The 46,918-nt window shown below is 64.9% G+C and carries 43 protein-coding genes and 1 pseudogene; 33 read left to right on the top strand and 11 right to left on the bottom strand.

All coding sequences use genetic code 11. The annotated features are described in order from the left end of the window. From BQ7388_RS06155 to tyrS, 15 genes are all read left to right on the top strand, one after another. Window positions 1-281 (top strand): PduL/EutD family phosphate acyltransferase (locus BQ7388_RS06155; RefSeq protein ID WP_268794031.1); only part of this gene is annotated, 281 nt, incomplete at its 5' end. Between the two features lie 48 nt (window positions 282-329). Then, window positions 330-614 (top strand): BMC domain-containing protein, encoded by a 285-nt coding sequence (locus tag BQ7388_RS06150; protein WP_072500026.1) that lies wholly within the window; start codon window positions 330-332, stop codon window positions 612-614. Between the two features lie 43 nt (window positions 615-657). Further along, complete coding sequence (locus tag BQ7388_RS06145) at window positions 658-2,325, top strand: acetaldehyde dehydrogenase (acetylating) (RefSeq protein WP_234946880.1); 1,668 nt, start codon at window positions 658-660, stop codon at window positions 2,323-2,325. Between the two features lie 55 nt (window positions 2,326-2,380). Next, entirely contained in the window at window positions 2,381-3,196 is an 816-nt protein-coding gene (locus BQ7388_RS06140) for a phosphate propanoyltransferase (RefSeq protein WP_234946879.1), read from the top strand. A gap of 101 nt (window positions 3,197-3,297) precedes the next feature. Further along, window positions 3,298-4,176 carry a DUF4037 domain-containing protein gene (locus BQ7388_RS06135; RefSeq protein ID WP_072500024.1) on the top strand — a complete coding sequence of 293 codons (879 nt, stop codon included), beginning with the start codon at window positions 3,298-3,300 and terminating at the stop codon, window positions 4,174-4,176. Continuing rightward, a complete protein-coding gene (locus BQ7388_RS06130; RefSeq protein ID WP_072500023.1) occupies window positions 4,176-4,892 on the top strand; it encodes a DUF4125 family protein in 717 nt (238 codons plus the stop codon). Before BQ7388_RS06135 ends, BQ7388_RS06130 begins: the two co-directional genes overlap by 1 nt. Continuing rightward, complete coding sequence (locus tag BQ7388_RS06125; RefSeq protein WP_072500022.1) at window positions 4,889-5,749, top strand: MerR family transcriptional regulator; 861 nt, start codon at window positions 4,889-4,891, stop codon at window positions 5,747-5,749. Before BQ7388_RS06130 ends, BQ7388_RS06125 begins: the two co-directional genes overlap by 4 nt. Window positions 5,750-5,751: 2 nt before the next feature. Next, the gene (locus BQ7388_RS06120; protein WP_072500021.1) at window positions 5,752-6,843 is read left to right on the top strand and encodes a 1-propanol dehydrogenase PduQ; all 1,092 of its coding nucleotides are present in this window, start codon (window positions 5,752-5,754) and stop codon (window positions 6,841-6,843) included. Between the two features lie 166 nt (window positions 6,844-7,009). Continuing rightward, a complete protein-coding gene (locus BQ7388_RS06115; protein WP_072500474.1) occupies window positions 7,010-7,372 on the top strand; it encodes a BMC domain-containing protein in 363 nt (120 codons plus the stop codon). An 8-nt stretch (window positions 7,373-7,380) separates the two neighbouring features. Beyond that, a complete protein-coding gene (locus BQ7388_RS06110; RefSeq protein ID WP_072500020.1) occupies window positions 7,381-7,812 on the top strand; it encodes a BMC domain-containing protein in 432 nt (143 codons plus the stop codon). Window positions 7,813-7,824: 12 nt separating this feature from the next. Then, window positions 7,825-8,334, top strand: a complete 510-nt coding sequence (locus BQ7388_RS06105; protein WP_072500019.1) for a EutP/PduV family microcompartment system protein — start codon at window positions 7,825-7,827, stop codon at window positions 8,332-8,334. A gap of 9 nt (window positions 8,335-8,343) precedes the next feature. Beyond that, complete coding sequence (cutC, locus tag BQ7388_RS06100; RefSeq protein WP_072500018.1) at window positions 8,344-10,785, top strand: choline trimethylamine-lyase; 2,442 nt, start codon at window positions 8,344-8,346, stop codon at window positions 10,783-10,785. Window positions 10,786-10,898: 113 nt separating this feature from the next. Then, a complete protein-coding gene (locus tag BQ7388_RS06095) occupies window positions 10,899-11,951 on the top strand; it encodes a ribokinase (protein WP_083558292.1) in 1,053 nt (350 codons plus the stop codon). A 192-nt stretch (window positions 11,952-12,143) separates the two neighbouring features. Beyond that, window positions 12,144-13,967, top strand: a complete 1,824-nt coding sequence (locus tag BQ7388_RS06090) for a DUF4012 domain-containing protein (protein ID WP_129583169.1) — start codon at window positions 12,144-12,146, stop codon at window positions 13,965-13,967. Window positions 13,968-14,027: 60 nt separating this feature from the next. Continuing rightward, window positions 14,028-15,245 carry a tyrosine--tRNA ligase gene (gene tyrS, locus BQ7388_RS06085; protein ID WP_062531406.1) on the top strand — a complete coding sequence of 406 codons (1,218 nt, stop codon included), beginning with the start codon at window positions 14,028-14,030 and terminating at the stop codon, window positions 15,243-15,245. Between the two features lie 69 nt (window positions 15,246-15,314). On the opposite strand, the gene modD is transcribed toward tyrS, so the two are convergent. The 4 genes from modD to modA form a co-directional block, all read right to left on the bottom strand. Then, window positions 15,315-16,172, bottom strand: a complete 858-nt coding sequence (modD, locus tag BQ7388_RS06080) for a ModD protein (RefSeq protein WP_062531405.1) — start codon at window positions 16,170-16,172, stop codon at window positions 15,315-15,317. Window positions 16,173-16,183: 11 nt separating this feature from the next. Next, window positions 16,184-16,900, bottom strand: a complete 717-nt coding sequence (locus BQ7388_RS06075; RefSeq protein WP_072500016.1) for an ABC transporter ATP-binding protein — start codon at window positions 16,898-16,900, stop codon at window positions 16,184-16,186. Continuing rightward, on the bottom strand, window positions 16,900-17,643 hold the full coding sequence (locus BQ7388_RS06070) for an ABC transporter permease (protein WP_234946878.1): 744 nt from the start codon (window positions 17,641-17,643) through the stop codon (window positions 16,900-16,902). Before BQ7388_RS06070 ends, BQ7388_RS06075 begins: the two co-directional genes overlap by 1 nt. Before the next feature lie 89 nt (window positions 17,644-17,732). Continuing rightward, complete coding sequence (gene modA / locus BQ7388_RS06065) at window positions 17,733-18,566, bottom strand: molybdate ABC transporter substrate-binding protein (protein WP_072500014.1); 834 nt, start codon at window positions 18,564-18,566, stop codon at window positions 17,733-17,735. On the opposite strand from modA, the pseudogene BQ7388_RS06060 reads away from it, so the two are divergent. From BQ7388_RS06060 to BQ7388_RS06020, 9 genes and pseudogenes are all read left to right on the top strand, one after another. Continuing rightward, window positions 18,565-20,022, top strand: a pseudogene (locus BQ7388_RS06060) (peptidase U32 family protein); the annotation flags it as partial. The gene modA and the pseudogene BQ7388_RS06060 sit on opposite strands and share 2 nt — an antisense overlap. A gap of 445 nt (window positions 20,023-20,467) precedes the next feature. Further along, window positions 20,468-20,725, top strand: coding sequence for a NifU family protein (locus BQ7388_RS06055; RefSeq protein ID WP_062531400.1), 258 nt, complete (start codon window positions 20,468-20,470; stop codon window positions 20,723-20,725). 82 nt (window positions 20,726-20,807) lie between these two features. Further along, window positions 20,808-21,632: a prolipoprotein diacylglyceryl transferase gene (lgt, locus tag BQ7388_RS06050; RefSeq protein WP_062531399.1), complete on the top strand. Its 825-nt coding sequence runs from the start codon at window positions 20,808-20,810 to the stop codon at window positions 21,630-21,632. 167 nt (window positions 21,633-21,799) lie between these two features. Beyond that, window positions 21,800-27,163, top strand: a complete 5,364-nt coding sequence (locus tag BQ7388_RS06045) for an outer membrane protein assembly factor BamB family protein (RefSeq protein WP_083558290.1) — start codon at window positions 21,800-21,802, stop codon at window positions 27,161-27,163. After that, window positions 27,114-27,614 carry an energy-coupling factor transporter transmembrane component T family protein gene (locus BQ7388_RS06040; RefSeq protein ID WP_072500012.1) on the top strand — a complete coding sequence of 167 codons (501 nt, stop codon included), beginning with the start codon at window positions 27,114-27,116 and terminating at the stop codon, window positions 27,612-27,614. Before BQ7388_RS06045 ends, BQ7388_RS06040 begins: the two co-directional genes overlap by 50 nt. Further along, window positions 27,614-28,657: an energy-coupling factor ABC transporter ATP-binding protein gene (locus tag BQ7388_RS06035; RefSeq protein ID WP_072500011.1), complete on the top strand. Its 1,044-nt coding sequence runs from the start codon at window positions 27,614-27,616 to the stop codon at window positions 28,655-28,657. The genes BQ7388_RS06040 and BQ7388_RS06035 overlap by 1 nt, the downstream gene beginning before the upstream one ends. Window positions 28,658-28,659: 2 nt before the next feature. Continuing rightward, complete coding sequence (locus BQ7388_RS06030; RefSeq protein WP_072500010.1) at window positions 28,660-29,370, top strand: DUF4430 domain-containing protein; 711 nt, start codon at window positions 28,660-28,662, stop codon at window positions 29,368-29,370. A gap of 3 nt (window positions 29,371-29,373) precedes the next feature. Then, window positions 29,374-30,309 carry an energy-coupling factor transporter transmembrane component T family protein gene (locus tag BQ7388_RS06025; protein ID WP_072500009.1) on the top strand — a complete coding sequence of 312 codons (936 nt, stop codon included), beginning with the start codon at window positions 29,374-29,376 and terminating at the stop codon, window positions 30,307-30,309. After that, complete coding sequence (locus BQ7388_RS06020) at window positions 30,309-31,739, top strand: ABC transporter ATP-binding protein (protein WP_072500008.1); 1,431 nt, start codon at window positions 30,309-30,311, stop codon at window positions 31,737-31,739. Before BQ7388_RS06025 ends, BQ7388_RS06020 begins: the two co-directional genes overlap by 1 nt. A 286-nt stretch (window positions 31,740-32,025) precedes the next feature. On the opposite strand, the gene BQ7388_RS06015 is transcribed toward BQ7388_RS06020, so the two are convergent. Next, window positions 32,026-32,439, bottom strand: coding sequence for a hypothetical protein (locus tag BQ7388_RS06015; RefSeq protein WP_072500007.1), 414 nt, complete (start codon window positions 32,437-32,439; stop codon window positions 32,026-32,028). 133 nt (window positions 32,440-32,572) lie between these two features. Between BQ7388_RS06015 and BQ7388_RS06010 the strand changes: the two genes are divergently transcribed. Continuing rightward, window positions 32,573-33,289, top strand: a complete 717-nt coding sequence (locus tag BQ7388_RS06010) for an ECF transporter S component (protein ID WP_129583168.1) — start codon at window positions 32,573-32,575, stop codon at window positions 33,287-33,289. A 103-nt stretch (window positions 33,290-33,392) separates the two neighbouring features. After that, window positions 33,393-34,199: an SGNH/GDSL hydrolase family protein gene (locus tag BQ7388_RS06005; RefSeq protein ID WP_234946877.1), complete on the top strand. Its 807-nt coding sequence runs from the start codon at window positions 33,393-33,395 to the stop codon at window positions 34,197-34,199. A 96-nt stretch (window positions 34,200-34,295) separates the two neighbouring features. Here BQ7388_RS06005 and fucO read toward each other — a convergent pair whose 3' ends face one another. The 5 genes from fucO to BQ7388_RS05980 form a co-directional block, all read right to left on the bottom strand. Beyond that, window positions 34,296-35,456, bottom strand: a complete 1,161-nt coding sequence (gene fucO, locus BQ7388_RS06000) for a lactaldehyde reductase (protein WP_072499466.1) — start codon at window positions 35,454-35,456, stop codon at window positions 34,296-34,298. A 141-nt stretch (window positions 35,457-35,597) separates the two neighbouring features. Continuing rightward, window positions 35,598-36,047: a MaoC family dehydratase gene (locus tag BQ7388_RS05995; RefSeq protein ID WP_072500006.1), complete on the bottom strand. Its 450-nt coding sequence runs from the start codon at window positions 36,045-36,047 to the stop codon at window positions 35,598-35,600. Window positions 36,048-36,129: 82 nt separating this feature from the next. Beyond that, window positions 36,130-37,257, bottom strand: a complete 1,128-nt coding sequence (locus BQ7388_RS05990) for a CaiB/BaiF CoA transferase family protein (protein ID WP_234946932.1) — start codon at window positions 37,255-37,257, stop codon at window positions 36,130-36,132. Next, window positions 37,257-38,420, bottom strand: a complete 1,164-nt coding sequence (locus BQ7388_RS05985) for a CaiB/BaiF CoA transferase family protein (protein WP_072500004.1) — start codon at window positions 38,418-38,420, stop codon at window positions 37,257-37,259. Before BQ7388_RS05985 ends, BQ7388_RS05990 begins: the two co-directional genes overlap by 1 nt. A gap of 9 nt (window positions 38,421-38,429) precedes the next feature. Beyond that, on the bottom strand, window positions 38,430-39,512 hold the full coding sequence (locus BQ7388_RS05980; RefSeq protein ID WP_200781440.1) for an extracellular solute-binding protein: 1,083 nt from the start codon (window positions 39,510-39,512) through the stop codon (window positions 38,430-38,432). A 473-nt stretch (window positions 39,513-39,985) separates the two neighbouring features. On the opposite strand from BQ7388_RS05980, the gene BQ7388_RS05975 reads away from it, so the two are divergent. The 5 genes from BQ7388_RS05975 to BQ7388_RS05955 all read left to right on the top strand — a co-directional run bounded on the left by BQ7388_RS05975 (window position 39,986) and on the right by BQ7388_RS05955 (window position 44,391). Beyond that, the gene (locus tag BQ7388_RS05975) at window positions 39,986-41,017 is read left to right on the top strand and encodes an L-rhamnose/proton symporter RhaT (protein WP_072500002.1); all 1,032 of its coding nucleotides are present in this window, start codon (window positions 39,986-39,988) and stop codon (window positions 41,015-41,017) included. Window positions 41,018-41,069: 52 nt separating this feature from the next. Then, on the top strand, window positions 41,070-42,170 hold the full coding sequence (locus tag BQ7388_RS05970) for a Gfo/Idh/MocA family protein (protein ID WP_072500001.1): 1,101 nt from the start codon (window positions 41,070-41,072) through the stop codon (window positions 42,168-42,170). A 5-nt stretch (window positions 42,171-42,175) separates the two neighbouring features. Then, on the top strand, window positions 42,176-43,060 hold the full coding sequence (locus tag BQ7388_RS05965; RefSeq protein WP_200781439.1) for an amidohydrolase family protein: 885 nt from the start codon (window positions 42,176-42,178) through the stop codon (window positions 43,058-43,060). Between the two features lie 62 nt (window positions 43,061-43,122). Further along, window positions 43,123-43,449 carry an L-rhamnose mutarotase gene (locus BQ7388_RS05960; RefSeq protein ID WP_072500000.1) on the top strand — a complete coding sequence of 109 codons (327 nt, stop codon included), beginning with the start codon at window positions 43,123-43,125 and terminating at the stop codon, window positions 43,447-43,449. Window positions 43,450-43,518: 69 nt separating this feature from the next. Continuing rightward, window positions 43,519-44,391, top strand: a complete 873-nt coding sequence (locus BQ7388_RS05955; RefSeq protein ID WP_072499999.1) for a dihydrodipicolinate synthase family protein — start codon at window positions 43,519-43,521, stop codon at window positions 44,389-44,391. Window positions 44,392-44,486: 95 nt separating this feature from the next. Here the strand turns inward: BQ7388_RS05955 and BQ7388_RS05950 are convergent, their stop codons facing one another. Beyond that, a complete protein-coding gene (locus tag BQ7388_RS05950; protein WP_072499998.1) occupies window positions 44,487-45,185 on the bottom strand; it encodes a FadR/GntR family transcriptional regulator in 699 nt (232 codons plus the stop codon). A gap of 463 nt (window positions 45,186-45,648) precedes the next feature. Between BQ7388_RS05950 and BQ7388_RS05945 the strand changes: the two genes are divergently transcribed. Both BQ7388_RS05945 and BQ7388_RS05940 read left to right on the top strand, forming a co-directional pair. Further along, window positions 45,649-46,446, top strand: coding sequence for a YebC/PmpR family DNA-binding transcriptional regulator (locus tag BQ7388_RS05945; RefSeq protein ID WP_009278979.1), 798 nt, complete (start codon window positions 45,649-45,651; stop codon window positions 46,444-46,446). A gap of 113 nt (window positions 46,447-46,559) precedes the next feature. Continuing rightward, a partial coding sequence (locus tag BQ7388_RS05940) for a J domain-containing protein (protein ID WP_129583233.1) occupies window positions 46,560-46,918 on the top strand: 359 nt, incomplete at its 3' end.

Genomic DNA, 46,918 nt, shown 5'->3' with positions numbered 1-46,918 from the left:
CGCCGGGCGTCACCGTCATCGGCCCCAAGGGCACCGTCGTCCTCGAGGAGGGCACCATCGTCGCGGCCCGTCACATCCACATGAGCCCGGCACAGGCGGCGGAGCGCGGCTTCCACGACGGACAGGTCGTCTCGCTGAAGGTCGGCGGGGAGCGCGGCGGCACGCTCGACAACGTCATCGTCCGCGTGACCGAGAGCGGCAACCTCGACTGTCACATCGACACCGAGGAGGCCAACGCGCTTCACGTCAAGTGCGGCTCCACGCTTCGGGTAGTCAGGTAACGCGAGCGCCAGCTCGGGAATGGGCGGCACGCCCAGGGAGGAAGAAAGATGGCAGGCATGACTGAGGCACTGGGCATGATCGAGACCAAGGGGATGGTCGGGGCCGTGGAGGCCGCCGACGCCATGGTCAAGGCGGCGAACGTCCGCCTCGTCGGCAAGGAGCGCGTGGGGGGCGGCCTCGTGACCGTCTTCGTCCGCGGCGACGTGGGGGCGGTCAAGGCCGCGACCGACGCCGGCGCGGCGGCGGCCCAGCGCGTGGGGGAGCTCCTCTCCGTCCACGTGATCCCCCGCCCGGACGGCATGGTCGAGTCCATCCTGCCCTCCGCGGAGTAGCAGGGACCCCACCGTCCATCCCATCAGCTAGTCGGAAAGAGACATGATGCAGGAATTCGACTACGACCTCCAGAGCATCCAGGCCGCGCGTGACCTCGCCCGCAAGGGCCAGGTCGCCGCGAACCAGATCGCCAACTACAGTGTCGAGCAGATCGACCGCATCCTCCGCGCCATGGTCGAGGTCGCGGAGAAGAACGCGGAGCAGCTCGCGATGATGGCCGTCGAGGAGACGACCTTCGGCAACGTGCATGACAAGATCTACAAGAACCACATGGCGTCCGGCCTGCTCTACGAGCAGATCAAGGACAAGAAGACCATCGGCGTCATCGACGTGGACGAGAAGAGCCAAGTCATCACCATCGCCGAGCCCGTGGGTCTGGTCATGGGCATCGTCCCCTCGACCAATCCCACCTCCACGGTCCTCTACAAGTCCCTGATCGCGCTCAAGTCGCGCAACGCCATCGTCTTCTCGCCCCACCCCAAGGCTGCCAAGTGCACCAACCTCGCCATCAGGCTCATGTGCGACGCGGCCGTCGCCGCGGGCGCGCCGGAGAACATCATCCAGGGCGTCTCGCTTGCCACCATCGCCGCGACCAACGAGCTCATGCACGCCCCCGAGGTCAAGATGATCATCGCCACGGGCGGTCCCGGCATGGTGAAGGCCGCCTACAGCTCTGGCAAGCCGGCCCTCGGCGTCGGGGCGGGCAACTCTCCCTCATACATCGAGCGTACGGCCAACGTCCGCCAGGCAGTGCGCCAGATCATGGCGTCCAAGACCTTCGACAACGGCACCATCTGCGCCTCGGAGCAGAGCGTCATCTGCGAGACGGTGAACCACGACGAGGTGGTCTCTGAGTTCAAGAGGCAGGGCGGCTACTTCATGAGCGAGGAGGAGTGCAAGAAGGTCTGCGCCATCCTCTTCCGCAACGGCCACTCCATGAGCCCCAAGTTCGTGGGGCACTGCGCGCTCGACATCGCCCAGGCCGCCGGAATCCACGTGCCCGCCGACACCAAGGTCCTCATCGGGGAGCAGTACGGCGTGGGCGACGAGTGGCCCCTCTCGTTCGAGAAGCTCACCACCGTCCTCGCCTTCTACACCGTCGCCGACTGGCATGAGGCCTGCGACCTCTCCATCGCGCTGCTCCAGAACGGCATCGGCCACACGATGAACATCCACACCGAGGACAAGGAGATCGTCCGGAAGTTCTCGGTGAAGCCCGCCTCGCGCATCCTCATCAACACCGGCGGAACCCAGGGCGGGACGGGCCTCTCCACCGGTCTCGAGGTCGCTCTGACCCTGGGCTGCGGCACCTGGGGCGGAAGCTCGGTCTCCGAGAACGTGGGACCCCAGCACCTCATCAACATCAAGCGCATCGCCAACGGCACCGTCGAGCCCGACCAGGTGGCGGCCGCCGACGAGACCTTCGCCAAGTGGCACCCCGAGCTGGCCGCGCAGTACGGTTGCGCTCCCTGCGGCCAGGCCGGCGCAGTCTGCGAGCACTCCGGGAGCGTGGCCGTTCCCGAGACCCACGAGACGGGCATCGAGATGCCCGTGGGCCATGGCACGAGCGGCATCAGCTACTCCGTGGGCTGCAACGGATGCGGCAGCGCCCCCGCCCAGGCGCAGCCCCAGGCTCCGAGCGACGCGATCGACGCCGAGGAGCTCAAGAAGATGGTCAACGAGCTCGTCGCGGCATTCCGCGGGGAGTAGCCAGGCAAAGCTGTCGGTGGCGCTGGCAGCCACCGCCAAGGCAAGGAGCTGAACTATGAACGAGGCACTGGGAATGGTCGAGACCGTGGGCTNCCTCGAGAGCCCGTGCCCCGCCTCGCACGACGGCAAGGCGCCGGCTGCCGTCCACCACGAGCCAGGCTCGCACGAGGGCGAGAGGCCCGTCGAGCCCCCGCTCTCGGCGGACGAGCTCGAGCGGGTCATTTCCGCGGCCCTCGAGCGGGGCATCTGGAGCAAGGAGGACGTCGAGGGCATCTTCGGGCTCAAGGCCCCTGCCGTCGACCCGGACATGGTCCCCGTCGGGGTCTCGGGCCGTCACATCCACCTGTCGCAGGAGCACCTCGAGCGGCTCTTCGGCGCGGGCTACCAGCTCACCCCCCTCAAGGACCTGAGCCAGCCCGGACAGTTCGCCGCCAAGGAGTGCGTGACCGTCGCCGGCCCCAAGGGCGTCATCCAGAAGGTCCGCGTGCTGGGGCCCGTGCGTCCCCAGACGCAGGTCGAGGTCCTGGCGGGTGACACGTTCAAGCTGGGCGTGCCCCAGGTGGTTCGCCTCTCCGGGCAGCTCAAGGGGACGCCGGGCGTCACCGTCATCGGCCCCAAGGGCACCGTCGTCCTCGAGGAGGGCACCATCGTCGCGGCCCGTCACATCCACATGAGCCCGGCACAGGCGGCGGAGCGCGGCTTCCACGACGGACAGGTCGTCTCGCTGAAGGTCGGCGGGGAGCGCGGCGGCACGCTCGACAACGTCATCGTCCGCGTGACCGAGAGCGGCAACCTCGACTGTCACATCGACACCGAGGAGGCCAACGCGCTTCACGTCAAGTGCGGCTCCACGCTTCGGGTAGTCAGGTAACGCGAGCGCCAGCTCGGGAATGGGCGGCACGCCCAGGGAGGAAGAAAGATGGCAGGCATGACTGAGGCACTGGGCATGATCGAGACCAAGNGCCCGCCTTCGTGGCGGGCCTGCCGTACTCCGTCGAGCGACGGCTGGCCTTCGGCCTCGTCGGGCCGGGGTCCGAGTGCCTGGGCTTCGACGACGGGCTGTCTTGCGACCACGACTTCGGCCCCGGCTTCTGCGTGTGGGTTCCCCGCGACCTCTATGCGGAGTGGGGAGAGGAGCTCGCGCGCCGCTACGAGGCCCTGCCCAAGGAGTTCATGGGCGTGCGCAGGGTCGCGACCCCGCTTGCGGGCCAGAGGGTGGGCGTGTTCGAGACGGAGGCCTTCTATCGTGGCTTCATAGGCCTCGAGAGGGCGCCCCAGAGCGTCTCCGAGTGGCTGCGCATCCCCGAGCAGCTCCTTGCCACCGTCACCTGCGGCGAGGTCTTCTGCGATCCCAGCGGGCAGTTCACGGGGGTGCGCCGGGCGCTTGAGGCGTTCTATCCCGACGAGGTCCTGCGGAAGAAGCTCGCCGCCGACATGGCGGTCATGGCGCAGGCGGGGCAGTACAACCTCGGGCGCTGCCTCCGGCGCGGGGAGCTCGTGGCGGCCGACGCCGCCCGCACGGAGTTCCTTATGGCTGCCATGGCGGCGCTGCACCTGCTCTCGCGCCGCTACATGCCGTTCTACAAGTGGTCGTTCCGCTCGCTCTCGCAGAGGGCACAGGCTCCCGCCCCGGTCTGCGGCCTGGTGGAGGGCATCGCGTCCGCCCCCGTCGAACGGGTCTCCCTGGATGACGTGGAGCGGCTCTGCTCCGTGGTGCTGGGGGTCGCGCTGGCGCTCGGCTGGACGACGACGGAGTCCGACTTCCTGCTCGATGCCGCCACGTCCATGTGGCAGGCGATCCCGAACGACTACCTCAGGACGAGGCCGCTCAACGAGGGAGCGTATCGCTGATGGCAGGTGACCGCCATGGCGCCGAGGGCCTCTGCGGCTCCTACGGGAGGCGCCTTGGGCGCAGGAGGGGGATGAGGGGGCTGTTCTCCGCTCCGGCGGTCGTCGGACTGCTCGAGGGCGAGGGGCTCGACGACGCCGCCAGGGAGACGCTCGAGCGCGTCGTGTGCCTCGAGTGGGAGCTGTTCGACGGCGTGAGGAATGCCGGCGGCCGCGCGAGCTGCCAGGATGACCTGCGCTCCTTCTTCTCGTACCGCTGCACGCAGTATCTCGCCTTCCCGCACGAGATCGTCCCCCGGGTGCTGGGGGAGCTCGAGCGGGCGGAGCTGGAGGGGAGGAACGTCGTGCGCGAGAAGTACGCTCGCATGATGGCGGTGACCGACCCCGAGGCGTTTGGCAGGGAGTGGTCCTCCCTCCTTGCCCCGCCCTCTCCCGTCAAGTCGGAGGCCCTGAGGCAGCTGCGCCGCCTGCTCGTCCCCGCACTCGAGGAGGCCGCCGCCGCGCTTCCCGTCTCGCACGGGCACGCCCGTCCGGACGAGTCCTCCGCAGGCCACGTCTCGGCTCTCGACTACCTCGAGGCGGAGGTCTGCTCGTACTCCCTTGGCACGATCTTCGCACTGAGGGACGCGCTCCGTCGCCAACTTGGGCACACTAACCCGATCGCACGGAGCTACGTGCTCTCAGGAAGGCTCCACGACGCAACGGAGGTGATTGAGTGAGCTCACGCAAGCAGGGCGGCGGGGACGACCGCCTGTACCAGATCGGCGAGGTCAGCAGGATGGGAGGACTCTCCCAGCGCATGCTGCGCCACTACGACGAGCTCGGACTCATGGAGCCCGACGTCGTGGGCAAGAACGGCTACCGGTACTACAGCCGGCAGACCATGCTCAAGATCCCGGTGATCAACTACCTGAAGATGATGGGCTTCTTGCTCGACGAGATAGCCTCCATGCAGCGTCACTCGAACCTCCTCGAGGCGCGCAAGCTCCTCGGCAGGCATCTGGAGATCTGCGAGGACGAGGCGCGCAGGCTGTCCGAGAGGCGCGAGGCCATCGTCGACTGGGCGGAGCTCGTCGAGGAGGCGAGCACCGTCCTGAGGGTGCGTCCCAGCGCCGTTAGCGTGAAGTTCCTCTCCTCCTGCGAGCTCCTCTGCCTTCCCTCGCGCTTCTCCGGCAGCTTCGCCGACGCCATCGTGAGCCTCGACTTCGCCTCCTTCGTGAGCGACGTGAAGAACGTCATCACGGGTCCCGTCATCCTGGGGTTCGACTCGGTGGACGACGCCGTGCGCGCCGCGTCCGAGGGCAGGGAGTGCGACGTGAGGCTCCTCCAGAAGCCCATGCACCCCATCTCGGGCGAGACGAGCGTGTCGCTGCCTGCGGGCATGTACCTCTCCGCCTACCACATCGGGGCCTTCGAGGACATGGGCAGCACCTACCGGCGCGTGCTCCAGTTCGCCCAAGAGAGCGGCTACCGTCCCTGCGGCATGGCCTACGAGCGCTTCGTGACCGACTTCTGGACCACCTCCAACCCCGACCTCTTCGTGACCGAGGTCCTTCTGCCAACCGAAACGGAGTAACGATGAACGAGTTCTACCTCAAGACCAAGCTGTTCTTCGGCGCGCGCGCCGTCGAGCACCTGCAGTCCCTCTCCCGCTCCAACGTCCTCGTAATCACCGACGGCTTCCTCCAGGAGTCCGGCATGGTGGAAAAGATGACGCAGCACCTCCCTGTGGGCTCGCAGGTCCACGTGTACTCGAACGTCAAGCCCGACCCCAGCCAGGAGCTGGTCGACGCCGGCGTGAGGATGATCTTCGACGTCAGGCCCGACCTCGTGATCGCCTTTGGTGGCGGCTCGTGCATCGACGCCTCCAAGGCCATCCTCTACTTCGCGGCGGAGCAGGGCCTCGAGCGCCCGTACTTCCTCGCCATCCCCACCACGGCGGGCACCGGATCCGAGGTCACCAACTTCGCGGTCATCACCCGCGGGTCCACCAAGGTGGCGCTCATCGATGACGCCCTCATGCCCGACGGGGCGCTCCTCGACGCGGGCTTCACCCGCTCGGTCCCGCCCAAGATCACTGCCGACACGGGACTTGACGTGCTTACCCACGCTCTCGAGGCGTACGTGAGCAACGCCGCCACCACCTTCACCGACGCCATGGCGACCAAGGCGCTTCGCATCGTGTTCGAGGACCTCCCCGTGGTGTTCCGTGACGGGGACGCCATGAGGGCGCGCGGCCGCATGACAGAGGCGTCCTGCGTGGCGGGCATCGCCTTCACCAACGCGGGTCTGGGCATCAACCACAGCCTCGCCCATGCGCTGGGCGGCCGCTTCCACGTCGCCCATGGCAGGCTCAACGCCATCCTCCTTCCCTACGTCATGCGCTTCCACATGGCGGAGACGAAGTACCGCGAGCCCTACGAGCGCCTCGCGGGCGAGCTGGGCATGGCGGACGCGGACGAGCTGCTGCGGCGCGTCCTCGACCTGCGTCGCGCCCTGGGCGTCGAGGGGAGCATCTCGGAGCTGGACGGCATCGACGCCGCGAGCTTCGAGGCCCACGTGGGCGAGATGGCCGAGGCGGCGGCAAACGACCGCTGCACCCCCACGAACCCGCGCCCCGTCTCCAAGCAGGACCTCGTGAACCTCTACCGCGACGCCTGGCGGGGGTAGGGACGTCCGGCCCTGGCCTCGCGCCAGCACGGCGAGGCCAGGTACACCCGCCCGCTGGGAAGGCGTCGCATCCCGCCCGCCGGACCACCGCTTGACACTGACAGCGAGTGAGCCCTTAGGACGGTAGCGAGGCAAGGCAGTTCGCATGTGATTGGAGGTCGCGAGCGTGGACGACGGCCAGGAACAGATACGCGTCGTACAAGAGACCGTCTCGGGCAAGGAGATCACCCTCGCCCACGTGATCGGCGGGCCCGAGCCCATCATCTACACGAAGCTGGGGCTCAACCCCTCGGTGGACTACGGCTCGAGCGCGCTCGGGATCATGAACATCACCCCGCCGGAGTCCGCGGTCATCGCGTCCGACATCGCGATAAAGAGTGCCGACGTCTACCTGGGGTTCGCCGACCGTTTCACGGGGACCATGATCATCACCGGCGAGATAGCGGACGTCACCTGCGCCATCACCCGGGTCGTGGAGTTCTTCCACGGCACCCTGGGCTACGTCACCTGCCGGGTCACGAAGCGCTAGGGGGTGCCGTGGGCGAGAGGGTCACGCGCAAGGAGTTCTTCGACCAGCTCTTTGGCGGGAGGCTGCGTCGCGACGAGCGAGGCGAACTGCGCATCACCCGTGTGAGGGTGCCCGGTCGCGAGATAGACCTCGCGCATGTGATGGGGAGTTCCCGCGAGCCGGTGTGCACGACCCTGGGTCTCGACATCGGGGTGCACGAGGGGGAGGACCACGCCGGGGAGGCGCTGGGCTTCATGCGCTTTACCCCCTGGGAATCCGTGGTGGTGGCCGCGGACATCGCGGTGAAGCACGGCTCGGTGGGCCTCGGCTTCATGGACCGCTTCAACGGGTCGCTCGTCCTCACGGGCCAGATTTCCGAGGTCGAGAGCGCCGAGCGGGAGGTACTCGACTACTTCGCACACGTGCTCGACTTCCACGTGTGCAAGATGACGCGCCGGTAGGGAGGGGGAGAGGTGAAGAGGCTGTTCCTGATGGGCCGCAGCGAGGCGGGGAAGACCTCCCTCACCCAGGCGCTTCGCGGCGAGAAGCTGCTTTACCACAAGACGCAGTACACCTATGCCGACGGCGAGACCATCGACACGCCAGGCGAGTACGCCGAGTCCAAGCAGGCCGGCGTCGGCCTGGCGTGCTTCTCGTTCGAGTCTGACGTCGTCGCCATCCTCATCGCTGCAAACGAGCCGTTCACCGTGCACGCCCCCAACGCGAACGCCTTCCTCAACCGTCCCCTCATCGGCGTCATCACGAAGATCCACGCCCCCAACGCCAACATCCCCATGGTCCGACAGTGGCTGGTCGACTGTGGATGCGAGAGGGTCTTCCTCGTGGACAACAGCACGGGAGAGGGGGTCGGCGCCCTCAGGGCGTACCTGGCGGAGGACAACCCCAGGATATCGCTCGAAGAGGCGAAGGAGCGCCAGCGCATGGGCCTGAGCGACTGGGCCCCGCTGCCCCAGGGGGCATAGCGCCGGCCCGTGACGAGCAAGCTCCATTCCGCGAGGAGGGACCACGAACATGGATACGCACTTCGACTTCGGGGGCTTCGTCCCCTCCGAGCGCATCTCCAGGCTCAAGGCGGCGTATCTGGACGCGCGCCCCAGCATCACCATAGACCGCGCCCTGGCCTTCACGCTCGTCGCCATGGAGCAGCCCGACCTCCCTCCCCAGCTGGCATCGCGAGGAGCTTCCGCAAGGCCTGCGAGACGGCGCCGCTCCTCATCCAGGACGACGAGCTCATCGTGGGCCACCCCTGCGGCAGGCCTCGCGCGGGGGCGCTCTCTCCCGACATCGCCTGGGAGTGGCTCGACGACGAGCTGGACGAGATTGGCACGAGGCCACAGGACCCCTACTACGTGAGCGAGGAGGACAAGAGGACCTGCCGCGAGGTCATCTTCCCGTTCTGGAAGGGCAAGTCGCTCGCCGAGGCCTGCGAGGAGCGGCTGCGCGCGGCGGGCTTTTGGGACTATGCCGCCGATGCCTGCATCACGGACGTCACCTACCACGTGACGAGTGGCGGTGGTGACACCGCCCCCGGCTTCGACATCATCCTCTTCGAGAAGGGCATCGACGGCATCGAGGCCGAGGCCCGACGCCACCTCGCGGGACTCCCTGCCGAGAGCGACGACGTCGAGGGGCGCCGGGTCTACTACGAGGCGGCCATCGAGACCTGCGAGGGGGTGAAGGCGTACGCCGGGCGCCTGGCGGACCATGCGGAGGAGCTCGCGGGGAAGGCCGAGGACGCCAGCCGCAGGGAGGAGCTCCTCAGAATCGCAGAGGTGAACCGCAGGGTGCCCGCCAACCCTCCCAGCAACTTCTGGGAGGCGCTGCAGTCCCTCTGGACGGTGCAGTCGCTCTTCTCGCTCGAGGCGAACCAGTGCAGCACCTCCCTGGGTCGCGTCGACCAGTACCTCTATCCCTACTACGCGCGCGACGTCGAGTCCGGGGCGCTCTCGCGCGAGCGGGCCTTCGAGCTCTTCGCCTGCTTCATGATCAAGTGCTCTGAGGTCATCTGGTACACACCTGGTGCGAGCGCCAAGTACTTCGCCGGCTACATGCCGTTCATCAACATGTGCGTCGGTGGCGTGGGCCGACACGGCGGAGACGCCACCAACGAGCTCACCTACCTCATCATGGAGGCCGTTCGCAAGGTACGCATGTACCAGCCGACGCTTGCCTGTCGCGTGCACAACCTCTCGCCCCAGCGCTACCTCGAGAAGATCGTGGACGTGATACGGGCGGGGGGCGGGATGCCCGCCGTGCACTTTGACGACGCTCACGAGAAGATGATGCTGCGAAAGGGCTACAACTTCGAGGACGCCCGCGACTACAGCTGCATGGGCTGCGTCGAGCCCCAGAGGAGCGGTCGCGTGCACCAGTGGACCTCGGGCGGCTTCACGCAGTGGCCCATCTGCATAGACCTCGCGCTGCACAACGGCGTGCTCAACAGCTATGGACCTCGACAGTGGCTCGCGACCGGCGAGGTCGAGGACTTCAAGAGCTTCGAGGACTTCGAGCATGCGGTGAAGGCCCAGCTCGACCACCTTATCGACGTCAACTGCAACGCCTCCAACATCGTCGAGGAGACCTACCGCGAGGTAAATCCGACGCCGTACATGTCGCTGTTCGTCGATGGCTGCATGGATAAGGGAAGGGACGTCATGGACGGGGGAGCCGTGCTCTATGCCGGTCCCGGCACCATCTTCGCCGGCCTCGGCACCTATGCCGACAGCATGGCTGCGGTCAAGAAGCTCGTCTTCGACGACCACAAGTACACGCTTCCTCAGCTCAAGGCCGCCATGGATGCCAACTGGGTGGGCTATGAGAACGTGAGGCGCGACTGCGTCGAAGCCCCCAAGTACGGCAATGACGACGACTACGCCGACCACTTCGCGGCGGACATCGTCGACTACACCGAGCAGCGCATGAACGCGCACAAGTCGCTGTACGCCTACCGCATCCACGGCACGCTCTCCCAGTCGTTCAACACGCCGCTGGGCGAGATGGACGGTGCCACACCTGATGGCCACGCGGCGTACGCTCCGCTCTCCGACGGCATGAGCCCGTCGCAGGGCATGGACAAGAAGGGCCCCACCGCCGTCATAAAGTCGGTCTCCAAGATCAACGTCGAGGAGATGAGCCTGGGCATGTCACACAACTTCAAGTTCTCGCCCGGCTTCATCGACAAGCCCGAGGGCCGCAAGGCCGTCGTGGCGCTGCTCATGGCGGCGTCCCTGCTCGGCAACGCCCAGATGCAATTCAACTGCGTCGACAACGCCGAGCTGAGGGACGCCAAGGCCCACCCCGAGCGCCATCGCGACCTCATCGTGCGCGTGGCGGGCTATTCTGCCTTCTTCAACGAGCTCTGCGAGGAGGTTCAGGACGAGATCATCAGCCGAACCGAGATCGACCGGGCATAGCGCACCCGTCGTCGCTCGTCGGTCTCTGGATCGCTGGCTGCGCCCCCTTCCCTTGGCCTTCCGGAGGCCGACCCCTCGCCCACGGGTGACGGAGGCCTGACCCGGGGGATGGTATGCTGGAACCCCTGGATGATGGCGAGGAGCTTGGGGCCAACGCCGCGATGCTCGATCGCATGCTCTCTGGGGACATCGAGACCCAACAGGCGTCAGGGAGGAAGTGCGGCATGAGGAAGGTCGTCGTATTCGGTAGCCTCAACACCGACATGTCCATCGAGTGCGACCGGCTTCCCGAGCTCGGGGAGACCGTGCGCGGGTCCGGCTTCGTGACAGTGCCCGGCGGCAAGGGGGGCAACCAGGCCGTCGCCTCCGCGCGCATGGGGGCGGACACCTTCATGGTGGGCAAGGTCGGCAACGACCCCAACGGGCGCGAGCTCGTCTCGTCCCTGGCCATGCACGGGGTGGTATGCATGAACGTGAGCGCCACCACGCGTGCGCCGACGGCGACCGCGGTCGTGCTGCGCACCAAGGGCAACAACCACGTCATCCTGGACGCCGGCGCCAACGAGAAGATGATCTACGAGGAGGTGCGGGCCGCCATCCACGGCCTGCGCGGCCTCGGAAACATCTTCCTGACCCAGCTCGAGTGCGACTTCGACGTGACCATGAAGGCGATATCCTGCGCGAAGCGCAACGGGCTCTACACCGTGCTCAACGCATCGCCTGCCCGCGAGCTGCCCGACGAGATCTACCCCCAGCTCGACCTCCTCTGCGTCAACCGCACCGAGTGCGCCGCCATCAGCGGGATCTGCCCCGAAGACGACGAGTCGGCCAAGGAGGCGCTGCGCTTCTTCGCCGGCAAGGGCGCCCGTGACGTCATCGTCACGCTGGGCTCCGAGGGCTCCGTGGCGCTCAGCCACGGCAAGTTCGTGCGCATCGACCCCTTCCCGGTGGACGCGGTCGACTCCACGGGCTCCGGGGACGCCTACCTCGGGGAGGTCGTCGCCCACCTCGCCTTCGGCGGCACGCTCAAGGGCGGCATGGTCTATGGCTCCGCCGCCGGCGCGCTCTGCGCCACGAAGGTGGGCGGGCAGGACACCATGCCCAGCTGGGCGGAGGTGGAGGCCCTCGCCAAGGACCGCGTGGCGGAGCTTGGCCCAGGCGCCTAGCCCCTCGGCACGATCGGACGACCAGGGAGCCCGGGGGCCAACGCCCCGGGCTCCCCTTATGCTCAGATGCTGGAATGTCGCCGGCAGGCCTGCCGCACGCCCTGGCGTGTGAGAGACTCTAGAAAGCTGTGCGTGCGTCCGCGGAAGCTCCGCCGGCGGCGCCAGGAATCTCGAGCGAGCGATTGGACTCTCATGGCCAGGCATTTCTCCGACCTCCAGCAGACGATGGGACGGGGCTTCGCCCGTGTGGGCGAAGATGGCCCTAAAGGGGGCCCGGAAGGAGGGGAGCCAGGCTCCAGCCATGTCGTGGCCGTCGTGGTCGTCTGCGCCGTCGTCTGCCTCCTGGCGCTCATGGCCGTGGGAGGATGGCGCCTCTACGTCTCGGCCCAGAGGGTGAAGGCCGAGGCCCAGCAGGTCGTGGGCAGCGTGGACGGGCTCAAGGCCGCGCTCAAGGACGGCGACGCGGAGAGGCTCTCGTCCATCGCCGCCGACGTCAACGGGGCGGCGCACGGCATGCAGAACGAGACGTCCGGCCTCCTCTGGGCCGCCGGCTCGCTCGTTCCCGTCGTGGGCAGTGACGTCTCGAGCGTCCGGAGCCTCGCCAACGTGCTCGTCGACCTCTCTGACAACGCGCTCACCCCGCTTGCCGCGAATCCCGATGCCCTTCAGCTCAAGGGGCTCGTGAGCGATGGTGCCGTGAACGTCGAGAGGGTCAAGGAGCTGGCCGCCCTCGAGCAGCAGCTCTCTCCCGTCGTCCGCCGCAGCGTCCAGACCATCGCTGGGCTGCCCAAGGCCCACCTGTCCCAGCTCGCCTCCGCCCTCGACAAGGTCCAGGCCAAGGTGGGCAAGGCGGACGAGGCCCTCGCCAAGGCGGACGCCATCGTGCCCCAGCTTCCCGCCATGCTCGGCGCCGACGGCCAGACGAGGAACTACCTCGTCGTCGCCCAGAACAACGTCGAGCTGAGGGCCACAGGTGGCTTCGCCGGCTCATGGACGACGCTCAGCGTCACCGACGGCGTCATCCAGATGGGGGACTCCCTCACCCTCCAGCACGCCGCGAACTTCCCCTTCGACTGGAGCGACGAGGAGCGCGCGGTCTTTCCCATGGTCAGCGTGGACGACCCCAGCGGCGTCAACTTCACGCCCGACTTCGCCCGCGCCGGCGCACGCTTCGCCGAGGCGTACCAAGACAACACGGGAAGCCGCGTCGATGGCGTGGTGGGAATCGACCCGGTCTTCCTCCAGAGGCTGCTCTCGCTCACGGGTGGCGTCGTCGCCTCGGACGGGACCGAGGTGAACGGCGACAACGCCGCCGCAGAGCTCATGAACGGCGTCTACTGGCGCTACCCGGACAACCCCGACTACCAGGACGCGTTCTTCGCCGAGGTCGCCGGCCTGTCCTTCCAGAAGGTCCTGGGGGGGTTGGGCGACGTCGACGTGAAGAGGCTCTCCGACGTCATCGAGAAGTCCGCCGACGACCATCGCCTTCAGGTCTGGATGGCCGATGCGGACGAGGAACGGGCGATGGACGGCCTGGGCATGTCCGGGGGGATCGGACAGGACGAGGCCACCCCCGTCCTCGGGGTCTACCTCAACGACAACACCTGGTCGAAGATCGACTGGTACCTCTCCTGCGAGACGACCGTGGGCGAGGGCGTGCGAAACCCCGACGGCAGCACGACCTACGAGGTGGTGACCTCCCTGACGAACAACGGCAGCGAGGACGAGTTCGCAGGCATGCCCGAGTACATCTCGGGAAAGAACCCTGACAAGCGGAGCGTGGGTGACATGATCACCATCCCGCTGGTCCTGGGGCCAGCTGGCGGCCACGTCGACGGCCTCATCGTCTCTGACGGCAGCAGCCTCGACGAGCACACCCTCTACGGCCTCGACGCCTGGACGGGCACCCTGCACGTCGGTGCCCAGCAGACGGTCCAGCTGAGCTACAAGGTCACCGTCTCCCCGAAGGCGACCGCGCCGCTTGCCGTGCGCACCACCCCCCTGGCCCAGGAGTAGAATCCAAGGCCGCGTGCCATCGCGCGCACGTCCATCCGACCACCCATGGAGGTAAGTTCGTTGCTTTCTGTCGAAGAGCAGCTCAAGGTCATCACGTCCGGAACCATGCAGATCGTCCCCCTGGACGAGCTCAAGGTGAAGCTCGAGAAGGGCACGCCCCTCAACATCAAGCTGGGCGTCGACCCCACCAGCCCCGACCTTCACCTGGGGCATGCCGTCCCCCTGCGCAAGATGCGCCAGTTCCAGGACCTCGGCCACAAGGTCACCCTCATCATCGGCAACGGCACGGCGCTCATCGGCGACCCCTCGGGCCGCGACAGCACCAGGCCGCCCCTCACCGAGGAGCAGGTCGAGGCAAACGCCAGGACCTACGTCGAGCAGGCAATGAAGATCCTGGACCCCGAGAGGACGACCATCGTCCATAACGGCGACTGGCTCAAGCCCCTCGACCTTGCCCAGATGCTCAAGCTCATGAGCCAGTTCAACGTGGCGCGCATCCTCGAGCGCGAGGACTTCCACAAGCGCTACGCGGGCGGTCAGCCCATCGCCCTGCACGAGTTCATCTACCCCGTGCTCCAGGCGTACGACTCCGTGGTCATCAAGGCCGACCTCGAGATGGGCGGCAACGATCAGATCTTCAACCTCCTCGCCGGCCGCGACCTCATGCGCGCCATGGGCATGGAGCCCCAGGTAGCCCTCACCATGCCCCTGCTCGAGGGCACGGACGGCGTCAAGAAGATGTCCAAGAGCTATCACAACTACGTCGGCCTCACCGACGAGCCCGCAGACATGTTCGGCAAGGTCATGAGCATCACCGACGAGATGGTCCCGCGCTACTACCGCCTGTGCTCCACGCTCACGGTGGACGAGATCGACGCCATCGACGCCTCCTTCGCGGATGGCAGCGCCGATCCCTACCAGCTCAAGCGCGCCCTGGGTCGCAACATCGTTGACCTCTACCACGGCGAGGGCGCGGGAGCGTCCGCCGAGGCCGCCTTCGACGCGCAGTTCAAGAAGAACGAGGCGCCCGAGGATACCCCCGAGTTCCCCCTCTCGCTGGTCCAGCCCAACGACGAGGGCAGGGTCTACCTGGCCAAGTTGCTCGTCGACCTCGGGATCGCCAAGTCTGCGGGAGAGGCGCGTCGCCTCATCGACGGCGGTGGCGTCAAGGTCGCCGGGCAGCCCATTGCCCCCAAGGACTACAACGTGGCCCCCGAGCTCTTCGAGGCGGGCTGCTACGTACAGGCGGGCAAGAAGCGCTGGGCGCGCCTGGTCTAGGAGGCTCGGGACTCGTCCCCTCGAGCACATGATGCGGGCACCTACCATGCATGGTAGGTGCCCGTTGCGTCAGATTGCCTCCATCCGTGCGGTCATGTCGATGGGGGGCGCGTTGAACGGTGCCGTGGTCACGATGCCGTCGACGCCCGTCGCGGCGTAGGACTCGGCGTTCCCCTCGTTCACGCCCCCTGCGGCTATCAGGGTCAGCTGCGGGTCCGCCTCGCGGAGTCGCAGCACCAGGTCCGCCAGCTGGTCGACCGGGATCTTGTCGAGCTGGATGCCGTCGACGAGCCTCCTGCCATCCAAGCCGCGCGCGAGCTCCAGGGCCTCGTCGGGCCCTGCCTCGACGAACAGCTTCTTCTCGACGCAGGAGCCCCTGACCTCCGCGAGCCTTCGTGCCAGGCCGTCCATCCCGTCCAAGAATGCCACGTGCTGAGAGAACACGAGGACCGTCTCGGAGAGGCCCAGGCGATGCGGCCAGGCGCCACCCGCGTGGACTGCGAGGGTGAGGAGGTCCTTGGCGCCCGGCAGGCTCTTCCTCGTCGTGAGGACCTCGCAGGAGGGGTTGGCGCGGTGTGCCGCGTCGACCATCCGCCGGGTCTTCGTCGCCACTCCCGAGAGGTGGTCGAAGAGGTTGAGCGCGACCTTCCAGCCCATGTGCAGCTGGCCCGCCGCGCCCTCGACGACCATGAGGGTGCCGCCGGCCGCGATTCTGCTCCCGTCCGGCTCGAGCGAGACGACGGTGGCGCCCAGGCGTTCCATGACGCGCGCCGCCACGTCCCCGCCCGCCAGCACGCAGTCCTCGCGGGTGAGGTACTCCATGCGCCCCCTCCGCCCTCCGATGCCCAGGAGCTCGCAGGTGAGGTCGAGGTAGGGGATGTCCTCGGATATAAGCTGGTCGATGCGCTGGTCAGGAATGAATGTCATGCGGATCCTTCTTAGGGTTGGATTCCAAGAAAACGTGCCACGTCGTCCTCGTGGGTGGTGCGGAGCAGCAGCGTGGAGTCGACCACGGTCCTGAGCCTGCCGTCGAGGACGATGCCCACGCGCTCCGACATCTCCTGCGCCTCGCTGAAGTCGTGCGTGACGAACAGCAGGGTGCAGCCGAAGTCGCGGACGACGCGCCTCACGGCGTCGCGTATGTCGCCTCGTGTGGTCGGGTCCAGCGCGCTGAACGGCTCGTCCAGGACGAGCATCCCCGGACGCGTCGCCAGAGCCCGGGCGAGGGCGACGCGCTGCGCCTCGCCTCCGCTGAGCAGGTTGGGATGCGCGTCGGCAAGGTGGCCGACCCCCAGGAGTTCGAGGAGCTCCTGGGCGTGCCACCGCGCCTCGTGTGTCCCGGCACCCATCCTCTGCGGGCCATAGGCGACGTTGTCCACCACGCTGAGGTGGGGGAACAGCAGGCAGTCCTGGTACAGCAGCCCGATGCGACGGTCCCTGGGATCGAGCTCGCGGACGTTCGTCCCGTCGAGCTCGATGCTTCCCTCGCTGACCTCGCACGCGCCGGCTATGCTCTCCATGAGGACCGTCTTGCCTGACCCCGTCCGTCCGAGCACGGCGAAGGACTCGCCGGGGGAGATGCTCAGCCGCGGCACCCTCAGGACGAACTGCCCCCTACGCACGACGAGCCCCCTGATCTCGATTCCGATGCCCATCAGACCTCACGAGCTCCTTCTGCGCGCGAGACGGGGTGCCCGCCCAGGACGTTCGCCGCCGTCAGGGCGGCCGCAGAGACGAGGAGCATGATCATCGCGGTCGCCATCGCCGTGTCCGTGTCTCCCGTGGAGATGCTCAGGAAGATGCTCCCGGGCAGCGTCTCGGTCCGCATGCGCGTCACGCCGACCAGCATGAGCGTGGCGCCGAACTCACCCATTCCCCTCGCCCAGGTGAGGACGAGTGCCGAGACGAGCTGGTTTCGGCACAGGGGCAGCGTGATGGTCCTGAACACGTCCCACGAGCCCGCGCCCAGCGTCCTCGCCACGAACTCCATGCGTCGGTCGACCCCGTACAGGGCGGTTCTCGACATGCGGAGGGCGAAGGGCACGTTGACGGCCATCTGGGCGAGGACGATGCCCGCGGGCTGGAAGACCACCGAGACGCCATGGTCTCGCAGGGCCACCCCGAAGGGGGAGGAGAAGATTACCAGGAGGGCGAAGCCCAGGACGATGTAGGGCAGCGACAGCGTGAGCTCCACGAGGGTCTCGAGCGCGCGTCGGCAGGGGAGACCTCCCCTCGTCATCGCCCAGGCGCACGGGAGGGCGAGCGCCATGCACAGGGCGGTCGAGAGGGAAGACGTCATCACGCTCATGCGGAGAGAAAACATGACCTCTTCGGACGAGAGGGCAAGGCCCAGATGGGCGATTCCGTTCGCCGCGATCGCGAGGATGGTGGTGCCCATGAAGAGGACGAGCACCGCGCTCGTCGCGACGCACAGGACCGGGAACAGCTCTCTCCTCCGAGTGGTCGCCAGGTGAGAACGATGCATCCCTAGACCGTCTCGTAGCCGTGGGACTCCCAGATCTTCCGAGCTTCGTCGCTGGTCAGGAACCCGACGAACTCCGAGAGTGCCTCGCTGTCGGACGCGCCTGACAGCTCCGCCGCGGGGACGGTCTTGGCGAAGGGCTCCATGTCGGACTCCGCCACGATGGAGACCCCCTCCCCGACGTTCTCCTTCCATACGATGCCGGCGTCCCCCTGCCCGTTCGCGAGCGCGGCGGAGATCTGCGGGGCGGTGGTCGTGGTCGAGACCCTTCCTTGCACCTCGTCCCAGATGCCGGCCTTCGTCATCGCCGCCCGAGCGACCTTTCCGATGGGGGTCGACTCGGGGTCGCCTATGAGTATGGCGTCGGCGTTCGCGAGGTCGACAATGGACTGGATGTTCCTGGGGTTCGAGCTCGGAACGGCGAGGACGGGGATGTGCCGCACGAGGTCCGTGCTGGCGGCCAGGGCGTCCCCCAGCCTCTCCGTCTCCTCGACGGAGCCGGCTATCCACAGGTCGCCCGTGCCGGACTCGCGTATCTGCGTGGCGATCTGTGCCGCATTGGCGTAGGTGACGTTCATGGTGCAGCCGGTCTCGTCCTGGAACCTCTGGGCTATCTCCTTGAACGGTTCGGCCATGCCGGCGCCGCAGTACACGTTCAGGGACTTGCCGGAGAGGGGAGCGGATGAGGCGACGTCCTTGCCCCCATTCGTCCCACCGTCGTCCGCCCCGTTCCCGGAGCAGCCGGGGAGTGCCCAGACGGAGAGCAGCGATGCGGCCGCCCCGAGCCGTAGCAGTTCGCGTCGGGTGATTGCTGGGTGGGTAAGCTCGTGCCTGAACATGGGTCTCTCCAATCCTTTGGTGGCTGCGCCCGGCCATAGGGTGGTGACTGCCCGCGGTCCCCCAAGGCTCCCGCCGCGCCCGACCTGCCGCCGGTCCTCTCCACCCGTTATAACTTATCGTGGATATCGATATTGCGAGCTAATCGCATTCCATAAATATAATAAATTCTTATATTTAATTATGTACAAAATATATCGACTGGCGATGCATGGTGGCATGGCGGGCCAGGCGACCTGGACGCATGGGCCTGGATCGTGCCCCCCGGCCCACCATCACGCCATCGGGGCACGTCCCCCGCCTCGTCCCGCACGTACGCGTAAGCAGCGTCGCGTGCGTGGCCTCTGCCTGTGTTCGCTTCTTTCTGGCGCCGTCCAGCGCCCCCCTGGGGTAGAGTCTCTCCCGTCTTTGGAGGGGACGTCGACGAGGATGGGCATGGGGACGTTCGGATCGGGGAAGGCTGCGCCGGCGGAGGCGCAGGCCAGCAGAGCCTGTGAGTCGATCGAGGGTGTGGCGGCGGGTCGCCCCCACATTCCCGCTGTGCCGCACAGCTTTCGCGAGAGGCACGGCGTGCCCGAGCTTCTTGCGCCCGCAGGCGGTCCCGAGCAGTTCAACGCCGCGTTGGCAGCCGGTGCCGACGCCATCTACTGCGCCCTGGGCAGCGACTTCAACGCCCGCCGTGGCGCCCATAACTTCAACTACGAGACCTTCGGGCGCGCCTGCCGCGACGCGCATCTGGTCGGCTGCCGCGTGTACGTGACGGTCAACGTCGTCATCCGCACCGACGAGATGCCTCGCGCGCTTGCCCTGGTGAGAAAGGCCTGGCTCCTGGGCGCCGACGCCTTCATCATCCAGGACTGGGGCCTGCTCATGGAGGTTCGCCGCCGCTTCCCGCAGATGGAGTGCCACGTCTCGACTCAGGCCAACGTCCATGACGCCCGCGGCGTCGCCTGGTGCCGCGACCTTGGGGTGGGCCGCGTCACCCTCTCGAGGGAGCTCTCGGTTGACGAGATAGCCACGATCGCCCGCGAGGGCGTGGAGCTCGAGGGCTTCGGCCACGGTGCGCTCTGTTTCTGCTACTCGGGCGTCTGCATGATGAGCTCGCTCAAGGGGAACCGCTCGGCCAACCGTGGCCTCTGCGCCCAGCCCTGCCGCCTCCCCTACGAGCTCCTGGACGGGCGGGGGAGGGTCGTCTCCGCCGAGGGCCGTGGTCGCCCGCTCTGTCCCAAGGACTACTGCACGGTCGACGACCTCGCGCGCCTTAACGACGCCGGGCTGGGCTCTCTTAAGGTCGAGGGCCGCATGAAGGCCCCCGACTATGTGCACTCGGTCGTCTCGTCCTATCGCCTCGCCCTCGACGAGCTCGCGGCCGGGCGCACGTCGACCCCGTCCGAGAGCGACCTGATCCACGACCGGCTCCGCCGCGCCTTCAACCGCGACTTCACCGACAGCTACCTGGACCACCGCTCGGACGACGACATGATGAGCTACGAGCGCTCGAACAACCGGGGCGAGCTCGTGGGAAGCGTCGTGGGCAGCCGTGACCTGGGCGGCGGAAAGGTGAGGCGCGGGGGGTCCAACGGCGGTCGCGAGCGCCTCCGCAGCAAGACCTTCGCCGAGATCGACGTCCTGCTCGACCGCCCGGTCGGTGCAGGCGACCTTCTGGAGCNTCCGCCGTCGGCCGCGTCGCCGCCGCGCTCAAGGCCGCCCAGGCGGGCCGATCTCCCCTCCGTCGCCTCGCAAACCACGACTCAGGTCACCTCTTCGAGGCGATCGACTGACGGCGATGGTCACTTCTGGGTTTTGTGGGGCGTCCTCGGAGTCTTGCGGCGAGGTTTGGGTAGACTCAGCAACGTAAATGGAATCGATGTGGTGGGAATTGCCGCACGAGGAGAGGAAGAGCATGGCAGACGAGCAGAGGACCCCGGTCAACCGCGAGCTCCTGGACGCGACCCTGGGCGTCATCCGCCAGAGCCTCCAGGCCGATGGGGGCGACGTGGTGCTGGTCAACGTCAACGACGAGGGCGTCGTGACCCTCGAGATGCAGGGCGCCTGCGCGGGCTGCCCGCTCTCGAGCTACGACATGAGCGAGGGCATCGAGCGCATCCTCAAGGAGCACGTGCCCGGCGTCACCAAGGTCGAGCCCGCCATGGCGTGGTAGCACCTGTAGGAGCGTTCGACGCTGCGGTCCCGGGAGGGGCCGCAGCCATTTTTTGCCCCGTGGGCAGGCGAGAGGAGCCTTCATGTGGCTTGATGCCATCTACCAGGGACTGAACCCCATCGCGTTCACGCTGGGCCCGCTCTCGGTCCGCTGGTACGGGCTGGCCTACTTCGCGGGCTTCGTCTGCGCTGGCGTCGCCATCTGGAAGGTTTCTAGACGCTGGGGCATAGAGCTCAGCCTGGACGACCTGACGGAGGTCATGGTGGGCATCGCCCTCGGGGTCATCCTGGGCGGTCGCCTCGGCTACGTGCTCTTCTACGGGGACGGCTTCTACCTGGCCAACCCGCTCAAGATCCTTGCCCTCTCCGAGGGCGGGATGAGCTTCCACGGGGGGCTCGTCGGCGCGGTGCTGGGAGGCTCGCTAGCCTGTCGCAGGCTGCACCTCTCCATCCCTACGGTCGCGGACCTCGCGGTCATCGGCGCACCCCTGGGGCTCTTCTTCGGCCGTTGCGCCAACTTCGTGAACGGCGAGCTCTGGGGCAAGGAGACGAGCCTGCCCTGGGGCGTCATGTTCTGGAACAACGGCGGTGGCCACGTGTACCGCCACCCCTCCCAGCTCTACGAGGCCCTGCTCGAGGGCGTCGTGATGTTCTGCGTCCTCTATGTGCTCTCGCGTCGCAGCCCGGTACGTCCCCAGGGGACCTTCCTGGGAACCTTCCTCGCGCTCTATGGCTGCTTCCGCTTCCTCGTGGAGTTCGTGCGCCTTCCCGACGCCCAGCTGGGCTACCTCCTGGGGACGGGTTGGCTCACCATGGGTCAGTGCCTCTCGCTTCCCCTGGTCGTGCTGGGGGTGGGGGTCCTCGTCTGGTCGCGCAGGGCGGCACGCCCGCAGCGGGGCAGGTCGTAGGGTCTGCCGAGGCCCCTTGCCCGGCCTCGGGACGGCATCCCAGCTGCTAGAATGATGCCCAACTGAAAAGACACCGAGGGCACGGTCCTACAGCTGCAAAGCCTAGGAAAAAGGATTCCGGTTCGACTCCGGACCAGCGGGAACTGTGTTCCAGGGAGAGGCGCGCCATGCGTGCGCGCCGTCTGGCGGGCGCGTGCGGCGCCTCCATCCTGCCTGCCCTCTTCGTGCCCCTGCGGGCGAGAGGAGCGGGAATGCGTTTTCCCACACCGGTCAAGCTGGCCCAAGGCGGCCTTGCGGTCGTGCTCTCTCTCGGCCTGGCGCTGGGCGGCGTTCCCGCCCGGGCCTGGGCCGAGGTGGCATCCGATGGGGGAGGGGCGGACGCTGCCGAGGCCGTGGCCCAGCCAGGCCTCGAGTCGGATGGCGCCCCAACGTCAGAGCCATCGGACAAGGGCGGCGCCCAGGCCCAGGAGCATCTGGACCAGTTCCTGAGGGACACCCGAATCATCTCCGGCGGGGGCGACGCCGTCCAGAAGTCTGCCGACGGACTGAGCTACGACATCGGCCACAAGACGAAGAGAAGCCCGATCACCTCCCTCAACTTCCGGACCCTGGTCAACGACAAGTCGTATTCCTATGCGCTGACCGTCGAGTCGAACGACTACGTGAGCCCGTCCGGGGACATCGCGAGCGGCAGGTTCGTCATCGACGCCCGCCCCGATGGCTCCGCCGCGAGCGTGCCCCTTACCATCCGTGCCTTTGCCCCGGGAACGGACGCCACCGCCATGGGGGACGGCAGCGTCGAGGAGCTTGCGCGTGCCACGGTCACCCTCGTGCTCGAGCCCGCGCCGGCCGTCTTCGAGGTGGGCTTTGCCCCCACCGACGCGAAGACCGGCAAGGCAATCGAGTTCGCGAGGGTCAGGGTCAACGAAGGCGAGTCGTGGGGCGACGAGGTCCGCCCCAACGCGAGGGGGCTCTTCGAGCTCGACTCCTCCAAGGCCTACTACGTGAGGGTTGTGGCCGACGGCTACGAGGAATACGCCAATCCCAAGTTCACGCCCGCACAGGCCGGCTCCGAAGGCGTGGAGCTCGCCCCTCTCACCTTCGTTGACCTGCGCTTCAGGGCAGTGGACGCCCAGGGCGCCCCAATCGACGGGGCGAGCCTCTCCGTGAGGGCGGGCGGTTACTCCGGCAAGGCGGTCGACCTGCGGCCCGACGGCAGCTATCGCGTCGCGGTCGGGCAGAAGCTCCAGGTCAGCGCGTCAGCCGACCACTATAGCCAGGCATCGAGGGACCTCGTCGCCACCGAGGGCATGGCGGGCACCCAGGACGTCCAGCTGAGGCTCAAAGAGGTCGTGGTGCGCTTCGAGGGGCTCAAGCCGGACGGCAGCGTCGACGCCGGCGCGAAGGTCACCGTGACCCATGTCGAGGAGGACCCCTACGGAGAGGACGAGGACGAGACGGTGACCGACCGGCCGGGAGCCGACGGCCGCTACGCGCTTGCGCTCTCGGACGGCCCCTACGCCGTCACCATCACGGGCTCCGACGGCTACAAAGCGCGCACGACCTACGAGCCGGACGGCAGCAAGGCCGAGGACCTCGTCCGCCTCAAGCTCTATGACGACCCCAACCAGGCCAGGGTGGACGCCCTGGCGAGGGCCCTGGATGACGCGCTTGGCGCACTCAGGCCGTGCTACCGCAAGGACAAGAACGCCAACGAGCTCGTGCGCAGCCTGCTCGAGGGTAAGCTGGGCAAGCCCGCCCTCGAGGGAGTCACGATCTCCATTGCCACCAGCGAGGACGTCCAGCGCATCGCCCTGGACGGCACGATCGCCTACAGGAGGGACCCCCTCGACGGCAGCTACAAGATCCCCAACGTAAGCTGCAGCTTCTCCTTCTCCGCGGGCGACTGCGTGGCAACCTCCAAGCAGAAGAACGTCACCATCGGCTGGGACCAGTCCTACTTCCTCGGGCAGATGCAGACCGAGGCGCAGGAGCTGCCGGAAGAGTCCATCCTCGGGAGCAACGCCTCCCTTGCGTCCGTCAGCTCGGACCTCGTCCTTCCGACGAGCCTGCGCGCGGACCAGCGAAAGGCCTACTCCTCCATCAGCTGGGCAAGCTCCGACGAGGCGACGGTCGACACGGCGGGCAAGGTGACCCGCGGTGCCGTGGACAAGAGGGTCACGCTCACGGCGACGCTCGTCCCCAACGACTCAAACCTCAACGCCAACGTCGAGAGGGCGGCGGACTTCGGCAGCGTGACCAAGGTCTTTGAGGTCACGGTCAAGGCCGATCCCGAGAAGGTCGCCTCTGAGTCCGCGCGCCTGCAGTCGGCACTTGACGACAGGTTCGTCTACCCGAACCTGAGCTACTCGAGCGGTGGCCCCATCCCGGCGAATGGGGAGGGCATAGACGCCGACCTGCAGCTTCCCACGACGCGCACCCTGGGCGTGGACGGCAAGCTGGATCGCGTGAGCTACTCCAGCTCCACTGACGCGATCAAGGTGAACGGCTATGCCGCCCGGGTCGTGCGCCCGCTTCCCGGGGAGCAGGAGGGCGAGGCCGAGCTCACCTGCACCATCCAGAGCAGGGAGAATCCCGAGGTGAGGGCCAGCAAGACCCTGCGACTTTCCGTCAAGCCGCTGGACTCCCAAGAGGTCGGCGCCGCCCTCGACCTGATGGCAAGGGCCAAGGCGGGTTACGCGGCCGCCCTCGCGGCCGGGCAGTCGCCGCTCGGCATATCCAAGAACCTCTCCACCTTCCAGAAGGCGTACCTGGACGACTCGGGCGAGCTGCGCTGGGCGCGCAACGTCTCCGAGTCGTCGGCGCACGCGGGCGTCGTTCCCGAGCAGTTCCCCGAGTACGACAGCATGGGCAGCTACGACCAGGCGCGCACCTTCCGCTCGAGCAACACCAAGCTCGTGCTCAACGAGACGCTGCAGCTCGCCTGGAACGCCGACAACAGCACCATGCTCAGCCTATTCAGCCCCCAGCCCACCTACAACCAGGAGGTCACCGTCAGCTCCGTGCTGACGGACGAGCGCTACTCCGAGCTTGCGAGGCTCCGTGGGGACGACCCCGTCTGGGGAGAGAGGCTCCGCTCCCTCGTCTCGCAGCCGGTCTCCGCGCAGCTGAGGGTGCTGGGCACGACCGGCGTCGACGCACCCAGGCCACAGGTCGAGGTCAAGGCATCCGTCATAGGAAGGGATGCCTTCGGAAGCCCCGAGGTCTGGGCGCGTGAGGCCAGCTACGCGCTGGACGAGGGCTCGACTGCAGATGTGCTCACCGAGAGGATGCTCCAGGGGACGGGGCTCGCCCACGAGTCCCAGAACGGCCAGTACGGCTACTACCTCTCGACCATCAGCTCGCCTGACGGGAGCCGCAGGCTCAGCTACGACCAGGCCTCCGGCAGGTATTGGCAGCTCTTCGTGAACGGCGTCGCCGCCGACGAGGGGGCGGGCGGAATCACGTTGAAGAAGGGTGATTCCATCGTCTGGTGCTACTCGGCCTACGGTGACAAGCTGCCCGAGGACGACAAGAGGATGGTCACGGCCAAGGTCCGGGTCGTGGGGCCTGGCGCGGGGGGCGCAGACGTCAGTTGGGTCTCTTCCCGCGAGCTGGCTGTGCCCGAGGGAACCACGGCGGCTCAGCTCTCCAAGCAGGTGCTGAACGACGCCGGCTTCGACGTGGACGATGGCATCTACACCATCTCCGCCCGCTCGGGGCAGACGCTTCCCAACGGGACATCGCAGCTTGGAGCAGTCCAGGGACAGGACGGCGGCTGGAGCTGGTGGCAGTTCTTTGTCAACGGCGAGATGTCGAAGGAATACGCGTCCAACTACGTCCTGGGCCCAGGAGACGAGATCGTCTGGGCGTACGGAACGGAGAAGAGGGAGTACCCAAAGAACGACGTCACCGTCGATCCTGGCCTCAGCCTCCCGGACTGGCCATCCGAATGGCCGGGCTTCAGGGGCGAGGGCGAAAAGGGGTCCACTTCCGCGGCAACCCCCGTCGAAGGCGGCGAGGCGCAGTGGACCTTTGCTCCGAGTGCGGGCGAGGGGGCGCCAAGCGATCCCGTCCTTGCGGGCGGTAGGGTCTTCGTCGCGAGGGGAGACGTCCTCTATGCGCTTGATGCCACCACGGGGAAGGAGCTTGGCAGTGCCCAACTCCTCACCTCGGTCGACTCCACGGCACGCCTGGTGTACGACGGCGGTCTCGTAGTCGTTCCTCTGCACGGTGGGCGCCTTCAGGCCGTCGCGGCAGACAGCCTGAAGACCAAGTGGGCGATAAAGGACGCCCTCCCCGAGTCCAACGGCCTGCCCCAGCAGTCGCTGAGCACCCTGACGGTGCAGGGCGGCTACCTGTACTACGGCACTGCCGCAGCGGACGCCGGTGGCGGTTCGCAGGGCGGCTACTTCCTCTGCGTGAGCCTGCGGGACGGTAGCATTCGCTGGAGGAGGGAGAACTCCCAGACGGGCTTCTACTGGTCGGGCGTCACGCTCGTCGGAGGTCGTGCCATAGTCGCGGATGACTCCGGTGCCGTTCGCGTCCTCGACGCATCGGACGGCAGGGAGCTGGGGACCCTCGACCTGGGGGAGTCATCTCGCGCCGGCGTCGTTGCTTCCCCCGACGGCAAGGTCATCTTCGTGGTCACCAGGGACGGAGTGCTTCACCGCCTCGCCCTGGGTGCAAGCGGCGAACTTCGCGAGGAGGACCGGGTCAGGTTCAGCGACTACAGCACCTCGACGCCCACGCTCGTGGGCGGGAGGCTCTACGTGGGTGGCAGGAGGCTCCTGAACGGAAGGTATGCGGGGGGCATCTACGAGATAGATGCCTCGTCGATGAGGGTCGTCTCCAAGGCCGAGGTCCTGAAGTCTGGTGCGGCGCTTCCCGGAGAGGTCAAGTCCAGCCCTCTGGTCCGCACGGGCGAGGACGGGACCTACGTCTACTTCACTTGCAACGCGCGACCGGGAGGCGTCTACCTCTTCAGGGCCGGTGACTCCGGGGCGACGCTCCTGTACCAGCCCGAGGCTGGCCAGCGGCAGTTCGGCATCACCTCGGTGGTCGCGGGCGCCGACGGCAGCCTCTACTACGGAAACGACTCGGGAGCCCTCTTCAAGCTCGTGCCCGGTTCCCAGCCCGAGCAGCCGGACCCCAAGGGCGCGCAATCGGACCCGAAGGACGGACAGTCCCAGGGCGTCGGCCAGTCCAAGGGCGCGGGCACGCCAGGCGGCGGACGAAGTGCTGGCGGCAAGGGGACCCCGACGCCGGGCGTCGGCTCCAGGCAGAGCTCCAACGCCAGTGCGCCTGGCAGCCAAGCCACGAAGTCATCGGCTCCAGGCACAGGGTCCACATCCGCCTCGAACACCGGGGAAGGCTCACCGTCAGATCACGCCGATGCGGAGGCAGAGGTCGGACAGGCNCGGGGACCGCCTCCGCGAGGTCTGGGGAGGCCGGCTTCCCAGCCTGGCGCTCGTCGTCTCGATGGTGTTCCAGCTGCTCCCCCGACTGCTGCGCCGTGCGGAGCTGACTGAGGGGGTGCTCGCCTCCTGCACCGCCGCGGAAGGGGAGGGGGCCAGCGCGGGCGACGCGACTGGCCACGGGGGTGGGGAGCGCTTCGGCACGACTCGATGGAACCTGCCCGTCCGGCGTAGAATCCGCTCCCTGGGAATCGTCCTGAGCTGGGCGCTCGAGGACTCCCTCGAGCGTGCCGATTCGATGCGTGCGCGGGGCTGGGCCGCGTCGCCCCGCCGCAGCCACTACCGGCGCATCATCCTGCGTCCCTCGGACGTGGCTGCGATCACGGCACTCGTGCTGCTGGGGCTGCTCAACGCCCCTCTTGCCTCCGTCGCCCTCGCGCAGTGGAGGTTCTATCCCCAGATGCCCACCCTCGTGGCATGGTGGGGCTACCTGCCCTTTGCGCTGCAGGTCCTGGTCCCCAGCCTCGCGCTGCTTGCTGAGCGACTTTCCTGGAGGGGGCGCTGATGCCTACGGCCCTTCGCATGAGTCACGTCCGCTTCGCCTACCCCGACCCGCCTGACGCGCGCGATGGGTCGGCCCCCGTCCTCGAGGACGTCTCCCTCGAGCTCGAGGAAGGGGACTTCGCCGTGCTCGTGGGCGCCACGGGAAGTGGCAAGACCACCCTGCTGAGGCTCGCCAAGCCCCAGATCTCGCCCACGGGACGGCTCGCGGGCGAGCTCGAGGTCGCGGGAAGGCCCGTCGGCCTGCTCGCCGAGGACCCCGCCCTCAGTGCGGCCCTCGTGGGATACGTGTTCCAGGACCCCCAGGCGCAGCTCGTCTGCGACGGCGTCATGCAGGAGCTGTCCTTCGGGCTCGAGAACCTGGCCGTCCCCCAGGAGGAGCTGCGACGCCGCATAGCCGAGACGAGCTACTTCCTGGGCATGGGCCCCTGGCTCCACGCGCGGTGCGCGGAGCTCTCGGGGGGGCAGCTCCAGGTGCTCGCCCTCGCGTCCGTCCTGGCGATGCGGCCCCGGCTCCTTCTGCTGGACGAGCCGACGGCGATGCTCGACCCCGTGAGCGGGGGGGAGTTCGTCTCGCTGCTCAGGAAGGCGAACCGCGAGCTGGGCATCACGGTCCTGGTGGCGACGCACGCCCCGAGGACCTTCGCGGACTCTGCCACCAGGGCGCTCTCGCTGGAGGGGGGACGCGTGAGNCCGAAGGACGGACAGTCCCAGGGCGTCGGCCAGTCCAAGGGCGCGGGCACGCCAGGCGGCGGACGAAGTGCTGGCGGCAAGGGGACCCCGACGCCGGGCGTCGGCTCCAGGCAGAGCTCCAACGCCAGTGCGCCTGGCAGCCAAGCCACGAAGTCATCGGCTCCAGGCACAGGGTCCACATCCGCCTCGAACACCGGGGAAGGCTCACCGTCAGATCACGCCGATGCGGAGGCAGAGGTCGGACAGGCAGCCATGCGTCGCCCGCCCGCCTGGCCCGTCGTGGGCATGGTAGGCGGTGCGGTAGTCCTGCTCCTCTGCCTCGCTTGGCGCAGGCGTGAGGTAGGGGAGGAATAGGCATGGGCGCCCGTAACCAGAGGATCGCGCGTGCGGTCCTGTCGGTCCTGGCAGTCCTCGTCATCGCCTTCTGCGCATGGTCGATGTCCCAGTACGCCAGGGGAGAGGATCCGCTCGCATCGCTGCCGGGCGCCCCTTCCCTCTCGCTCTCTTCCACGCGGGAGGCGTCTGACGCCGCTTCCGATGGCAAGGGGTCAGAGACAAGCTCTGGGGGCGATTCGAAGGAGGGTTCCACCACCCCGTCGAAGGAGCAGTCCTCCTCCGGTTCCGCAGACGAGAAGGCCGGCGATTCCGAGGACACCAGGCCCTCCGATGCGAGGAACGAGGCGTCGGGTGGGTCCGGAGGCCAGGGCTATGTATCGGGGGGAGGAGACCTCGCCTCGAGTGCAGGCGTCTCGGAATCGTCTGACGGCTCAGCCGATTCCGACGACGGGCTCATCTCCGTCACGGTCTTGGTCAACGGGAGCTCCTCGACGGCGCACGTGAGCGAGGGCTCCACAACCTATGACGCTCTCTGCTCCGTGGCGTCGGTCCAGTCCGGGCCGAATCCCTATGGCTCGGGCAGCTGGGTCTACGTTATCAACGGCGTGGGGAGCACGGACATGTCCGGTGGACACGGCTGGGTCTACTCGGTCGATGGCGTGAGCCCCAGCGTCATGAGTGACGAGTATGGCGTGTCAGACGGCTCCGTCGTGAGCTGGAGCTACGTCTAGACCATGCACGTCCATGGCACATACGAGCTCTTCTCTGACCGCCACCCACTGGTCCCCCTTGTCTGCCTCGTGCCGACGCTGCTCATGGCCATGCTCGTGCTCCAGCCGGTCTACGTGGGCATCTCCTTGGGCGGGGGCCTGCTTCTGGCATCCCTCGTCCTTGGCCCCTCGGCCATCCTGGCCCGCTTGCGCTGGCAGCTGCCGTTCCTCGCCCTCATCGTGCTCCTCAACCCGATCTTCGTCCGGACGGGGTCGACCGTCCTGCTCGAGCTGGGGCCTCTCTCGCCCACGCTCGAGTCCCTCTCGTATGGCCTCTGCATGGGCGGGATGCTCCTCTCGACCCTCCTGTGGTTCGAGTGCTGCGCGCGCATCGTGGACGGGGACCGCCTCCGCGAGGTCTGGGGAGGCCGGCTTCCCAGCCTGGCGCTCGTCGTCTCGATGGTGTTCCAGCTGCTCCCCCGACTGCTGCGCCGTGCGGAGCTGACTGAGGGGGTGCTCGCCTCCTGCACCGCCGCGGAAGGGGAGGGGGCCAGCGCGGGCGACGCGACTGGCCACGGGGGTGGGGAGCGCTTCGGCACGACTCGATGGAACCTGCCCGTCCGGCGTAGAATCCGCTCCCTGGGAATCGTCCTGAGCTGGGCGCTCGAGGACTCCCTCGAGCGTGCCGATTCGATGCGTGCGCGGGGCTGGGCCGCGTCGCCCCGCCGCAGCCACTACCGGCGCATCATCCTGCGTCCCTCGGACGTGGCTGCGATCACGGCACTCGTGCTGCTGGGGCTGCTCAACGCCCCTCTTGCCTCCGTCGCCCTCGCGCAGTGGAGGTTCTATCCCCAGATGCCCACCCTCGTGGCATGGTGGGGCTACCTGCCCTTTGCGCTGCAGGTCCTGGTCCCCAGCCTCGCGCTGCTTGCTGAGCGACTTTCCTGGAGGGGGCGCTGATGCCTACGGCCCTTCGCATGAGTCACGTCCGCTTCGCCTACCCCGACCCGCCTGACGCGCGCGATGGGTCGGCCCCCGTCCTCGAGGACGTCTCCCTCGAGCTCGAGGAAGGGGACTTCGCCGTGCTCGTGGGCGCCACGGGAAGTGGCAAGACCACCCTGCTGAGGCTCGCCAAGCCCCAGATCTCGCCCACGGGACGGCTCGCGGGCGAGCTCGAGGTCGCGGGAAGGCCCGTCGGCCTGCTCGCCGAGGACCCCGCCCTCAGTGCGGCCCTCGTGGGATACGTGTTCCAGGACCCCCAGGCGCAGCTCGTCTGCGACGGCGTCATGCAGGAGCTGTCCTTCGGGCTCGAGAACCTGGCCGTCCCCCAGGAGGAGCTGCGACGCCGCATAGCCGAGACGAGCTACTTCCTGGGCATGGGCCCCTGGCTCCACGCGCGGTGCGCGGAGCTCTCGGGGGGGCAGCTCCAGGTGCTCGCCCTCGCGTCCGTCCTGGCGATGCGGCCCCGGCTCCTTCTGCTGGACGAGCCGACGGCGATGCTCGACCCCGTGAGCGGGGGGGAGTTCGTCTCGCTGCTCAGGAAGGCGAACCGCGAGCTGGGCATCACGGTCCTGGTGGCGACGCACGCCCCGAGGACCTTCGCGGACTCTGCCACCAGGGCGCTCTCGCTGGAGGGGGGACGCGTGAGGGAGCTTCCGCTCGAGGAGCTGGGCAAGCGACGGGAGCTGGGGCTGCTCGACCGGTCGCGCCGACGTGGGCCCAACCCTGCGGAGAGCCGCCTCTCCCTGCGCGACCTGTGGTTCCGCCATGCGCGCGACGCGGACTGGGTCCTGCGCGGGCTCGACCTCTCGCTCGCGCGGGGGGAGTGCCGCGCCCTGGTGGGCGCCAACGGCTGCGGCAAGTCGACGCTTCTCTCGCTCGCCGCCGGCACCCTGCGTCCCCAGAGGGGCAGGGTGCGTAAGGCGCGTGGCGTCACGCAGGCCCTGCTGTCCCAGAGCCCCAAGGCCCTCCTCTCGCTTCCTAGCGTGCGAGAGGAGCTCATGGAGTGGTCCTCCCGATGCGGCTACGCGGGTGGGGACGTCGAGCTCGTACTGTCCGAGCTTGGCCTGGGCACGTCGCTCCTGGAACGGCACCCCTACGACCTCTCGGGTGGCCAGCAACAGCTCGTCGCGCTGGCAAAGCTGCTGCTGACCCGGCCAGACCTCCTGCTTCTGGACGAGCCGAGCAAGGGGTTGGACCTCGCGGCGCGCCGGAGCCTGGGCGGGGCGATCGCTGTCGCGTGCGAGCGCGGGACGACGGTGCTGCTTGCTACCCATGACCTCGGGCTCGTGCGCGAGCTCGCAGACACGGTTAGCCTGCTCTTTGACGGGCAGGTCGCGGTCACCGAGCCCAGCCGGGAGTTCTTCGAGAACTCCCGGCTTTGGCGCTAGGCCTTGTACGGTTCGGCTACGACGCGGGGCTTGGCTTTGGCTCGGCCCTGCCTTGGGCGGTGAGAGCGCGCCGCGTACCGAATGTTGGTGTCAGAGGGCATGCATGCCGCGGGAGGTGCGAAGTGGGTGGTTTTTCTCCCCAAAAACGGGCGAAACCACCCACTTCTCGCGTGCGGCGTCGGATGAACCACCCACATCGGCCCTCTTGCGGCAACGTTACCCGCGGCAGCGTCGTCGGCGGCACTTGGCGGCTGGCGAGGCGTGCGCCTCCCGGGGGAGAGGTCCGCTACTCGAAGCTGAGGAAGGCCTCCTCGTCCACCTCGTCTTCGTAGTAGGCCTCGTCGTCGTGGCCGCGTTCCCCGTCCGCGTCGTTCGAGACCCAGCTATAGGCCTCGGCGTCGTCACTTCCGGCGGGCAGGACCGAGCTGATGAGCGAGAGCCCGTCCACGGAGGGGACCACCTTGGTCCATTGGGTGATGAGCGCCTCGGAGGGGGCGGCCTCAAGCTCGACGAGCGAGTCGAGGTTGATGCGCGCCGCGCCCTCGAGGAGGTCCGAGCCCTCGTGCAGCTCCTGCAGGGCGTGGGCGATCTTGGTGAGGGCCTCCTCGGGGTCCGCCGCCTCCACCAGCGCGGGCATGAGGCAGTAGTTCTCGGCGGGGTCCGCCTGGTCGCTGTAGCTGAAGTTGCCAAGGTAGAGCATGGTCTTCTCCCCTCGTCGAGGACTCCTTTGCTCCACTCTAGACCACTTGCCCGCGTCAGCCCGCCCTGTCGGCCGGACGGTCCCGCGAAGGCGACGGGTGCTATTCTGGACGAATCGAGGAGGGGAGGCGCGCATGGCCGGCACGGAAGGGATGGTGGCCCGGCCCGTCCGGGCCAGGGCGCTTTCCGCGTTGGAGCCCCTCTCGCTCGCGGCGGTGCCCCTTGCCATGGCGGCCTGCGCGATCCTGGGGGTCGAGGCGAGCGCGGGGCTCACCATGCTCGTCCTCGTGCTCTGCCTGACGCTCTTCCTCGCGGGCTACGAGGCCTCGCGCCCGACGCTCCGCCAGCTCGTGCCGACGGCGGTGCTCGCGGCGACCGCAGCGGCGGGGCGGGTGCTCTTCGCCCCCTTCCCGGACGTGAAGCCCGTCAGCGCCATCGCCATCGTCGCAGGCGCGGCCCTGGGCAGGAGGGAGGGTTTCATGGTGGGGGCCCTTGCCGCCCTCGCCTCCAACGCCTTCTTCGGCCAGGGGGCGTGGACTCCCTGGCAGATGTACGCGTGGGGCCTCGTCGGCTACCTTGCCGGGGCGCTCTTCGAGCGCGGCATGCTCGGTCGGCGCGGGGCGCTCTACGCCTTCGGCTTCGCGTCGGCGCTGCTCTATGGCCTCCTGCTCAATGGCTGGTACGTCCTGGGATTCGTGCGACCCCTGACCTGGGAGGGGACGCTCGCCGCCTTCGCGGCGGGGCTCCCGCTCGACCTCGTGCACGGGGCGTCCACGGTCGCGTTCCTGCTCGCCGTCTGGCTTCCCTGGGGCAGGTCAATCCGCAGGGTGGTGGCGAAGTATGGGCTCTAGCTCCTCGGGCCGCACCTCCGGAAGGGGGCCGTCCGCACCCAGGCACGCGAGGCGGCCGGAACCGCGTCGGAGGGGACGCCGGACGGCGCTTACAGTCACGGCCGTGCTCGTCGCGGCGCTGCTCGCGCTGGCTGTCCCTTTCCTCGCTGCTCGCCTGATACCGGCTGGCACCCAGGAGGCGAGCGACGGGGGAACTGGTCTCTCCGCCTCGCCGTCCGACACGCAGTCCCAGCCTTCCGCCGCAGGCTCCACTTCCGAGCCCGTCTCGCCCCTCGCTGCCATGCTCGCCAGGGGAGAGCTGCGCTCCATCCGCCTGGTCGGGGACTCCATAACCGCCGGCTACCTCTGCGACGGCTGGGAGGCGCCGTCCGACACCGGGGTCGTCGTGTACCAGGGACAGCAGGGCAGCTACGAGGAGGTGGCGACCACCGTGGGCTGCTGGGCCAACGACTTCAGGGCCTGGGCGGGCGAGAGGGGCGTCTCGTTCGTGAACGCGGGCGTCAGCGGCTTCAGGATGCAGTTCCTGGCGGAGGAGCCCGACGCGTGGCTGGGTGACGGCGCCGACGTGGTCGTGGTCATGCTGGGCACGAACGACGCCGCGAAGGAGCCCCTGGAGGACTTCCGCGCCTACGCCCGCGAGGCGCTGTCCGCCGCGGCGGAGCGCTGCCGCCTGCTCGTGGTGGTCTCGCCGCCCGCCAACGAGCGCACCGATGCGTACAACCGCTATGGCATGGACCAGGTGGACGCGATACTTGCCGAGCTCTGCCAGGAGGAGGGCTACCTGCACGTCTCGCTCCTCGACGCCCTGGAGCTGGGCACCGACGACCTCAACCCCGACCAGGTACATCCCACCAGCTCGGGCTCCCACAAGCTCTGGGCTGCGCTCTCGGCGCAGCTGGGCATTGGCTAGTCGCAGATGCAGCGCTCCTCTATGAAGACGGCTGGGCCTCGTGTAACAAATGTTACGAGGCCCAGCCGAGCTAACGTCCTGTGGGAGCCCTGCCCCCTACGCCATGATCTTGCGGAAGAGCCCCTTGACCGCCTCGTGGTCGGCCTCGCGGGGGTTGCCCGGGTAGCAGGCGTCCGCCAGGGCGTCGTCGGCGAGCCGGTCGAGGTCACCCTCGACCAGGCCGTCGCAGGTCTTGGGGATGTTGACGTCGGCCGAGAGCTGCCTGACCGCCGCGATGGCGGCGTCCGCGGCCTCGTCCTCGCCCATGCCTGTGGTGTCGACGCCCATGGCGACGGCCACCTCGGCCAGGCGCTTCGTGACGGCGGGCTTGTTGAACTCCATCGCGATCGGCAGCAGCATCGCGCAGGCCACGCCGTGGGGGGTGTCGTAGTGGGCCGAGAGGGTGTGGGCCATGGCGTGGTCGATGCCCAGGCCGACGTTGGAGAAGCCCATGCCCGCGACGTACTGGCCGAGCGCCATGCCCTCGCGGCCGCTCGCGGGCTGGCCGCTCTTCGCCTCCGCGTACGCGTCGCGCAGGTTCTGGGAGATGAGCTGGATCGCCTTGTAGTGGAACATGTCCGAGAGCTCCCAGGCACCGCGGGTGGTGTAGCCCTCGATGGCGTGGGTGAGGGCGTCCATGCCGGTGGCGGCGGTGAGGCCGGCGGGCATCGAGGCCATCATGTCGGGGTCGACGACGGCGACCTCGGGGATGTCGTTGACGTCGACGCAGACGAACTTGCGCACCTTCTCGGGGTCGGTGATCACGTAGTTGATCGTGACCTCGGCAGCGGTGCCGGCGGTGGTGGGGACGGCGATGGTGAAGGTGGCATGGGCCTTGGTGTCGGCGACGCCCTCGAGGGAGCGCACGTCGGCGAACTCGGGGTTCTCGGCGACGGTGCCGATGGCCTTGCAGGTGTCCATGGAGGAGCCGCCGCCGATGGCGACCATCATGTCGGCGCCGGACCCCTTGAAGGCGGCGACGCCGTCCTGGACGTTCTTGATGGTGGGGTTGGGCTTGATCTCGCTGTAGAGGGACCAGGGGATGCCCGCCTCGTCGAGGAGGTCCGTGACCTTCGCGGTCACGCCGAACTTGACGAGGTCGGGGTCGGAGCAGACGAAGGCCTTCTTGAAGCCCCGGCGCCTGATCTCGCCGGGGATCTCCTTGATCGCACCGGAGCCGTGGTACGAGACGGTGTTGAGGACGAAGCGGTTTGCCATGATTCCTCCTGGGTCTAGATTTCCGCTATCTGATGCAATCGGTCAGGAACCCTATGTAATGTGAAACACATGGCTGTCAGATAGAGCCGTTAGGCTCCAATGCAGTCAATTAAACACATAGCAATAGCGAAATGCCTTTGGCTAGGCGCTGCGCTTTTGACACATAAGGAGGTGGTCGGCCACTAGTACGGTCTCACCCCTCTGATTAATGACCTCGAGATGCTCGGTCACGATGCCCTTTTCAGGGTGCTTTTCGCTGGTCTTCTTGTCAGCGATGGTTACCTTGGAGTGGATGGTGTCACCGATGAAAACAGGCCTGATGAAGCGCAGGTGGTCATATCCGTAAGAGAACGCTACGGGGTTGACGAACGATGCCGTGAGCCCAACGCCAATGCTGAACGTGAGGGTACCATGTGCTATGCGCTGTCCAAAGCTTATCGTCTTGCAGAACTCAGCATCCATGTGATGAGGAAAGAAGTCACCCGTTTGACCAGCATGAAGTACGATGTCGGTTTCGGTGATGGTACGAGCGTTAGTCACCCGTTCGTCACCAAGCTGGTAGTCCTCGAAGTACATTGCTTTCTCGTTCATGTGGTCCCCTTTCTTTGACAGCATGCGCGTACTTGACGGAAGGTGAGCGTTGTAGAGCTGCTATGGCGTTCGGTCGTGCGAGCTACCCGACAAAGGCTTTGTTATCTTGACCAACAATGGGCGCCGCTACCTTTCCCCTAGGCCGCTCATTGTCGATTACGATGGGACAGCGAGTGGTGGCTACGCTCGTCCCGTTTGGTCGCTTAACTACCTGGAGCATGTCGAGAGACTTGAAAGCATCGGTAGCGAAAAGTTTGTCCCAGGTATAGACGTCGGAGCACCAGACATCCGCAGCATCAAGAATTCGAAGCCAATGGTGCGTAGTCTCTCGCTTGAGCCAGTCGGCTACGATGACCTTTATTTCGTCACGATGCTCATGCCAAGTCGCGGGGTCATCAAAGGCTAGGAGTTCTTTGCAATTCAGGAGCTCGCCAAGCTTTGGAATCGGAATCATTGCAAGGGCGAGGTAGCCGTCGGCAGTTGCATAAATTCCGTAGGGAGCATCAATGTATGCGCTGGCATTGTTGATGCTGCTGCGCTGCGGCGGTTTTCTCCCATCGTTGAGATAAGTCGTGAATACTTCAAACTGGGCATCCAGGAGAGACTCGAGTAGGCTTACGCAAACATGCGCACCCACACTCTCGCGCCTAACGCGCACGAGCCCGGCAAGTATGCCTTGTACAAGATGCTGGCCGGCGAAGAGATCGGCGACAGAGAGCCCCATGGGAGTGGGGGGCTGGTCCGCGTTGCCATTTAGCCAGCAAGCACCCGATAGCGATTGCACCAGCAAATCCTGGCCGGGGCGTCCGGACCATGGTCCTACCTTGCCATATCCAGTAATCTCACCATAAACGATGCGTGGGTTGATAGCACAGGCAGAGTCGTAATCGATGCCTAGATGCTCGGCTACCCCGGGACGGAAGTTCGTCACCATTACATCGGCCTTCGCAATGAGTCTTTCTAGGATGGGGCGTGCTGCAGGGTCTTTGAGATCAATGGCTATGGACTGCTTGTCACGGTTTATCGCATGGAAGAGGGACGAGTCGCCATCGATATCACAGTTGGAGATATAGAGAGTGCGACAAATGTCTCCTGTGCCAGGACGCTCGACCTTAATCACGCGCGCGCCAAGGTCAGAAAGGCGAAGGGTAGCCGAGGGCGCCGAGAGAAATTGTCCGAAGTCAAGAACTGTTACGCCCTCCAGTGGCATCACGCGACCACTTCCTTGTCATCGAGATCGAACTCTTCAATAACCGCCTGCGTATGCTCGCCGAGCCGGGGGGATGGACGTGAGTCAACCCTTGTTTCGCCCTCGAACGTGATGGGGCAGCGTGTGGTAAGGATGGGCTCCGTTCCCTCGCGTGCCACGTCCTGTATGAAGTCGAGTCTGGCAAAGGCATCGGACGAGATAAGCTTTTCCCAGGTATAGACGTCAGAGCACCAGTAGCCAGCTGGCTCGAGCAGACCTAGCCAATGCTCGGTTGTCTGATGTATCAAGACTTCCTGTATGGCTCGTTTTATTTCGTCCCGACAATCGAACCAGGTTGCCTCGTCGGTACAGGAAGCAAGCTCCTCACTACCGACGAGTCGTCCGAGTACGCTAACGGAACCCATTGCTAAAGCAATGTATCCATTGGCGGTCTCGTAGATTCCGTATGGAGCGGAAAGATAGGCATGCGCATTGTTGAAGGAGCTGCGGCTAGGGGCCCTGTGACCATCGTTGAGGTAGGTTGTTATTACCTCGAACTGTAGGTCAAGAGCACTTGCCAACAGACTCACCTCTACGTGTCCGCCTATGCCAGTGAGTTCCCGACGCGCGAGGCATGCGAGGATACCTTCTACCGCATGGATGCCTGTATATGAGTCAGCGACCGAAAGCGCGAAGGGCAAAGGGGGTTGATCGGCGTTGCCATTGAGCCACGCGAGCCCAGAGAGTGACTGAACAAGTAGGTCTTGGCCCGGCTTTGCTGCCCACGGACCTGTCTCGCCGTAGCCAGAGATGGATGCGTAGACAATGCGTGGGTTGATTTCTTTCACGGAGTCATAGTCCAGGCACATGCGAGCCATTACGCCCGGACGGAAGCTCTCGATGAGAACGTCTGCCTTGGCTATCAGGCGCTTGACACGAGCTAGATCGATGGGGTCCTTGGTATTGAACGCCACGCTCTCCTTGTTGCGGTTTATCGTATGAAAGTTGAGCGCATCGCCGTCAGACGTACAGCCTTCGAGCACGAGGTGACGAGAGCCATCACCCTTGTTAGGACGTTCTATTTTAATTACGCGAGCTCCGAGATCGGCTAGACGCAGGGCAGCTGAAGGGCCTGCAAGATACTGGCAGAAATCGAGAGCCAATATTCCTTCGAGTGGTCTCACGGCAAATCCTTAGCGGTTGTATGAATGAACATGGGCGACATCAAGGGATTTGAGAACGTCGAGCGCATTGCCACCATTGCGCACGTAGTCGTAGATGAGGGGTCCCGCTTCGTCTTGAAAGGCCAGATAACCGCTATATCGAGGGCGTACATAGGCGTTGTCCAGGGAAGCAATGGTATCCGTGAAGAAGTCGAGAGTTGTGCGATTGCATTCCTCGTCCAGCCAGGCGGTGCGATTTGCCGGCTGGCCACCACTGTCGCAGAAGATTGTGCTTTGGACCTTGGGCGAAGCGACGTATGCCGCGAAGTCACACGCTGCATTCGCATGCTTGGTAGATGCGGAGATGGCCAGTCCTGTCCCCCCAAGAACGCCAGTGAGCATTTTTCCCCTGTAGTAGATGATATTTTGTGCCTTGAGAGGGTGTGTTACGTACCCGCGGCGCGAGTAGTTGACATATCCATAGACGAAGGGGCAGAACATCGCCGTCCTGCTCTCTCCTAGCAACTCGTGTAGAGATATTGGGTCAAGCTCGAAAATGATTGGGTCACATGCGCATGCAAGCCTGCGCATGTCCTCAAGAACCTCCATACCCGTTTCTTGATCTACTACGTGGTTTGATTTGGGCATGAAGAGACTTCCGCCTGCGGTGTTGCAAAGAGCATAGAAGTCCATGAGCAGATATGTCGGGGTGGCTGCGTAGAGCACCTTGCCACCACGCGCAAACTCGACTGTTTCGTCGAAGGTACGCGGTACCTCATCCGCACTTATGAGATCCGGGCGATGGAGGCTAACGGGCGATGCAGCGTCTATTGCGAGTGCCGCCTGGAATCCATCGAAGTTGTAGCTAGAATACGATGCTCCCACCGAATGAGAGGCCTGTTCGGCAAGAAAATCTACATCCATCCACTCATTGAGAGGGAGAAGCACATTGTTCCGCGTGGCGAACCCCGCCCATGGGTGATCGATAACTAGGAGGTCGAATTCTTCCGCAAGGACTTGGATTGGCTTGCTTTCAAATTCGGAGAGGGAGCGTTTCTCCCAGCTGACGTCAAAGTTGGGATTCAACTCGGAGTATCGCTGGGTAGCTGCCACGATGGACGAAAAGCCACGGCTATGGTTCCAGGTGATGCCTCGTAGTTGCATCTTTCCTCACCTTCCTTCCGTCGGTTACCTGTTGGGTTGCTCGGGGCGTACAAACTGGTGTGTAAATTGCTGCCTGGTGACAGGAACTCCTGCGCGTATGCCCCCGTTTCTAGATAGTTGAAGCTGAATTGGTAGTACTACATTAGTCATAATTTGTAAATCGAGATGATATTGGTAATACCAATTAAGCTAAAAATTTAACCGCTGGCCGTAAAAATAGACGATTCGAGCAATAGATGTTTACAAGAAGGAAGTGTCATATAGGATTGGTTTTACCAGAACTCTGGTAAGTAGACGGATGCATCGTTTGATCGGGTTCTCCGCGCGATGGGCCGGCCGGCAGCACTCGCAAAGAGAAGGCGTTCGAGCGGAACTGGCGTCGCGGTACGTATCTACAGCTTTGGTAATAAAGGAGATGAAAGATGCTAGCAACTGGTTTTGTCGTGCTGTTGCTCTCCACGCTCTTTCAGGGGAGCTTCGGCATCTGCTTTAAGAAGTACCAGCCATTCTCATGGGAGGCATTTTGGGCTCTCTTCTCCATTATTGGCGTTCTGCTTATGCCGCATGTCTGGGCCGCAATCGCTATCGGACCCGAATACATGGGTTATCTGCTCTCCACAAGCCCCTCTGACCTGTTCTTCGGCGCCCTTGCCGGCTTTTTCTGGGGAATTAGCTCCATCTGGTACAGCCGTGCAATTGATTACATTGGCGTCTCTCTCGTTACGGGAATCAATCTGGGCCTCTCCAACTTGCTGGGCTCCCTCGTTCCAATGGCCATTCTGGGCACCTGGCCTTCCCCCTCTGTGCTCGCCCTCATCCTCGTTGGTCAAGCTGTGCTGATGGTCGGCGTCGTTGTTCTCTCAAAGGCCGGTTTTATGAAAAGGTCCGTTACCGAAGAGGCGAGTGGTCATGCTTCCGAGGACGCCGGCACCAAGAAAAGCTCGCTCTTTATGGTGGGCTTCGTTATGGCTCTTGCCTCGGGTGCAGGTTCCGCCGCGTTGAACATTGGCTCATCTGCCACCACGGCTCCTGTGGCAGTCGCAACTGGAGCCGGTGTGCCCGCCATCTGGGCAACGCTTCTGCAGTGGTGTGTCGTCATGTTCGGCGGCTTCATTGCCAACTTCTGCTATGCGCTTTATAAGCTCATCAAGAACAAGACTTTCTCCGACTATACGAAGCCTGGATGTGGAAAGGCTTACGGCAAGGTATTGCTTACTGCCTTCGTATGGTTTGCGGCACTTGGAATCTATGGGTTTGCCACCTCTCTCCTTGGAGAGCTTGGTCCCGTCATTGGCTGGATTATGTTCAACGGCTTGGCCCTCATCATTGCGAACCTTTGGGGCTTCAGGGATGGCGAGTGGAGGGGCTTCGACAAGGCGCGCAACGTTGCGCTCGTGGGCAATGCAATTATCATCATCGCGCTAGTAATTCTTGGCATCAGCAATGGAATGTAGGGAATCGGACGTGGCGGTAGGTAATGTGAATAATTCTGAAAAGGAGTAAGCCATGGCAGTTGATAACGTTTCGTCCATTGACGAGCTGAACTATCTCCCTGAGATGCCCGAGCACCCTCGAAACATCGTATCCATTGGTACCGGTGGCATCGTTCAGGGCTCTCACTATCCCGCCTACAAGCTTGCTGGTTACCCGGTTGTCGCTTGCTTCGACCAGAATCTCGAGACTGCAGAAAAAGCGGCCTCTTCGTTCGGCGTACCCAAGGTATGTAAGTCAATCGCAGAGCTTGTCGATGTGGCCGAGAAGACCGATGCTGTCTACGATATCGCCGTACCAGCAAACTGCACCGCAGATATCCTGCGTCAGCTTCCCGATGGCGCCGGCGTCCTTATGCAGAAGCCCATGGGCGAGTCCATTTCTGAAGCACGCGAAATCCTGTCCATCTGCCACTCGAAGAGCCTTACTGCGGGCGTGAACTTCCAGCTTCGTCAGTCACCATACATGATCGCCGCGCGTGACCTCATTGCAAAGGGTGTCATTGGCGAAATCGTCGACATTGATCATCGACTGGTGGGCACTCAGCCCTGGAACCTTTGGCCCTTCCTCTTCCCCAAGGATCGCGTGGAGATAAACTACCACTCCATCCACTACATCGATAATATTCGCAGCTTGATTGGTGACCCCACTGCCGTCTGGTGCAAGACCATGCAACATCCCAAGATGCGCGAGCTTGCCCAGACACGGACGTCAATAATCATGGACTATGGCCCTGACCTGCGTGCTAACCTACATATAAACTTCAATCATGACTACTCAAAAAAGTACCAGGAGTCTACGCTTAAGATTGAAGGACTGAAGGGTGCCATTCGAGTGAAGCTCGGCCTTATGTACGATTATCCCGAGGGAGAGCCAGATCGCGTAGAGTACGTCACCTATGCGGACAATGGCGAATGGCAAGAGCTCCCCGTTCGTGGCAGTTGGTTCAACGAGGCATTTATTGGCACGATGGGAGGGCTGATGAAAAAGCTTGATGACTCTGATTATGAGTACATGAACTCTGTCGAGGATGCCTTCCATACAATGTGCGTTGTGGAGGCTTGCTATCAGTCCAGTTCCGAGGGCGGCACCCCTGTGGACTACGCCCAGGAGTAGGTCCGATGATTGACATCATTGACACACACGTTCATGTTTGGGACCTCGGACGCTATCGACTGCCGTGGCTTGACGGCGAGGGCCCAGTGCTCAGGCGTACATGGACGGTAATGGACTATCTGCGTGAGAGCGGTCGTGGCGAGGACTATCGGTTGGAGCAAGCCGTCTACATCGAGGTCGACATGGCCCGCTACGAACGCGAGCGTGAGTGCGAGCTTGCGTGTGGGCTGGTCGACGATGACTCGACGCCCTTCGGTGGTGCCTGCATCTCGGGCGACCTTAGTTCTCCTGAATTCGAATCCTATATTCGACTCTGGTCGAAGAGGCCTCAGGTTAAGGGCGTGCGGCAGGTGTTGCACGTGCCAAGTGCGGATCCGGGGACGTGTCTGACGGACCGGTTTGTCAAGAACGTTCGCCTGCTTGGGGAGCTCGGCCTGGTCTTTGAGGGATGTGTGCGTTGCGCCGAGCTGGCCGATTTGGCAACCTTGGCTCGTGAGTGTCCTGACACGACAATAGTGCTCAACCACATGGGGATCGTCGATGCTGACATCATGGCGCACACGCGTCCCACAGCTGACGAAGCGGCCTACCAAAATATCTGGAAGAAAAATATGGCAGAGCTTGGCAAGCTCCCTAACGTAGTGTGCAAGGTCTCGGGTCTCAATCCTATGGAGGCTTGGTCAAGCGATTCGCTGGCACGCTCAGTCGACGTGGCGCTCGACGCCTTTGATTCCAAGATGGTTATGTACGCAAGCAACTTCCCCGTGCTCAATGTCGCGCTTTCGTTTGATGAATGGACAAGAGCGGTTCTAGAGATGACATCGACTTTGGACGGGGAGGATCGGAAGGCCCTCTTTTCCAAGAACGCAAAACGGGTTTATCGACTCTAGGCGCGACAATCCATTTATACGATGTCGAATATCCGCCAGAGCGGAATGAAGGAGAGAAGAAGATGGCTAAAGTTCAGCGGTTCGCTTCTGTTTCTCGTACTAACGGTGATGCTGGCTACGAAAGCTATAAGTCTCATCACGCGTGTCCCTTTGAGGGTGTCAACGAGATGATCAAGGCTTGCAACCTGCAAAACTACTCCATCTACTACTGGGATGGTCTTCTGTTCTCTTACTATGAGTACGTGGGGGACGACTACGAGGCTGATATGGCCAAAATGGCCGCTGATCCAACAACCCAGGAGTGGTGGGCTGCGGTCGTACCGCAAATGAGGCCGTTTGGTGCAGACGGTCCATGGGTGGACATGGAGGAGCTCTACCACCTCGACTAGGCAGTGGGTCCAACTGGGGCAGACGTGCATACGTGCGTCTGCCCCTCCCTTTTATTTAGGAGGAAGTATATGGAAGGTTTGTATGTTGCATCCGTCGTACCATTCGACGATGCGGGTCATATTAATGATGACGCCATTCGTATTCTGGTGGAGAAGAACCTCGAAGAAGGAGCTGCAGGATTCTTCGTGGCGGGCTCCTCGGGAGAGTGCTTCCTTCTCACTCCCGAGGAGCGCCTGCATCTTTACGAGATATTTTCCGAGTACAAAAATCGGTGCACCCTGTTTGCCCATGTTGGGTCATGCGGTACAGACGAATCCATCCGCTACGCTCGTGCGGCGTGTGAAATGGGCTATGAGCGAATCGCTGCAACGCCACCCATATACTTTGGTTACACGAGCAAAGAGGTTGCTGGCTACTATGACGAGCTAGCTGAGTCGGTTGGACATGGCATTTATTACTACAACATCCCGATGAACACCAAGCGATCGCTCGACCTCTGTGACCCAGAAACGCGTGCATTGTTTTCCTCGGGGTCTATCTCGGGCATCAAACATACCAATCTTGATTTATACGAGATGGAACGAATCCGTTCCATCAATCCTGTGCTCAAATGCTTTGGCGGGTTCGAAAACGAAATGGTTGCGTTTATGGCAATGGGCTGCGATGGCTTCATTGGGTCGACATTCAATTTTATGCTACCGCACTTCAAGCGAATTTATGAGGCGTTTCTTTGCGGTAGGCTTGAAGAGGCTCGCGAGCTGCAGGTGCGTGCAAACAACATAATGGAGTCCCTATTGGGAGAGGGTCTCTTCTCATCGATAAAGTTTGCCCTACAAGAGGCAGGGATTGAAGTGGGCGGAATGCGAAAGCCCTTTGTTCCTCTCGACGAGGCTGCCCGCGTGCGCGTTCGCAGCGTTATCACGGCAAACTTGGCCTCCTAGAGCAGTGGAAACTCTTGCATAATTGCTAAAGATGCTGATAAAGCCAGAAGCCTCCGTACCAGTTGGGGACTTCTGGCAACGAGATAGGCGCTATTTTATAGCTTGGTGATTTCGGCAATAGAGTTAGCGAAGAAGCCGTCAATAGCCAGCCTGAGATGATCGGAGTCTTCTTGATTGAAGGCTTTGAGTATTTTCACGCGCCAGAGAGTGGCGCTCTGCCGGGATGAGGGAATGGAGAGTATGCGTAACGAAGAGTCGCGCCTCAGCACCAACATAGTTTGCATGAGCTTTTCGTAGATGCCGTTACCGCAATTATCGCCCACGTAGGTGTCGATTTCATCAATCAAGTTTCTAAATTCTGTACATGAAATCCCATTGATGTCCAAGGCAAGCAACTGTTCGGAATACTCTTGCAGTCTGCCAATGAGCTCTTCGGTGCGGTTGTCGTAACAGGTCAAGTAGACCGCAGTCTCTATGAGTTTACGAGCATCATAGAGATCCTCGTAATTATGTAGCTCACGGTGGTAGGTCCAAAGGATTGCCTCATTGGGAATTTGGGTCTTATGGGTTGACACGAAGGATCCGCCACCGGGGCGAATGTCCACAAGTCCGATTAGCGCCAGTGCACGCAATGCTTCGCGGATATTGCCCCGTGCCACGCCAAACATGTTTGCAAGTGAACGCTCGTCAGGGAGTCGCTCTCCAGGGACTAGTTCCCCCGAGACGATCTGATTTGCCAAATGGTCCATGACCTGTTCGGTCAGGGTTGCTTTTTTCACAGGCTCAACCTGCATGGCTGCCTCCGATCATGGATTTATGTCTCAGCCACAAGGGGACGGACAGATAAATAGCGGGTAATCACTTCAAGTCACATTTAATGTTAGTGCAAAGGTGGAGATGCTGTGCCTGTGAGAAGGCAGGTGGTGTGTTGATTGCTCCTTCGTGCCACGCAGGTTGATCTCCAGGCTCATCCGTGTCCCTCCATCACTTCTCGGACTCAGTCGCACTCGTATGGTTGAGTCCGCGAGTCCCGTCGCATAGCTACCGGGTGGCAGGGCTTGTATGGAAGGCCGTCCAGACAATGGTCTGCTGCTGCAACGTACGGCAGTTCCAGCGGAGGGATGGGTGCGGGAGTAACCACGCGTGGACGCGAGCTCCCGCGTGTCGCGCTTCTGTAGATGCGGGTGCCTCCCTTGTGCGCCTGCCCTGGGTTTGTGTACCATTCGTATGTTTGTTCCAATGTCAGAAGGAGAATCCATGTCCGGACACTCTAAGTGGGCCACCACCAAGCACAAGAAGGCCGCCATCGACGCCAAGCGTTCGGCCCTCTTCTCCAAGCACTCGCGCAACATCACCGTTGCCGCCCGCAACGGGGGGGACCCCAACCCGGACAACAACGCCTCCCTCGCCGCCGCCGTCGCCCGCGCCCGCATGGTCTCGATGCCCAACGCCAAGATCCAGGCGGCCATCGACAAGGCCTTCGGCACCGGCGCCGACGCCGTGGTCTACAAGGAGGTCACCTACGAGGGCTACGGCCCCGCGGGCGTGGCCGTCTACGTCGAGTGCCTGACCGACAACCTCAACCGCACCGCGGCCGACGTGCGCTCCTCCTTCACCCACGCCGGCGGCAACCTGGGCACCACGGGTTCCGTCGCCTTCCAGTTCGAGCGCAAGGGCTCCATCGCCATCGAGAAGGTCATCGTCAGCGACGACAAGAAGGTCGCCGACAAGGAGAACGCCGTCGACGAGGACGAGTTCATGATGGCCGTGGCCGAGGCCGAGGGCGACGACTACGAGGACGCCGGCGACCAGTGGATTGTCTACACCGCCTACGACAAGATGCAGTCCGTCGAGGCCGCCCTCAAGGCGCAGGGCATCGAGGTCAAGGGCTCCGAGCTCACCATGGTTCCCACCACCCCGACCGAGCTCGACCTGAACGACGCCAAGAAGGTCCAGCGCCTCGTCGACCGCCTCGAGGAGCTCGACGACGTCCAGAACGTCTACACCACCATGAGCGTCTCGGACGAGGTCGCCGCCCAGCTGGACGAGGACTAGTCCCGGAAGTGTCCCCCTTGGGGCGCCCATAGCCCGTGGATGCGGCGGCCCCTCGCGGCCGTCGCATTCTTTTGGGGGTCGGGCACGCAGCGAGCGCGAGCAGGGAGTCGCACATGAGGCAGGACATGACGCAGGCACAGGCCGAGGAGGCGCTCGAGCTTCCCGATCGCTACGGCAAGGCGGAGCTGCGCGCCGCCTTCAAGAGGCTCGCCCAGGAGTACCATCCCGACAACGCCGCCAAGAACGGGATCAGCCCGAGGTTCGCACAGCGCAAGATGACCGAGGTCAACAAGGCCTATGCCGTGCTGAAGCCCCTCTTCGAGGGCGACCGCGCCACCGTGCAGCGCGACCTCGTGGGCGGGAGCGTGGGCAGGCACGGCGTGGGCGTCCACTTCGACCCCGCCGGACGGAACTCCACCCGCACGCAGGTGGACGACAGCCTATTCTGGGACGAGGAGGGCAACCCCAGGAG

It is taken from the genome of Olsenella phocaeensis, from assembly GCF_900120385.1.
Lineage (GTDB): Bacteria > Actinomycetota > Coriobacteriia > Coriobacteriales > Atopobiaceae > Olsenella_I > Olsenella_I phocaeensis.
The sequence above is the reverse complement of the archived record's forward strand: the minus strand, read 5'-3'. Positions and strand labels throughout refer to the sequence as shown.

What these genes read in the sequence shown, in the direction of transcription:
- BQ7388_RS06150 (WP_072500026.1), top strand. Translation starts at nt 330, where the DNA reads ATGGCAGGCATGACTGAGGCACTGGGCATGATCGAGACCAAGGGGATG.
- BQ7388_RS06145 (WP_234946880.1), top strand. Translation starts at nt 658, where the DNA reads ATGATGCAGGAATTCGACTACGACCTCCAGAGCATCCAGGCCGCGCGT.
- BQ7388_RS06130 (WP_072500023.1), top strand. Translation starts at nt 4,176, where the DNA reads ATGGCAGGTGACCGCCATGGCGCCGAGGGCCTCTGCGGCTCCTACGGG.
- BQ7388_RS06120 (WP_072500021.1), top strand. Translation starts at nt 5,752, where the DNA reads ATGAACGAGTTCTACCTCAAGACCAAGCTGTTCTTCGGCGCGCGCGCC.
- BQ7388_RS06095 (WP_083558292.1), top strand. Translation starts at nt 10,899, where the DNA reads ATGCTGGAACCCCTGGATGATGGCGAGGAGCTTGGGGCCAACGCCGCG.
- BQ7388_RS06090 (WP_129583169.1), top strand. Translation starts at nt 12,144, where the DNA reads ATGGCCAGGCATTTCTCCGACCTCCAGCAGACGATGGGACGGGGCTTC.
- modD (WP_062531405.1), bottom strand. Translation starts at nt 16,172, where the DNA reads ATGACATTCATTCCTGACCAGCGCATCGACCAGCTTATATCCGAGGAC.
- BQ7388_RS06075 (WP_072500016.1), bottom strand. Translation starts at nt 16,900, where the DNA reads ATGGGCATCGGAATCGAGATCAGGGGGCTCGTCGTGCGTAGGGGGCAG.
- BQ7388_RS06070 (WP_234946878.1), bottom strand. Translation starts at nt 17,643, where the DNA reads ATGGGCACCACCATCCTCGCGATCGCGGCGAACGGAATCGCCCATCTG.
- modA (WP_072500014.1), bottom strand. Translation starts at nt 18,566, where the DNA reads ATGTTCAGGCACGAGCTTACCCACCCAGCAATCACCCGACGCGAACTG.
- BQ7388_RS06055 (WP_062531400.1), top strand. Translation starts at nt 20,468, where the DNA reads ATGGCAGACGAGCAGAGGACCCCGGTCAACCGCGAGCTCCTGGACGCG.
- lgt (WP_062531399.1), top strand. Translation starts at nt 20,808, where the DNA reads ATGTGGCTTGATGCCATCTACCAGGGACTGAACCCCATCGCGTTCACG.
- BQ7388_RS06040 (WP_072500012.1), top strand. Translation starts at nt 27,114, where the DNA reads ATGGTGTTCCAGCTGCTCCCCCGACTGCTGCGCCGTGCGGAGCTGACT.
- BQ7388_RS06030 (WP_072500010.1), top strand. Translation starts at nt 28,660, where the DNA reads ATGGGCGCCCGTAACCAGAGGATCGCGCGTGCGGTCCTGTCGGTCCTG.
- BQ7388_RS06025 (WP_072500009.1), top strand. Translation starts at nt 29,374, where the DNA reads ATGCACGTCCATGGCACATACGAGCTCTTCTCTGACCGCCACCCACTG.
- BQ7388_RS06020 (WP_072500008.1), top strand. Translation starts at nt 30,309, where the DNA reads ATGCCTACGGCCCTTCGCATGAGTCACGTCCGCTTCGCCTACCCCGAC.
- BQ7388_RS06015 (WP_072500007.1), bottom strand. Translation starts at nt 32,439, where the DNA reads ATGCTCTACCTTGGCAACTTCAGCTACAGCGACCAGGCGGACCCCGCC.
- BQ7388_RS06010 (WP_129583168.1), top strand. Translation starts at nt 32,573, where the DNA reads ATGGCCGGCACGGAAGGGATGGTGGCCCGGCCCGTCCGGGCCAGGGCG.
- fucO (WP_072499466.1), bottom strand. Translation starts at nt 35,456, where the DNA reads ATGGCAAACCGCTTCGTCCTCAACACCGTCTCGTACCACGGCTCCGGT.
- BQ7388_RS05995 (WP_072500006.1), bottom strand. Translation starts at nt 36,047, where the DNA reads ATGAACGAGAAAGCAATGTACTTCGAGGACTACCAGCTTGGTGACGAA.
- BQ7388_RS05990 (WP_234946932.1), bottom strand. Translation starts at nt 37,257, where the DNA reads ATGCCACTGGAGGGCGTAACAGTTCTTGACTTCGGACAATTTCTCTCG.
- BQ7388_RS05975 (WP_072500002.1), top strand. Translation starts at nt 39,986, where the DNA reads ATGCTAGCAACTGGTTTTGTCGTGCTGTTGCTCTCCACGCTCTTTCAG.
- BQ7388_RS05970 (WP_072500001.1), top strand. Translation starts at nt 41,070, where the DNA reads ATGGCAGTTGATAACGTTTCGTCCATTGACGAGCTGAACTATCTCCCT.
- BQ7388_RS05965 (WP_200781439.1), top strand. Translation starts at nt 42,176, where the DNA reads ATGATTGACATCATTGACACACACGTTCATGTTTGGGACCTCGGACGC.
- BQ7388_RS05960 (WP_072500000.1), top strand. Translation starts at nt 43,123, where the DNA reads ATGGCTAAAGTTCAGCGGTTCGCTTCTGTTTCTCGTACTAACGGTGAT.
- BQ7388_RS05955 (WP_072499999.1), top strand. Translation starts at nt 43,519, where the DNA reads ATGGAAGGTTTGTATGTTGCATCCGTCGTACCATTCGACGATGCGGGT.
- BQ7388_RS05950 (WP_072499998.1), bottom strand. Translation starts at nt 45,185, where the DNA reads ATGCAGGTTGAGCCTGTGAAAAAAGCAACCCTGACCGAACAGGTCATG.
- BQ7388_RS05945 (WP_009278979.1), top strand. Translation starts at nt 45,649, where the DNA reads ATGTCCGGACACTCTAAGTGGGCCACCACCAAGCACAAGAAGGCCGCC.